Source organism: Streptomyces sp. NPDC111507, assembly GCF_055638955.1.
This window is the reverse complement of the sequence record NZ_JBVKBU010000005.1, coordinates 339,470-393,453: the sequence shown is the minus strand read 5'-3', so window position 1 is coordinate 393,453 and position 53,984 is coordinate 339,470. Positions and strand designations below refer to the sequence as shown.

Annotated in this window: 52 protein-coding genes and 1 pseudogene (1 of these 53 cut by a window edge); 27 read left to right on the top strand and 26 right to left on the bottom strand. The window is 70.9% G+C overall.

The features are described 5' to 3' along the window. Positions 1-134 precede the first annotated feature (134 nt). The 4 genes from ACZ7M2_RS22975 to ACZ7M2_RS22960 all read right to left on the bottom strand — a co-directional run bounded on the left by ACZ7M2_RS22975 (position 135) and on the right by ACZ7M2_RS22960 (position 3,298). Positions 135-323, bottom strand: a complete 189-nt coding sequence (locus ACZ7M2_RS22975; protein ID WP_471596822.1) for a ferredoxin — start codon at positions 321-323, stop codon at positions 135-137. Next, positions 320-1,609, bottom strand: coding sequence for a cytochrome P450 (locus ACZ7M2_RS22970; RefSeq protein ID WP_471596821.1), 1,290 nt, complete (start codon positions 1,607-1,609; stop codon positions 320-322). Before ACZ7M2_RS22970 ends, ACZ7M2_RS22975 begins: the two co-directional genes overlap by 4 nt. Before the next feature lie 86 nt (positions 1,610-1,695). Beyond that, positions 1,696-2,031 carry a hypothetical protein gene (locus ACZ7M2_RS22965; RefSeq protein WP_471596820.1) on the bottom strand — a complete coding sequence of 112 codons (336 nt, stop codon included), beginning with the start codon at positions 2,029-2,031 and terminating at the stop codon, positions 1,696-1,698. A 4-nt stretch (positions 2,032-2,035) separates the two neighbouring features. After that, complete coding sequence (locus ACZ7M2_RS22960; protein WP_471596819.1) at positions 2,036-3,298, bottom strand: aromatic ring-hydroxylating oxygenase subunit alpha; 1,263 nt, start codon at positions 3,296-3,298, stop codon at positions 2,036-2,038. Between the two features lie 776 nt (positions 3,299-4,074). On the opposite strand from ACZ7M2_RS22960, the gene ACZ7M2_RS22955 reads away from it, so the two are divergent. After that, entirely contained in the window at positions 4,075-4,869 is a 795-nt protein-coding gene (locus tag ACZ7M2_RS22955) for a SigB/SigF/SigG family RNA polymerase sigma factor (protein ID WP_471596818.1), read from the top strand. A 153-nt stretch (positions 4,870-5,022) separates the two neighbouring features. Here the strand turns inward: ACZ7M2_RS22955 and ACZ7M2_RS22950 are convergent, their stop codons facing one another. The 3 genes from ACZ7M2_RS22950 to ACZ7M2_RS22940 all read right to left on the bottom strand — a co-directional run bounded on the left by ACZ7M2_RS22950 (position 5,023) and on the right by ACZ7M2_RS22940 (position 7,638). Beyond that, positions 5,023-5,316 (bottom strand): ANTAR domain-containing protein, encoded by a 294-nt coding sequence (locus tag ACZ7M2_RS22950; protein ID WP_471597018.1) that lies wholly within the window; start codon positions 5,314-5,316, stop codon positions 5,023-5,025. A 216-nt stretch (positions 5,317-5,532) separates the two neighbouring features. After that, entirely contained in the window at positions 5,533-6,843 is a 1,311-nt protein-coding gene (locus ACZ7M2_RS22945) for an FtsX-like permease family protein (RefSeq protein WP_471596817.1), read from the bottom strand. A 3-nt stretch (positions 6,844-6,846) separates the two neighbouring features. Beyond that, the gene (locus ACZ7M2_RS22940; RefSeq protein ID WP_471596816.1) at positions 6,847-7,638 is read right to left on the bottom strand and encodes an ABC transporter ATP-binding protein; all 792 of its coding nucleotides are present in this window, start codon (positions 7,636-7,638) and stop codon (positions 6,847-6,849) included. A gap of 161 nt (positions 7,639-7,799) precedes the next feature. Between ACZ7M2_RS22940 and ACZ7M2_RS22935 the strand changes: the two genes are divergently transcribed. Genes ACZ7M2_RS22935 through ACZ7M2_RS22925 form a run of 3 tightly spaced genes read left to right on the top strand, consistent with a single transcriptional unit; the run spans position 7,800 to position 10,080 of the window. Beyond that, positions 7,800-8,480 (top strand): ABC transporter permease, encoded by a 681-nt coding sequence (locus ACZ7M2_RS22935; protein ID WP_471596815.1) that lies wholly within the window; start codon positions 7,800-7,802, stop codon positions 8,478-8,480. Then, the gene (locus ACZ7M2_RS22930) at positions 8,477-9,148 is read left to right on the top strand and encodes an ABC transporter permease (RefSeq protein WP_471596814.1); all 672 of its coding nucleotides are present in this window, start codon (positions 8,477-8,479) and stop codon (positions 9,146-9,148) included. The genes ACZ7M2_RS22935 and ACZ7M2_RS22930 overlap by 4 nt, the downstream gene beginning before the upstream one ends. After that, a complete protein-coding gene (locus ACZ7M2_RS22925; protein WP_471596813.1) occupies positions 9,145-10,080 on the top strand; it encodes an ABC transporter substrate-binding protein in 936 nt (311 codons plus the stop codon). Before ACZ7M2_RS22930 ends, ACZ7M2_RS22925 begins: the two co-directional genes overlap by 4 nt. 35 nt (positions 10,081-10,115) lie before the next feature. Here the strand turns inward: ACZ7M2_RS22925 and ACZ7M2_RS22920 are convergent, their stop codons facing one another. Further along, positions 10,116-10,955 carry a DUF1206 domain-containing protein gene (locus ACZ7M2_RS22920; RefSeq protein WP_471596812.1) on the bottom strand — a complete coding sequence of 280 codons (840 nt, stop codon included), beginning with the start codon at positions 10,953-10,955 and terminating at the stop codon, positions 10,116-10,118. A 569-nt stretch (positions 10,956-11,524) separates the two neighbouring features. On the opposite strand from ACZ7M2_RS22920, the gene ACZ7M2_RS22915 reads away from it, so the two are divergent. After that, positions 11,525-12,073, top strand: coding sequence for a hypothetical protein (locus ACZ7M2_RS22915; RefSeq protein WP_471596811.1), 549 nt, complete (start codon positions 11,525-11,527; stop codon positions 12,071-12,073). Further along, complete coding sequence (locus ACZ7M2_RS22910; RefSeq protein WP_471596810.1) at positions 12,070-12,468, top strand: hypothetical protein; 399 nt, start codon at positions 12,070-12,072, stop codon at positions 12,466-12,468. The genes ACZ7M2_RS22915 and ACZ7M2_RS22910 overlap by 4 nt, the downstream gene beginning before the upstream one ends. Positions 12,469-12,572: 104 nt before the next feature. Here ACZ7M2_RS22910 and ACZ7M2_RS22905 read toward each other — a convergent pair whose 3' ends face one another. The 7 genes from ACZ7M2_RS22905 to rhaI form a co-directional block, all read right to left on the bottom strand. Then, positions 12,573-13,727, bottom strand: a complete 1,155-nt coding sequence (locus ACZ7M2_RS22905) for an ABC transporter ATP-binding protein (protein WP_471596809.1) — start codon at positions 13,725-13,727, stop codon at positions 12,573-12,575. Between the two features lie 22 nt (positions 13,728-13,749). Continuing rightward, a complete protein-coding gene (locus ACZ7M2_RS22900; protein ID WP_471596808.1) occupies positions 13,750-14,397 on the bottom strand; it encodes a LutC/YkgG family protein in 648 nt (215 codons plus the stop codon). After that, a complete protein-coding gene (locus ACZ7M2_RS22895; RefSeq protein WP_471596807.1) occupies positions 14,394-15,887 on the bottom strand; it encodes a LutB/LldF family L-lactate oxidation iron-sulfur protein in 1,494 nt (497 codons plus the stop codon). The genes ACZ7M2_RS22900 and ACZ7M2_RS22895 overlap by 4 nt, the downstream gene beginning before the upstream one ends. Continuing rightward, entirely contained in the window at positions 15,884-16,639 is a 756-nt protein-coding gene (locus ACZ7M2_RS22890; protein ID WP_471596806.1) for a (Fe-S)-binding protein, read from the bottom strand. The genes ACZ7M2_RS22895 and ACZ7M2_RS22890 overlap by 4 nt, the downstream gene beginning before the upstream one ends. 95 nt (positions 16,640-16,734) lie before the next feature. Continuing rightward, positions 16,735-18,183, bottom strand: coding sequence for a rhamnulokinase (locus tag ACZ7M2_RS22885; RefSeq protein ID WP_471596805.1), 1,449 nt, complete (start codon positions 18,181-18,183; stop codon positions 16,735-16,737). After that, positions 18,180-20,219, bottom strand: a complete 2,040-nt coding sequence (locus ACZ7M2_RS22880) for a bifunctional aldolase/short-chain dehydrogenase (protein WP_471596804.1) — start codon at positions 20,217-20,219, stop codon at positions 18,180-18,182. Before ACZ7M2_RS22880 ends, ACZ7M2_RS22885 begins: the two co-directional genes overlap by 4 nt. Before the next feature lie 147 nt (positions 20,220-20,366). Next, on the bottom strand, positions 20,367-21,527 hold the full coding sequence (gene rhaI, locus ACZ7M2_RS22875; protein WP_471596803.1) for an L-rhamnose isomerase: 1,161 nt from the start codon (positions 21,525-21,527) through the stop codon (positions 20,367-20,369). 329 nt (positions 21,528-21,856) lie between these two features. Here rhaI and ACZ7M2_RS22870 point away from each other — a divergent pair, with 329 nt between their 5' ends. The 11 genes from ACZ7M2_RS22870 to ACZ7M2_RS22820 all read left to right on the top strand — a co-directional run bounded on the left by ACZ7M2_RS22870 (position 21,857) and on the right by ACZ7M2_RS22820 (position 33,063). After that, positions 21,857-23,374, top strand: a complete 1,518-nt coding sequence (locus tag ACZ7M2_RS22870; protein WP_471596802.1) for a sugar ABC transporter ATP-binding protein — start codon at positions 21,857-21,859, stop codon at positions 23,372-23,374. Then, complete coding sequence (locus tag ACZ7M2_RS22865; RefSeq protein WP_471596801.1) at positions 23,371-23,583, top strand: hypothetical protein; 213 nt, start codon at positions 23,371-23,373, stop codon at positions 23,581-23,583. The genes ACZ7M2_RS22870 and ACZ7M2_RS22865 overlap by 4 nt, the downstream gene beginning before the upstream one ends. After that, positions 23,580-24,620: an ABC transporter permease gene (locus ACZ7M2_RS22860; protein WP_471596800.1), complete on the top strand. Its 1,041-nt coding sequence runs from the start codon at positions 23,580-23,582 to the stop codon at positions 24,618-24,620. Before ACZ7M2_RS22865 ends, ACZ7M2_RS22860 begins: the two co-directional genes overlap by 4 nt. Further along, a complete protein-coding gene (locus ACZ7M2_RS22855) occupies positions 24,613-25,590 on the top strand; it encodes an ABC transporter permease (protein ID WP_471596799.1) in 978 nt (325 codons plus the stop codon). Before ACZ7M2_RS22860 ends, ACZ7M2_RS22855 begins: the two co-directional genes overlap by 8 nt. 124 nt (positions 25,591-25,714) lie before the next feature. Further along, positions 25,715-26,797: a rhamnose ABC transporter substrate-binding protein gene (gene rhaS / locus ACZ7M2_RS22850; RefSeq protein WP_471596798.1), complete on the top strand. Its 1,083-nt coding sequence runs from the start codon at positions 25,715-25,717 to the stop codon at positions 26,795-26,797. A gap of 17 nt (positions 26,798-26,814) precedes the next feature. After that, positions 26,815-27,135: an L-rhamnose mutarotase gene (locus tag ACZ7M2_RS22845; RefSeq protein ID WP_217569693.1), complete on the top strand. Its 321-nt coding sequence runs from the start codon at positions 26,815-26,817 to the stop codon at positions 27,133-27,135. Positions 27,136-27,200: 65 nt separating this feature from the next. After that, complete coding sequence (locus tag ACZ7M2_RS22840) at positions 27,201-28,625, top strand: BNR repeat-containing protein (RefSeq protein ID WP_471596797.1); 1,425 nt, start codon at positions 27,201-27,203, stop codon at positions 28,623-28,625. A 76-nt stretch (positions 28,626-28,701) separates the two neighbouring features. Next, a complete protein-coding gene (locus ACZ7M2_RS22835) occupies positions 28,702-29,727 on the top strand; it encodes a LacI family DNA-binding transcriptional regulator (RefSeq protein WP_075028038.1) in 1,026 nt (341 codons plus the stop codon). 134 nt (positions 29,728-29,861) lie between these two features. After that, complete coding sequence (locus ACZ7M2_RS22830; protein WP_471596796.1) at positions 29,862-31,163, top strand: alpha/beta fold hydrolase; 1,302 nt, start codon at positions 29,862-29,864, stop codon at positions 31,161-31,163. A gap of 31 nt (positions 31,164-31,194) precedes the next feature. Next, on the top strand, positions 31,195-32,088 hold the full coding sequence (gene sigJ / locus ACZ7M2_RS22825; RefSeq protein ID WP_471596795.1) for an RNA polymerase sigma factor SigJ: 894 nt from the start codon (positions 31,195-31,197) through the stop codon (positions 32,086-32,088). Positions 32,089-32,220: 132 nt separating this feature from the next. Continuing rightward, a complete protein-coding gene (locus ACZ7M2_RS22820; protein WP_352045081.1) occupies positions 32,221-33,063 on the top strand; it encodes a pentapeptide repeat-containing protein in 843 nt (280 codons plus the stop codon). On the opposite strand, the gene ACZ7M2_RS22815 is transcribed toward ACZ7M2_RS22820, so the two are convergent. Next, positions 33,031-34,515 (bottom strand): cytochrome P450, encoded by a 1,485-nt coding sequence (locus ACZ7M2_RS22815; protein ID WP_471596794.1) that lies wholly within the window; start codon positions 34,513-34,515, stop codon positions 33,031-33,033. The genes ACZ7M2_RS22820 and ACZ7M2_RS22815 overlap by 33 nt on opposite strands. 122 nt (positions 34,516-34,637) lie before the next feature. Here ACZ7M2_RS22815 and ACZ7M2_RS22810 point away from each other — a divergent pair, with 122 nt between their 5' ends. Both ACZ7M2_RS22810 and ACZ7M2_RS22805 read left to right on the top strand, forming a co-directional pair. Further along, entirely contained in the window at positions 34,638-35,255 is a 618-nt protein-coding gene (locus ACZ7M2_RS22810; protein ID WP_101402498.1) for a TetR/AcrR family transcriptional regulator, read from the top strand. 98 nt (positions 35,256-35,353) lie between these two features. Then, positions 35,354-36,079 carry a DUF2470 domain-containing protein gene (locus ACZ7M2_RS22805; RefSeq protein ID WP_471597017.1) on the top strand — a complete coding sequence of 242 codons (726 nt, stop codon included), beginning with the start codon at positions 35,354-35,356 and terminating at the stop codon, positions 36,077-36,079. On the opposite strand, the gene ACZ7M2_RS22800 is transcribed toward ACZ7M2_RS22805, so the two are convergent. From ACZ7M2_RS22800 to ACZ7M2_RS22790, 3 genes are all read right to left on the bottom strand, one after another. After that, positions 36,047-37,276: a lactonase family protein gene (locus tag ACZ7M2_RS22800; protein ID WP_471596793.1), complete on the bottom strand. Its 1,230-nt coding sequence runs from the start codon at positions 37,274-37,276 to the stop codon at positions 36,047-36,049. The genes ACZ7M2_RS22805 and ACZ7M2_RS22800 overlap by 33 nt on opposite strands. 137 nt (positions 37,277-37,413) lie before the next feature. Further along, a complete protein-coding gene (locus ACZ7M2_RS22795) occupies positions 37,414-38,454 on the bottom strand; it encodes a hypothetical protein (protein ID WP_471596792.1) in 1,041 nt (346 codons plus the stop codon). A 52-nt stretch (positions 38,455-38,506) separates the two neighbouring features. Then, positions 38,507-39,778: an aromatic acid exporter family protein gene (locus ACZ7M2_RS22790; RefSeq protein ID WP_352045085.1), complete on the bottom strand. Its 1,272-nt coding sequence runs from the start codon at positions 39,776-39,778 to the stop codon at positions 38,507-38,509. Between the two features lie 117 nt (positions 39,779-39,895). On the opposite strand from ACZ7M2_RS22790, the gene ACZ7M2_RS22785 reads away from it, so the two are divergent. Then, positions 39,896-40,492, top strand: coding sequence for a TIGR03086 family metal-binding protein (locus tag ACZ7M2_RS22785; protein WP_471596791.1), 597 nt, complete (start codon positions 39,896-39,898; stop codon positions 40,490-40,492). A 52-nt stretch (positions 40,493-40,544) separates the two neighbouring features. On the opposite strand, the gene ACZ7M2_RS22780 is transcribed toward ACZ7M2_RS22785, so the two are convergent. Next, positions 40,545-41,174 carry a CGNR zinc finger domain-containing protein gene (locus ACZ7M2_RS22780; protein WP_471596790.1) on the bottom strand — a complete coding sequence of 210 codons (630 nt, stop codon included), beginning with the start codon at positions 41,172-41,174 and terminating at the stop codon, positions 40,545-40,547. A gap of 134 nt (positions 41,175-41,308) precedes the next feature. Between ACZ7M2_RS22780 and ACZ7M2_RS22775 the strand changes: the two genes are divergently transcribed. The 4 genes and pseudogenes from ACZ7M2_RS22775 to ACZ7M2_RS22760 all read left to right on the top strand — a co-directional run bounded on the left by ACZ7M2_RS22775 (position 41,309) and on the right by ACZ7M2_RS22760 (position 44,817). Continuing rightward, a complete protein-coding gene (locus ACZ7M2_RS22775; protein WP_471596789.1) occupies positions 41,309-42,307 on the top strand; it encodes a quinone oxidoreductase family protein in 999 nt (332 codons plus the stop codon). A gap of 161 nt (positions 42,308-42,468) precedes the next feature. Then, a complete protein-coding gene (locus tag ACZ7M2_RS22770) occupies positions 42,469-43,287 on the top strand; it encodes a DUF3626 domain-containing protein (protein ID WP_471596788.1) in 819 nt (272 codons plus the stop codon). After that, positions 43,244-43,812, top strand: a pseudogene (locus ACZ7M2_RS22765) (ferredoxin reductase domain-containing protein); the annotation flags it as partial. The gene ACZ7M2_RS22770 and the pseudogene ACZ7M2_RS22765, both read left to right, overlap by 44 nt. Before the next feature lie 21 nt (positions 43,813-43,833). Next, positions 43,834-44,817, top strand: coding sequence for a phosphotransferase family protein (locus ACZ7M2_RS22760; protein ID WP_471596787.1), 984 nt, complete (start codon positions 43,834-43,836; stop codon positions 44,815-44,817). A gap of 79 nt (positions 44,818-44,896) precedes the next feature. Here ACZ7M2_RS22760 and ACZ7M2_RS22755 read toward each other — a convergent pair whose 3' ends face one another. The 4 genes from ACZ7M2_RS22755 to ACZ7M2_RS22740 are packed head-to-tail and all read right to left on the bottom strand — an operon-like array spanning position 44,897 to position 49,503. After that, positions 44,897-46,255, bottom strand: coding sequence for a GH1 family beta-glucosidase (locus tag ACZ7M2_RS22755; RefSeq protein ID WP_471596786.1), 1,359 nt, complete (start codon positions 46,253-46,255; stop codon positions 44,897-44,899). Positions 46,256-46,284: 29 nt separating this feature from the next. Continuing rightward, positions 46,285-47,178, bottom strand: a complete 894-nt coding sequence (locus tag ACZ7M2_RS22750; protein ID WP_403701398.1) for a carbohydrate ABC transporter permease — start codon at positions 47,176-47,178, stop codon at positions 46,285-46,287. After that, a complete protein-coding gene (locus ACZ7M2_RS22745) occupies positions 47,171-48,172 on the bottom strand; it encodes a carbohydrate ABC transporter permease (RefSeq protein ID WP_471596785.1) in 1,002 nt (333 codons plus the stop codon). Before ACZ7M2_RS22745 ends, ACZ7M2_RS22750 begins: the two co-directional genes overlap by 8 nt. 14 nt (positions 48,173-48,186) lie before the next feature. Then, positions 48,187-49,503 (bottom strand): ABC transporter substrate-binding protein, encoded by a 1,317-nt coding sequence (locus ACZ7M2_RS22740; protein ID WP_471596784.1) that lies wholly within the window; start codon positions 49,501-49,503, stop codon positions 48,187-48,189. A gap of 169 nt (positions 49,504-49,672) precedes the next feature. On the opposite strand from ACZ7M2_RS22740, the gene ACZ7M2_RS22735 reads away from it, so the two are divergent. Beyond that, positions 49,673-51,055 carry an ROK family protein gene (locus ACZ7M2_RS22735; protein ID WP_471596783.1) on the top strand — a complete coding sequence of 461 codons (1,383 nt, stop codon included), beginning with the start codon at positions 49,673-49,675 and terminating at the stop codon, positions 51,053-51,055. A gap of 294 nt (positions 51,056-51,349) precedes the next feature. Here ACZ7M2_RS22735 and ACZ7M2_RS22730 read toward each other — a convergent pair whose 3' ends face one another. Further along, entirely contained in the window at positions 51,350-51,793 is a 444-nt protein-coding gene (locus ACZ7M2_RS22730; protein ID WP_471596782.1) for a hypothetical protein, read from the bottom strand. Positions 51,794-51,884: 91 nt separating this feature from the next. Here ACZ7M2_RS22730 and ACZ7M2_RS22725 point away from each other — a divergent pair, with 91 nt between their 5' ends. Both ACZ7M2_RS22725 and ACZ7M2_RS22720 read left to right on the top strand, forming a co-directional pair. Then, the gene (locus ACZ7M2_RS22725) at positions 51,885-52,250 is read left to right on the top strand and encodes a MerR family transcriptional regulator (RefSeq protein WP_099944877.1); all 366 of its coding nucleotides are present in this window, start codon (positions 51,885-51,887) and stop codon (positions 52,248-52,250) included. A gap of 104 nt (positions 52,251-52,354) precedes the next feature. Then, positions 52,355-53,188, top strand: a complete 834-nt coding sequence (locus ACZ7M2_RS22720; RefSeq protein WP_471596781.1) for an alpha/beta fold hydrolase — start codon at positions 52,355-52,357, stop codon at positions 53,186-53,188. A gap of 13 nt (positions 53,189-53,201) precedes the next feature. Here the strand turns inward: ACZ7M2_RS22720 and ACZ7M2_RS22715 are convergent, their stop codons facing one another. After that, positions 53,202-53,984, bottom strand: the 3' portion of a protein-coding gene (locus ACZ7M2_RS22715) for an SDR family NAD(P)-dependent oxidoreductase (RefSeq protein WP_352045099.1). 177 nt of this gene lie beyond the right edge of the window; 783 of the gene's 960 nt are visible here — the last part of the coding sequence; its start codon lies beyond the right edge, outside the window; its stop codon occupies positions 53,202-53,204.

Genomic DNA, 53,984 nt, shown 5'->3' with positions numbered 1-53,984 from the left:
GGGGGAAAAAGCTTTTGGGTTGGCCTATCCCAACTGTACCTGTTTTTTCTTCCTCTTTTTGGCGATCTCCTTCCCCACCCGGGAAAAGACCCCTTCCTTCTCCCTCCCCCCTTTCCGCCCCCCCCCCGCGACCGTCAGTCCAGCGTGATGGCGCGCTCGGGACAACTGCCCATCGCCGTACGCACGGTGTCCTCGAACTCGAACGGTACCTCCGGTGTGAGCACCACTGCGTAGCCGTCGTCGGTCAGGTCGAACACCTCGGGGCAGAGCGACCAGCAGACCCCGTGTCCCCGGCAGCGGTCCTCGTCGACCTTCGCCTTCACCGCGCCGGCTCCTCGGCGAGGGTGAACTCGACGTTCAGGTTGGTCAGACCGCGCAGGATGTACGTCGGGATGTAGTGGTAGCGGCGCGCGCCCTCAGGTCCGTGCACGCGCTCGGAGAGCCTGATGTCGGCCGTGCGGTCGAGGAGCCGCTCGATGGCCACCCGGCCCTCGGCGCGGGCCAGCGGCGCACCGGGGCAGGTGTGGATGCCCCGTCCGAACGCGATGTGGTGGCGGGCGTTGGCGCGGGAGGGGTCGAAGGTGTCCGGCTCCTCGAAGTGGCGGGGGTCGCGGTTCGCGGCCCCGTTCAGGACCATCACCGTGGTGCCGGCCGGTATGCCGACACCACCCACCGTGGTCGGCACCCTGGACAGCCGGAAGTCGCCCTTGATCGGGCTCTCCATCCGCAGCGCCTCCTCGATGAAGTTGGGGATCAGGGCGCGCTCCTCGCGCAGTCGCCGCTGCAGCTCGGGGCGCTCGACGAGCAGCTTGACGGCGGAGCTGAGCAGCCGGACCGTGGTCTCCTGGCCCGCCGCGAAGAGATTGGTCGCCACCCGGGCCACATCGGCGACGTCGGGTGTCGAGCCGTCCGGGAACGTCGCCGAGGCCAGACCGGAGAGCACGTCGTCGCGCGGCTCGCGGCGCCGCTCCTCGACATAGGACGCGAACCGCTCGTACAGGTACTCCAGTGGTGTGTGCTCCATCTCCCGTTCCGTGCTGCCCACACCGCCGTCCGCCTGCGGCCGGTGCTCCAGCCCCCTGACGAACTCCTCGCGGTCCTCTTCGGGCACGCCGAGCAGGTCGGTGATGACCTGCAGGGTGAACGGGCCCGCGAACCCGCTGATGAAGTCGCCCTCGCCCGGGGCGAGGAACGTGTCAAGGCGACGGTCGGCCAGCTGCCACATCGCCGCCTCGTTCTCCTTGAGGCGTCGCGGTGTGATCAGCCGCATCAGCAGCGCGCGGTGGTCCGTGTGCGTCGGCGGGTCGAGGGTCGGAAGCTGGTCGCTGAAGGGGAGTTCGGCGCGGTGCAGCTCGATGAGTTCGCTCACGTCGTCCCCCTCGAGCGGGACCGGGAACCCCGGGAAGGGGCCGGTCACCGAGAGGCACGACGAGAACGTCTCGCTGTCGTTGAACACGTGAACCGCTTCGTCGTACCCCGTCACCATCACCACGTCGTGGTGGCTCTCGCGCTGTACGGGACACTTCCCGCGCATCGCCTCGAAGTACGGGTAGGGGTCCGCGACGAGCCCCTCGTCCCGGAAGAAGTTCATCGCCTCGAAGTCGTTCACCGTGTGCAACGCTCCCTTCGGCACCGCAACGTGTGGGTCCCGGTGGTCGTGAGTGGTGGGTCGGCTGGGATCGGGTGGTCGCCGGGTCAGGGCAGCGGCTCGGCGACGCGGTGGATCTCGGCGTCGGCGCCGTCGACGACCCTGGGCTGGTGCCAGATCTCGACGCACATCGACACCATGATGATCGAATGCACCAGTTCGAGGAGACGGCGTGCCTGGCCGGGCAGCGCGTCGAGCGGGAACGTGTCGCAGTACGCGAGCGCTTCCTCGATGCGGGGGAACCCGGCGTCGTAGAGCGCCTGAAGTTCGGTCATGTCGCTCGCCAGGCGGCGCTCGTAGCGCTCGGGCTCGGTGGCCAGGCACCAGGTCGCGGCGAAGGGTTCCAGCTCCGCGAACGCCTCGGGCAGGAGGGTGTCGGACACCGGTTCACACCCCCACGGTCCTGCGCTCGTGTTCCTCGACCCAGTCGGCGATCGACCGGTGGAAGTGCCGTACCAGCAACTCCTGGTCATTGAGGGGGAAGTCGTCGCGGGCCGCCCGTGACTCCAGCGCCCGCTGGGTCCCCACGAGGGTGCCGGCGTCCTGGAGCGCGAACTCCTTGAACATGACGACCGCGCACTCCTGGGCGGCGCGCTCACTGGCGGTGGTGGCTTTCGGGAAGAACAGCGTGCCCTCGAAGCGGTGCGTGTGGTACGAGGTCGGCCAGTAGCGGTAGGTGAGGTACCAGCCGGTCGCCCAGATCAGGATCTCCATGTTCGGGAAGATCTGGAAGTTGTCCATGGCCCACTTCCTGACCTTGCCCGGGTTGGTCCCGCCCGGCTCGGTGCCCAGGTCCGGCTCGTCCCAGGGGCCGAACAGGCCGCTGCGCGTGGCGATCTCGATGGGGTACTGGTAGTCGGCGGGCCACAGCCGGCGGGGTGCGCCCGAGGTGGTGACCATGCGGTGCGGGCCGTCGAGCTGGTAGTGCGGTGCCTCGAAGCCGTTCAGCTTGGGCCGGGCCGCCGGGGTGGCCTCCTGCGAGTGCAGCACGGGCACGTGGTAGTACTCCTGGAAGGCGTCCAGGAAGACCTTCCAGTTGCAGTCGACGTCGGCGCGGAAGTCGTAGCGCTCGGTCAGCCGGTCGAACGGGTAGCCGTCGAGCGGCGTGATCATCGGGCCGAGGAACTCCGGCAGGGTCTGCTCCGGGTCCTTCGCCAGATTGACGAAGACGAACCCCGCCCACACCTCGCAGTGCACCGGCAGCAGGCCGTAGTCGTCCTTGTCCAGGCCGAAGAACTCGCTCTCCTGCTGGACGAAGGTGAGCCTGCCGGTGAGGTCGTAGCGCCATGCGTGGTACTTGCAGGTGAACGCCCGGCAGGACCCCCGGGTCTCCGCGCGCGGGAAGTCGTTCCACATCAGCTTGTTGCCCCGGTGCCGGCAGATGTTGTGGAACGCCCGCACCCGGCCTCGCAGATCGCGCACGACGATGATCGAGGTGTCGGCGACCTCGATCTCCTTCGTGAAGTAACTCCCTTTGCGTGGAAGGTCCTCGACCCGGCCGACGTTCAGCCAGGCCCGCTTGAAGACCGCCTCGCGCTCGACTTCGTAGAACTCGGGTGACACGCAGTCCTCGTAGGACACCACTCCCGTTCCCAGGTCCGGGTAGTGCTCGGTCCAGCTGCCCTCGGCCGGCTTCGGATAAAGGGCCATCGCGTCAGTCCTCCGATACGGGCGTTGCCTGGAACAGTTACGGCCGGGCGGGCGAGAACTAGATTCTCTTCATTGAGCATCAGATTTCCACGGTGCGACTGCCCCGTCAACAGTCGGCGGGGGTCCGGGTGGATCCGGGGTCACGTGCGGGGCGGTACGGACGCGGAGCCCCGTGTCGCGGCAGGGTGAGAGGCGCGGGTCGCCGGGGTGCCGATGCCGCGCGGACGGCAACACCTCGGCCGGTCATCCGCATGAGGCATGCCGGCATCACGCACCGCTGTTCCGGCCTGTCCGTCCTGAGGCCCGTCTCGCCGGGCCGTCGACCTCGGCGCGGCGGACGTTCGGGGCGGCCGCCGGGGTCGCGATGTCGCGGTGACGGGTCCGTGGAGTGCGACTCGTACGCGGGCTCGCGCGACGCATTGCGCGGTGAATTGCTCGGCGGTGGTGCCGGGGGGATGGAAATCGCACGGAGCTCGTGCGGTGAATTCACGGCGTACGGATATGGATGGCGTACGGATATGGATTCGCGGACGACGCGTGACGCTCCAGAATCGTCCCCTCGCCCGGCGTCACTTCCCTTGGATGATTCTCCGGGATCGTTTCGCGCTTGTTTGGGTGACCGATATGAGGGAATTGTTCTAGCAGTGCTTCGGACAGGAGGCACGTCCGTGGGAGCTGGTCCGCCAGATCGCCGGATGTCTTCCGTCCGGCTTTTTTGTGCGTGCCCTCCCATGGGGACTGCCCCGTCGGCAACCCCTGAGGGAGTTGTGAGCACTATGCGCATGACGTCCGGCACCAGAAGACACCCCCATGACGACGCCCCGGACACCGCCGCGGCCTTCGTCCGCCTCGCCGAACTGCCGGCCGGGCCCGAGCGGCAGATACTTCGCGAGGAGATCATCCGGTCCTGGCTGCCCATGTCGGAGCGTGTCGCGGGCCGCTACCGGGGCAAGGGCGAGTCGGTCGAGGACCTCAACCAGGTGGCCGCGCTCGGCTTGGTCAAGGCCGTCGACCGCTACGACCCCGAGCTCGGCAACGCCTTCGAGAGCTACGCCGTCCCGACCATCACCGGCGAGATCAAGCGCCACTTCCGCGACCACATGTGGACCCTGCACGTCCCGCGCCGCGTCCAGGACGTCCGCAACAGGGTGCGCGTGGCCCTCAAGGACCTCTCGCAGACGATGCAGGGCCAACGGCCCACCATCGCCGAGATCGCCGCGTACGCGCACCTGAGCGAGGACGAGGTCCGTACCGGTCTGGAGGCCCTGGACAGCTTCTCCGCCCTCTCCCTGGACGCCGAACTGCCCGGCGGGGACGACGGCTACGCGCTCAACGACGCGCTGGGCGCGCGCGACACCGGATTCGACCTGGTCATCGATCGCGAGTCGGTGAAACCGGCCCTGCACGAGCTCCCCGAGCGCGAACGGGCCATCCTCTACCTGCGCTTCTTCCAGGGCATGACGCAGAGCTGCATCGCCGACCAGCTCGGCATCTCACAGATGCACGTCTCGCGCCTCCTCAGCGACTGCTGCGCCACCCTGCGCGAACAGGTGCTCGCCGATGCGGCATAGCCCACGGGCGGTGGACACACCCGGCCGCCCGGGGGGTGTCCCGTCCGGGCGGTCGGAGGCGAGCTCACTGCCGAACCCTCCCGGGAGCGGTTGGCCAGCGGGCCACCTCTTTCTGAACTACCTGGGTGGATCAGATCCAAACAAATTCCGCGCCTACGGGGCGGGGGGACTGTCGGGGATCTGCGTGGGCCCGTACTTGTCGAGCGTGTCCTCCAGGGCCGCGCGAATATCGGGCGGCAGATCTCCCCGCCGCCCCCAGACGAGAATCATTTCCGCGACAGTGCGCAGCTTGACGTTCGTGTGCTGCGAGACTTCCCGGAGCACGGCCCAGCCCTGGTCGGGCGACACCCGGCCGAGGGCGACCATCATGCCGATGGCCTGGTCCACCGTGGCGTGCAAGGTGACGGCCTCCTTCAGCTGGTCGACCTCTTCCCGCAGCTCGACCATCCGGTCCGTCGTGTCGGAAGGGGAAGCCGACTCCTGCGGCGCGTCGCACGGTTCGGCGCCTCCCGAACGGGCGTCTGACGTCATCGTCCCTCCGTGGCCTGGATCCTGGCGGCGCAAACCGTCGTCCTTGGAGTCCATCGTGGCCACTCGGCCGGTCAGGTGCCAGTGCGGCCCCTGCCCACATATCGCGCCGCCTCCCCACAGCCCGCCGCCCGTTCACGCGACCAGGGTCACCGCCGCCACGGCCGGCGTCCGCAGGGTGCGGCGGGCCGTGAACAGGACGGTCCCCAGGGTCACCGCCGCCGCGACCGCGACGACGGCGAGCCAGATACCAGGTCCCTGGCCGGGCCACGGGGAGTCCGTGCGGACGGCGCCGAACGCGAGGACCCCGGCGAGCCCGGCCAGGGTGCCGAAGAAGACGCCCGTCACCGTCAGGATCAGACCCTCGGCGCCGACCACCCCGAGCACCTGCCCCGGTGTCGCCCCCACCAGCCGCTGCTGCCCGAACTCCCGGCCGCGGTAAGTCGTCGCCGCGTACAGGGAGTTGATCAGCATGACGCAGCAGAAGACCACGATGACGCCGACGACCGTGAGGTTGAGCGTCTCGAGGTTCTTCGCGTCGACCGACTTTGGAACACCGGAGGCCCTGATCGCGTCGCTCTCGACCGCCTGCATGGTCAGCGTCGCCGACGCCATGCAGGTGAAGAGGATCAGCGGCATCAGGACACCGGACATCTCCGCGGCACGCCGACGCAGGTTCCGTACGGCCAGGTACCCGCTCGGTCCTGCCAGGGGCAGCCGGCCGAGCAGGCCCTCCAGCAGCCGCGGCGCCAGCAGCGCGCACCCCACGGACAGCAGGATCGCCCCGTAGGCGGGAGGCGCCATCAGCGCGGCGTCCTCGGCCGAGAACGCGAAGGTGGAACAGACCGCCGCACCACCGGCGAGCAGAGCCGCGTACGCGAGGAACGTCCGTGCCCGGCCCCGGGGGCGACGGCGGAGCGTCACCCGCCGCACCGCGAGGAACGCCGCGCCCGCCGCGGCCGGCACCGTGATGCCGATGCCCGACCCGAGGGCGACGGGGCCGAAGGAGTAGTCGACGGACCGGGCGACCTGACCGCTGTCCTGGAAGACGCCCAGCAGGGCGCGTCCGCCGAGCATCGCCGGACCGATCGCCAGTACCGCGCCCACCAGGGCGATCGCCACCGCCTCACCCACGACCATCCGTCTGATCTGCGCGGGAGTCGCCCCGGAGCACCTGAGCAGCTCCATCTCGGCGCCGCGCTGACGGACGTTCACCGTCAGGGTCGAGGCGATCGCGAAGAACACCAGCAGGGTGCCGTAGCCGCCGACGACGCCCGCCGCGGTGGACAGCGACTCCGCGCTCACGGAGTCCACGCCCGGCCGCGCGGCCGTGTCGTGCAGGGAGTTGAAGGTCATGACGACCGCCGCGCCGAGGAAGGCGGACAGCAGGGTCGCCGTGGCGCGCCCGGGGCGCTGCCGGAGGGAACGCAGGGCCAGAGCGAACACGGCTCACACACCCACCCTCGTGTCGTCGCCGAGGTGCGCCAGACGCTCGGCCACGGCGTCCGCCGTCGGCGCGGGCAGTTGGCCGGCCATCCGTCCGTCCGCGAGGAACACGACCGCGTCGGCCCACGAGGCGGCGAGGGGGTCGTGCGTCACCATGACGACCGTCCTGCCGTGCACCCGCACCGCCTCCTGAAGCAGCCGCAGCACATCCCGTGCGCCGCGGCTGTCGAGGGCGCCGGTCGGCTCGTCCGCGAAGATCACCCGAGGCTCGGCGACCAGCGCCCGGGCGATCGCCACGCGCTGCTGCTGCCCGCCGGAGAGCTGGTCGGGCAGGCTGCCGAGCCGGTCGCCCAGGCCGACCGCCGTCAGGATCTCCCGCACCCCGGCCCGGTCGACGCGCCGCCCGGCGAGCTTCAGCGGCAGGATCGTGTTCTGGGCGACGGTCAGCGTCGGCAGCAGGTTGTACTGCTGGAAGACGAACCCGATCCGGTCGCGCCGGAACCTCGTCAGCTCGGCCTCCCCGCTGCCCGTCATCTCCGCACCGTCGACCCGCACGATGCCGCTGTCGGGCCGCTCCAGCCCCGCCGCGCACCGCAGCAGCGTGGACTTGCCCGACCCCGAGGGCCCCATGACCGCGGTGAAGCTGCCGCGCGCCAGGCCGAGGCTCACCCCGTCCAGCGCGGTCACGACGCTCTCCCCGGCGCCGTAGGTCTTGCCGACCTTGACCAGCCGCAGCGCCTCCCGGGCGGGTTCCGATTCGTTCGTACGTCGCGAGGTGCGGCGAAACATCGTCATCACTCTCCGTCCGGCACGCCCTGTGCCTCGCCCACGACGCTACGGAGCGAACGCTCGACCCACATGGGGCGCAGAACCCGTATCGCGGGGTGTACTCAGCGACACCCCGTACGGGTCACCAGAACGCGCCGACTCCCGCCCGCCCCCGATGGAATGGACGCGTGACCGCGCCCCCGGACGACTGTCTCGCCCGCAACGAGTGGATCTGCGGTGAGTATCTGAGCACGCGTCGCCAGATCCTCCTGGACGCGGTCGTCCAGCACCTCCAGCTCACGGCGGTCTCCGTGCTCGTCGGACTCGTCATCGCGGTGCCGCTGGCCGTCCTCGCCCGCCGCTGGGGCTGGGCGGCCGGACCGGTCCTCGCGGTGACCACGATCCTCTACACCATTCCGTCCCTCGCGATGTTCTCGCTGCTCCTGCCCGTGTACGGGCTGTCGGCCACGCTTGTGGTCTCCGGACTCGTCCTCTACTCGCTGACCCTCCTCGTCCGCAACATCCTCGCGGGCCTGCGCGCCGTCCCCGAGGAGACCCGGCAGGCCGCCCGCGGCATGGGATACGGGCCCATCCGCCTCCTGCTCACCGTGGAACTGCCGCTCGCGGTGCCCGCCTCGATGGCCGGACTGCGTATCGCCACCGTCTCGGCGGTCTCACTGGTGACGGTCGGCGCGATCGTCGGCTTCGGGGGACTCGGCAATCTCATCTACGCGGGCATGAACACCTACTTCAAGGCGCAGGTCCTCACCGCGTCCGTACTCTGCGTCGTCATCGCCGTCGCCGCGGACCTCCTCCTGCTCGCGGTGCAGCGGCTCATCACCCCCTGGACCCGGGCGGTCCGCGGATGAACGCCCTGACCGGGGCCTGGGACTGGCTCGGCGACCCCGCGCACTGGTCCGGGGACGACGGTGTCTGGCACCGCCTCGCCCAGCACCTCGTCCTGACCGTCGTCTGCCTCGTCGTCAGCTGCCTCATCGCGCTGCCCGTCGCCCTCGTCCTGGGCCACCTCGGCAAGGGCGGCGCGCTCGCCGTCAACATCTCCAACATCGGCCGCGCCGTCCCCACCTTCGCCGTACTGGTCCTCCTGCTGCTCACCCCGCTCGGCACATGGGGCGAGGGCCCGACCGTCGTCGCACTGGTTCTCTTCGCCGTACCGCCGCTGCTCACCAACGCCTACGTCGGGATGCGCGAGGTCGACCGGAGCGTGGTGCGCTCGGCGCGGGGCATGGGGATGACCGGCCGGCAGATGCTGTTTCACGTGGAGTTGCCCCTTTCGCTCCCGATGGTCATGAACGGCGTACGGATCGCCGCGGTCCAACTCGTCGCGACCGCCACGATCGCCGCGCTCGCGGGCGGCGGCGGACTCGGCCGGATCATCACCGCGGGCTTCAACCTGGCGAGTACCCCGCAGGTCGTCGCCGGCGCGATCCTCGTCGCCGTGTTCGCCCTGATCGTCGAAAGCGTCTTCGAGATCGCCGAGCGGCTGGCACCGCGCTGGGCGAGGGGCATCCGATGAGGCGGGGCGGCGCCCTGCTGAGCCTGGTCCTGCTGACCGGCTGCGGCACCGGTCCGTCCCTGGAGAACCGCGGCGCGGTCACGGCCCCACCCGGCGACAGCAAGCACCTGACCATCGGCTCGGCCGGGTTCACCGAGAGCGACCTGCTGGCGCAGATGTACGCGCTGCTGCTCGGCCAGGCCGGATACAAGACCTCCATGCTGACGGTCGCCAACCGCGAACTTTACGAACCCGCCCTGGAATCCGGCCAGATCGACGTCGTACCGGAGTACGCGGCCACCTTCGCGGACTGGCTGAACGCCAAGACCCACGGAGCGGACGCGCCGCCCGTCGGCTCACCCGATCTCGCCGACACGATGAAGGCGCTCCGGTCGCTCGCCACACCGCGCGGCCTCACCGTCCTCGACCCCGGCAGGGCCGTCGACCAGAACGCCTTCGCGGTGACGGTGGCGTATGCCGGGCAGCATCACCTGAGGACTCTCAGCGACCTCGGCGCGTCCCGTCTTCCGGTACGGCTCGCGGCGGGCGACGAGTGCGTCCAACGGCCCTACTGCGAGCCGGGGTTGAAGAAGACGTACGGCATCGACATCACCGGCGTCGACCCGAAGGGCGTGGGCACCACCCAGGCGAAGCGGGCGGTGCAGAGTGGTCAGGACCAGATGGTGCTGACCACGACGACGGACGCGACGCTCGACGAGTTCGGTCTCGTCCTCCTCGCCGACGACAGACATCTGCAGAACGCCGACTACATCGTGCCCGTCGTCAACCGCTCGCGCGCCGGCGGCGAGGGCGTCACCAAGGCACTCGGCAAACTCAACGACGTACTCACCACCGCGGACCTGGCAGCGATGAACCAGCAGGTGGACAGCTGGCGACGACTGCCCGAGGACGTGGCGCGGACCTATCTGAAGGACAAGGGTCTGCTGAAGTGACGCCCTCGGACGCCCTCAGGTGCCCTGACACGCCCTCAGACCCGGCGCCAGCGCGCCATCGCGAAGGAGAACAGACCGAACAGCACGAGTCCGGCGGCGACGCACACCAGCAGCCACGGTCCCACCGGGGTGTGGGCGAACGAGCGGATCGTGTCGTCCAGCCCCTTCGCGCGGTCGGGTTCGTAGTCGATCGCCGCGCGCACCGCGAAGCATCCCGCCGCGGCGAACACCAGCCCGCGCGCCGCGCCACCGCCCACGCCGGTCACATCCACCAGCCGCCGCGTGCGCGCCGACATCTGACCGAGCTTCAGCTTCTTGTGGTACTTGCGCAACACGGCCCGCCCGCCGATCAGCAGACCCGCGACGACGATGCCGGCTCCGGCGGCTCCGACGATCCACTGCCCCGCCGGCAGATCCAGCACCTTGGCCGTCACATCCCGCGACTGCCGATCGCTCGAACCCCTCCCGCCACTGCCCGAGCCCGCCGCGAACGACAGCACCGAGTAGGCGACGAACGCGTAGAACACGAAGCGCACGCCCGACAGCAGTCGCTTCTTCGCCGCCCGGCCGTCCGGACCGGCGGATCCGAAGCACGCCTCGGACAGCCGCCACAACGCCATGCCGACGAGGCCGACAGCCAGCGCCCACAACAGCACCGCGCCGAAGGGCTGCCGCGCGATCTCCGCGACGGCGCCGTCGCGGTCCGCCTGCTTCTTCCCGTCCCCGAAGGCGATCCGCAGCGCCAGCACACCGACCAGCAGGTAGATCACGCCCCGCGCCGTCAGACCCGCCCGGGCGGCGTACTCCACCCCCGAGCCTCTCGCCGCGCGCCGCGCCTTGACGCGTCCGGTCCGTGCCGTCGCGCTTGCGTTCATGTGGACCTCCCGCGGAACGGGTGCCCTCGCATCGGAGAGACACACGTGTGCGGGAGTGGCCAGATTGCGGTGTTCCGATGCCGGATGAGGCCTTCCTCCGGGCCCTTGGCTCGCTACGCTTGAGAGGGATGCTTTGCCACCGGGGGGTTCACATGGGCAGTGCGGGATTCCGGCCTCAGAGCAAGGCGGTTCAGGCCGAGACCACGTCCCGGCCCACCACCAAGACCGAGCCGGAAGGGAGGCAGCCGACCGGCCGGGGGGCAGAGGTTGAGCGGCCTGCAAGGCAGTTGACCGGTCGTGGGCAGGAGGCTGGGCCGCCGTCGAGGCAGTCGGCCGGTCGTGGGCAGGAGGTTGAGTCGCCGTCGAGGCAGTCGGCCGGCCGGGGGGCAGAGGTTGAGCGGCCTGCAAGGCAGTTGACCGGTCGTGGGCAGGAGGCTGGGCCGCCGTCGAGGCAGTCGGCCGGTCGTGGGCAGGAGGTTGAGTCGCCGCTGAGGCAGTCGGCCGGCCGGAGGCAGGAGGCTGGGCTGCCGCCGGGGCGACCGACCGGCCGCGTACAGGAGGTTCGGCGCGTGCGAGACGACTCGGACGTGCTCCCGCTCATCGACTACGCCGACTACGACAGGTTGCTGCGCCTGGCCCGTGAGCCGAGTCCCGAGCAGATCAGCCCCCTGCGCCCCGACGAGCCGACGACTCCGTTGGTCTATGTCTTCGGCCCGATCACCGACAGCCAGGTGGCGATCAACTCCCAAGGGAATGTGACCCAGAATCGGACCGACGTACGGCCCGAGCAGGTGTACCGGGCGCACTTCCAGCCGGCGCGGCGTGCCGACCCCGTACAGGTGGTGGAAACGCTGCGGGTCGAGGTCGATCGGATGGGGCTCGACCTTTACTCGCAGTACGTCATTCGGCAGGCCGCGGCGGTGATCAAGGTGGAGCTGGCCCGCCCCCCGATCAACGAGGAACGCGTCCGCAGGGCCGTCGATCAGATCCTCGCCTGCCTGGCTCGGCAGCTCGGCGGCGCCCCACTCACCGCCCGTCTGTCCATCCTTGCGGCTCGCCTGGAAGCTGTCTTCAGTAGCGCGGCGGAAGAGAACTCCGGTTCAGGAGGCGCACGTTGACAAGTTCGGGCGGTGCCCAGTTCCACGGGCCCATTCACGGCAGCCAGATCGCGATCGGCGGTCACCACGTGACCCAGCATCAGTACGTGACGGCCGACGAGGGGACGAGCGCCCGGCTCGCCGAGGCCGTACGGTCGCTACTCGCGGCGCTGGAGACGCTCGGCCTGGCCGCCGAGGACGAGACCGCCGTGCGCCAGGACGCCGAGGCCGCCCTGGCGGAGGCCGCCCGGTCCCAGCCGGACGTGGGACGCCTGCGCGGTCTGCTGGGCCGGATCAGGGCCGTACTCTCATCGGTGGCGGCCGGTGCGGCCACGGGGGCTGCCGCGGGCGCCGGCACCGGAGCGGCCGAGCTGGCACACACCGTGCTCCTCGACCTGCAGAACGCCCTGCCCTGAGCCGTGCCGGGGGCGCCCCGAAGGGGCGCGGGGAACCGCGCGCCCAGCCACATCGAACCCGCAGCGCTGAACACCCCGCGTCCCCGCCCCACCCAGCGGAGCGCTCACGCATCGGAGATCGAGTCGAACGACACCTGCCCCCGCCGCACCCCCCGCGCATCCGCGTCCACCGACCGCCGCAGCGCTTCGTGCAGTTTCGCCGGGGTGAGTACGCCGAGGAAGCGGGCCCCGTCCAGGACCGCGACCCAGCCCGCGTCGTGCTGGAGCATCACACCGAAGGCCTGCTTCAGCGGGGCGCCCACCGGGACCCATGAGTTCATCCGGTGGGCGCGGTCGCCGACGGACCCACCCGCAGCCAACTCGTCGACGCCCACCCACCCGTGCAGATCGTCCTCCGTATCCAGGACGACCGCCCATCGCGCGCCCAGCGCGTGCAAGCGGGCGACCGCCGCCTCGGCGGGCTCGTCCAGGCGGGCGACCGGCGGCTGTTCCAGGTCGTCGGGCTCGATGTCGGTGACCGACAGCCGCTTCAGCCCGCGGTCGGCGCCGACGAACTCGGCGACGTAGGGGGTGGCCGGGGTGCCAAGGACGGCCCCCGGCGTGTCGAACTGCTCGATGCGGCCCTGCCCGTACACCGCGATGCGGTCGCCGAGCCGTACCGCCTCCTCGATGTCGTGCGTGACCAGCAGCACGGTCTTGCGCACGGCCTCCTGCATGCGCAGGAACTCGTCCTGCAACTGTTCCCGGATCACCGGGTCGACGGCCCCGAAGGGCTCGTCCATCAGCAGTACGGGTGGATCGGCGGCGAGCGCCCGGGCCACCCCGACCCGCTGGCGCTGGCCGCCCGACAGCTGTTCCGGATAGCGCGAGCCGTACGTCTTCGGGTCCAGGCCCACCAGATCGAGCAGCTCCGCGGCGCGCGTCCGCGCCTTCGCCTTCTTCCAGCCGATTAGTGTCGGCACGGTCGCCGTGTTGTCGAGGATCGTCCGGTGCGGGAACAGGCCCACTTGCTGGATGACGTACCCGATACGCCTCCGCAGCCGCACCGGGTCGACCGTGGCGACGTCCTGGCCGTTCACGAAGATCCGGCCCGAGGTCGGTTCGATCAGCCGGTTCACCATCATCATGGTCGTCGTCTTGCCGCAGCCCGACGGGCCGACGAGCGTGACCAGTTCGCCCTCCGCGACCTCGAACGAGAGGCCGTCCACGGCCGTAGTGCCGTCCGGATAGCGCTTGGTGACCTCTTCGAACCGGATCATCCCCTCACGCTAACCGCGCAGGTCACTCCCCGCTCACCAGCACCACTTCCAGGGTGCGCGGACCGTGCACCCCCTCGACCCGGTCGAGCTCGATGTCGCTGGTCGCCGACGGGCCGGAGATCCAGGTCAGCGGGCGGGTCGGAGCCAGGCGCTCCAGGGCCTGGGGCACGGAGGAGACGACCTGGTCGGGGACGCGGACGACGCAGATGTGGTGATCGGGGACCAGCGTGATGCGACGGCGTCCCTGGTCCGGGCCGCCGTCCAGGACGAGGGTGCCGGTCTCGGCGATCGCGAGCGCGCACGCGGTCACGACGCTGTCGACGCGGTCCAGCTCGCCCGAGGTGTCCTCGGCCCGGTCCGGGACGCGCGTCACGTCCGACGCCGCCAGCCACCGCGCGTCCAGGCCGGCCGGGAGGACCACCGACGTCGAACCGTGTCCGGCGAGCAGCCCGGCGATGGTGGGGGCCAGCTCGTCGGCCGTGCAGCGGTGCACCAGTGCCCGGTAGTCCGCCAGGTTCTCCGCCAGCAGATCCACCGTCTGCTCGACGCTCCGCCCCCCGTGCTCGCGCAGGTACCCCCGCTCAACGGCCTGCTCGTACGGCGTGTCGTCCCGCGGTACGTCGGCGAGCGCGCGCCGCACCCGCCCCAGGATCAGATCCCTGCTGCTCACTTGTCCGTGTCCTTTCCGCCGTGCGTACGCTGCCACCAGTCACGGAACGGCTCCGCGGGCACTGCCGGGAGATCCCGGGTGCCGCTCCACGCCTTGCCCGGACCGGGCAGCGAGCGTGGATGGAAGCGGCGTGTGCGGGAGGCGAGCCGCTGGCCGGTACGCAGCGCGCCGGGGTGGCTGAACGCCCAGCGTGCCGCCCGCATCGCCGCTCGCTCGGCGGCGTGCCCCTTGGCGGGCTTGAGCACGACCTTGTTGCCCTCCCGCGTCACCTGGCCGCCCTCGGCGATCCGTTCGCGCAGGTGGACGAGGACCTCCGGGATGTCGATGGCGACCGGGCAGACCTCGTAGCAGGCGCCGCAGAGTGAGGAGGCGTACGGGAGCGAGGCGTCGATCTCGCTCGCGGTGCCCCGGAGCTGGGGGCTGAGGATCGCGCCGATCGGGCCGGGGTATACCGAGCCGTAGGCGTGGCCGCCCGCGCGCTCGTACACCGGGCAGACGTTGAGACACGCCGAGCAGCGGATGCAGCGCAGGGCCTGGCGGCCGACCTCGTCGGCGAGCGTGTCGGTGCGGCCGTTGTCGATGAGGACGAGGTGGAAGGTCTGGGGGCCGTCCGCTTCCCCGGCACCGCCGTCCCTCGTGCCCGTCCACATCGAGGTGTACGGGTTCATGCGCTCCGCGGTCGAGGAGCGGGGGAGGGTCTGGAGGAAGACCTCCAGGTCCTGCCAGGTCGGCACGATCTTCTCGATGCCGACGACCGAGATCAGCGTCTCGGGCAGGGTCAGGCACATCCGGCCGTTGCCCTCGGACTCCACGACCATCAGGGTGCCGGTCTCGGCGACCATGAAGTTGGCGCCGGAGATGCCGACCTTGGCGCGCAGGAACTTCTCGCGCAGGTGCAGTCGGGCGGCCTCGGCCAGTTCGGCGGGCGTGTCGGTGAGGCCTTCCGGCGCCGGGCGGCCCCACTCGGCCATCTCACGCGCGAAGATGTCGCGGATCTCGCCGCGGTTGCGATGGATGGCCGGGACGAGGATGTGGGAGGGCCGGTCCTTGCCCAACTGCACGATGAGCTCGGCGAGATCGGTCTCGTAGGCGTGGATGCCCTCGGCCTCCAGGGCTTCGTTGAGGCCGATCTCCTGCGTGGCCATCGACTTGACCTTGACGACCTCCCTCTCCCCGGTCATCTTCACCAGGTCGGTGACGATCCGGTTGGCCTCGTCGGCGTCGGCGGCCCAGTGCACGATGCCCCCGGCCGCGGTGACCGACTCCTCCAACTGCACGAGGTAGCGGTCGAGATGACGGAGCGTGTGGTCCTTGATCTGCTTGCCGGCTTCGCGCAGCGCGGCCCAGTCGTCGAGTTCCGCGACGGCGACCGCCCGCTTGGCGCGGATCGTGTGGGTGGCGTGGCGCAGATTGCCGCGCAGGGTCGGGTTGTTGACCGCGTCGTGCGCCGCCTCGGGAAACGCGGGCATGCCGACGAAGGTGCCACTCATGCGCTCGGCTCCTCTTCCGTACTGGCCAGGATCTCCGCGATGTGCACGGGCCGCATCCGCGTCTCCAGCCGGGCCATCGTGCCGCCGATGTGCATCAGGCAGGAGTTGTCGGCGGCGCACAGCACCTCCGCGCCCGTCGACTCGGCGTGGTGCACCTTGTCGGCGCCCATCGCGGCCGAGACGTCGGCGTTCTTGACGGCGAACGTGCCGCCGAAGCCGCAACACTCGTCCGCGCCCGGCAACTCGCGCAGTTCGAGCCCCTTGACGGCCTGGAGGAGCCGGCGCGGCCGGTCGCCGAGCCCGAGACTGCGCAGCCCGTGACAGGTGGGGTGGTAGGTGACGGTGTGCGGGTAGTACGCGCCGACGTCCGTCACGCCGAGCACATCCACCAGGAACTCGGTGAGCTCGTACGTCTTCGGCACGACCGGGGCGAGGGTGGCCGCGAGGGTGTCCCCGCGACCCTCCGCCCGCGCCCGCTCACCCATCCGCGGATACAGCTCCCGCACCATCGCGCCGCACGACCCGGAGGGCGTCACGATCGCCTCGTACTCACCGAAGACATCGGAGAAATGCCGGGCCAGTGGCTCGGCCTCATGCCGGTACCCGGTGTTGTAGTGGGCCTGCCCGCAGCAGGTCTGCGCCATCGGGAAGTCGACCTCGACGCCCAGCCTGGTCAGCAGTTTCACCACAGCGCGGCCGGTGTCCGGATAGAGCGTGTCGTTGACACAGGTCAGGAACAGGGCGACACGCATCGCAGCTCCTTGGGATCGATCATCGGATGAGTGCAGGGTACGCGGAGGACGAGCGGCAGGGGAGCCCCCGCTCATGGACACGGGCGAGTCGCCGTTCACGGACGGGTGAGCCGGTCCTCCGCGGCGCGCCAGGCAGCCGCGTCGCCCCGGGGCTCGTACCGCCGCAACGGCTGGGTACGGGCGAGGAGTCGTCGCATCGACGTACGGTCGCCGACCAGACCGTGTGCGCGGGCCTGGACGAGGACGTTGCCGAGCGCGGCGGCCTCCGCCGGGCCGGCCACGACCGGCAGTCCGCAGGCGTCGGCCGTCAGTTGGCACAGGAGCTCGTTGCGGGTGCCGCCGCCGACGATGTGGACGACGTCGACCGGGTGGTCGGCGAGAGCCTCGGCCTCGCGGATCGCCCTGCGATGGGCGAGCGCGAGGGAGTCGAGGATGCAGCGGGTGATCTCGGCGCGCGACTCGGGCACGGGCTGTTCCGACTCCCGGCAGGCGTCGGTGATCCGGTCCGGCATCCGGCCGGGGGCCAGGAAGGCGGCGTCGCCCGCGTCCACCACCGATCGCAGCGCGGGCACCTCCGCGGCGGCCCGCAGCAGCTCACCCAGATCGGGCTGACCCCATTCCCGTACACACTCCTGGAGCAGCCACAGCCCCATGATGTTCCGCAGATAGCGGACCGTGCCGTCCAGGCCCAGTTCATTGGTGAAGTTGGCCGCGCGGCTCGCCTCGGTGAGGACCGGCCGCTCCAGCTCCAGGCCCGCGAGGGACCAGGTGCCGGTGCAGATGTACGCGAACCGCTCGTCCGCCGCCGGGACGGCGGCGACCGCGGACGCGGTGTCGTGGGAGCCGACGGTCGTCACCGGGACCGGGCCCCTCAGCCCGGTCTCCTCCAGGACCCGCGGGAGCAGCAGACCGGCCGGGTCGCCCGGCTGCCGCAGCGGCGCGAACAGCCTGAGGTCGATGCCGAGCCGGTCCGCGAGGTCGTGGGACCAGTCACGGGTGCGCGGGTCGATCAGCTGAGTGGTCGAGGCGTTGGTGATCTCCGTGCCCGCCTCGCCCGTGAGCCAGTACGCCAGCAGGTCGGGAACGAGCAACAGCCGCTCGGCGGAAGCGAGTTGCGCCGTCGAGCGGGCCGCCGTGAGCTGGTACAGGGTGTTGAAGGGCGCGTACTGGAGCCCGGTGGCCGCGTACAGCTCGGCGGCGGGCACGGTGGCCCACACCTTCTCCGCGACCCCCTCGGTGCGGGCGTCGCGGTAGTGCACCGGGTTGCCGAGCAGCGCGCCGTCGGTGTCCAGCAGCCCGTAGTCCACGGCCCAGCTGTCGATGCCGACGGAGTCGACCTGCCCGGCCGCCCGCAGTCCGTCGAGCACCCCCGCGTACAGCGAGAGGATGTCCCACCGCAGCCCCTCGGGGACCCGGACCGGACGGTTCGGGAAGCGGTGCGCCTCCGTCAGCTCCAGCGCCTCGGGGCCGACGCGGCCGACCATGACGCGCCCGCTGGACGCGCCGAGGTCGACCGCGGCGAAGCTCTTCACGTGCTCGCTCATCGCAGGAAGGCCGCCGCGACACCCGCGTCGACCGGGACGTGCAGACCGGTGGTGTGGGTCAGATCCCCGGCCGTCAGGGCGAACACGGCGTTCGCCACGTGCTCGGGCAGCACCTCGCGCTTGAGGATGGTCCGCTGGGCGTAGAACTCGCCGAGCTTCTCCTCCTCGATGCCGTACGTCGCCGCGCGCTGCGCGCCCCAGCCGCCCGCGAAGATGCCCGAGCCGCGCACGACCCCGTCGGGGTTGATGCCGTTCACCCGGATGCCGTGTTCGCCCAACTCGGCTGCAAGGAGCCGTACTTGATGCGCCTGGTCGGCCTTGGTGGCGGAGTAGGCGATGTTGTTCGGACCGGCGAAGACCGAGTTCTTGGACGCGATGTAGACGATGTCTCCGCCCAGCTTCTGCTGGATCATCACCCGCGCCGCCTCCCTCGACACGAGGAAGGAGCCGCGGGCCATGATGTCGTGCTGGAGGTCCCAGTCCTTCGCGGTGGTCTCGAGCAGGGGCTTGGAGATGGAGATACCGGCGTTGTTCACCACCAGGTCGACGCCGCCGAAGGCGAGCACCGCCGCCTTGAAGGCTTCGGCGATCTGTTCCTCGGAGGTCACGTCGACGGTGACGGCGACGGCCTTGTCGGGCCCGCCCAGCGAGGAGGCGACCTCGGCGGCGTTCTCCGCGTCGAGATCGGCGATCACCACGCACGCGCCCTCGGCGACGAGCCGCTCGGCGATCGCCTTGCCGATCCCGCTGCCCGCCCCCGTCACCAGCGCCACCCGGGTGGCGAGCGGCTTCGGCCTCGGCATCCGCTGGAGCTTGGCCTCCTCGAGCGCCCAGTACTCGATGCGGAACTTCTCCGACTCCTCGATCGGCGCGTAGGCCGAGACCGCCTCGGCGCCCCGCATCACGTTGATCGCGTTGACGTAGAACTCGCCGGCCACACGCGCGGTCTGCTTGTCCTTGCCGAAGGAGAACATGCCGACACCGGGGATCAGCACGATCGCCGGGTCCGCGCCGCGCATCGCGGGGGAGTCCGCGTCGGCGTGCCGCTGGTAGTAGGCCGCGTACTCCTCGCGGTACTCGCCGTGCAGCTCCTTCAGCCGCGCGATCGCCGCGTCCAGTTCCACGGTCGGCGGCAGATCGAGGACGAGCGGCCGGACCTTGGTCCGCAGGAAGTGGTCGGGGCAGGAGGTGCCGAGCGCGGCGAGGCGCGGGTGCTCGGCGCTCGCGAGGAAGTCGAGGACGACGTCGGCGTCGGTGAAGTGGCCGACCTGCGGCTTGTCCTGCGAGGCGAGGGCACGGACGTACGGCGCCAGCGCCGCGGCCCGCTCCCGGCGCCGGGACGTCTCCAGGGCCGTGTACCCCTCGACGACGGGCCCGAAGGGCTCCGCCTTGCCACGCTCGACGAGGAACGCCTCGGCGGTGCGGATGATGTGCAGCGAGTTCCGCTCGCACTCCTCCGCCGTGTCGCCCCACGCCGTGATGCCGTGCCCGCCCAGGACGCAGCCGATCGCCCGCGGGTTGGCCTCCTTGACCGCCGCGATGTCCAGACCCAGCTGGAAGCCGGGCCGGCGCCACGGCACCCACACCACACGGTCGCCGAAACACTCGGCGGTCAGCTTCTCGCCGTCCGCCGCGCACGCCAGCGCGATCCCGGAGTCGGGGTGCAGATGGTCGACATGGGCCGCGTCCACCAGCCCGTGCATCGCCGTGTCGATGGACGGGGCCGCGCCGCCCTTGCCGTGCAGGCAGTAGTCGAACGCGGCGACCATCTCGTCCTCGCGCTCCACCCCCGGGTAGACCTCCGTCATCGCCCGCAGCCGGTCGAGCCGCAGTACGGCGAGGCCCGCTTCGGTCAACGTCCCGAGGTCACCGCCCGAGCCCTTCACCCACATCAGCTCGACATCACCCCCGGTCACAGGGTCGGTGTCGGTGCCCTTCGCGGAGGCGTTGCCGCCCGCGTAGTTGGTGTTACGAGGATCAGCACCGAGCCGGTGCGAACGGGCCAACAGAGCGTCGGCTTCGGGATGGGATGCCATGTTCCTGGTCCTTAGAGAAAAGAGAAGAGTGAAGAGAGGCGACATACCTGTGCTGAGCGCCCCGTCAGGGGCGCGGGGAACTGCGCGACCAGCCACGTACGGCCCGCAGCCTGCGGTCGACCTCACCCCGCAGGCGCAACGCAGTGCTCACGCCCCCCACCCCGCCTGCTGCCCACCCACCCGCTCCGCCGCGATCTTCTCCGCCCACCCGGACCGCCGGTACGCGGCAATGGGGTCGGGGTCCAGCCCCAGCTCGTCCCGGACCTCGCGAAGCAACGGCCGCACATCGGTGTTGTACGCGTCCATGATCACCGCGTTGGCCGCGAGCACATCCCCGGTCCGCTGCGCGTCGGCCAGCGCCGCACCGTCCACGAGCAGCGCCTTCGCCGTCGCCTCCTGCACGTTCATCACGGAACGAATGATCGCCGGGATCTTCGCCTCGATGTTGTGGCACTGGTCGAGCATGAAGGCGACGTCCGGCGTGAAGCCACCGCCGCGGATCACCTCGTACATGATCCGGAACAGCTGGAAGGGATCGGCCGCACCGACCATCAGGTCGTCGTCGGCGTAGAACCGGGAGTTGAAGTCGAACGCGCCGAGCTTCCCCTCGCGCAGCAGCGTCGCGACGATGAACTCGATGTTGGTGCCGGGCGCGTGGTGCCCGGTGTCGACGACGACCTGTGCCTTCGGGCCGAGCTTGAGGCAGTGCGCGTACGCCGTGCCCCAGTCCGGGACGTCCGTCATGTAGAAGGCGGGCTCGAAGAACTTGTACTCCAGCAGCATCCGCTGGTCGTCCCCGAGTCGCTCGTAGACCTGGGCCAGGCCCTCGGCCAGCCGGTCCTGGCGCTCACGGATGTCGTCCTGACCGGGATAGTTCGTACCGTCGGCGAACCAGAGCTTCAGGTCCTTCGAACCCGTCGCGTCCATGATGTCCACGCACTCGAGCAGGTGATCGAGGGCCTTCCGGCGGACGGCGGCGTCCGGGTGACAGATCGAGCCGAGCCTGTAGTCGTCGTCCTGGAAGGTGTTGGAGTTGATCGCGCCCAGCTTCAGGCCGCGCTCCTGCGCGTACTTCGCCAGCGCCCCGTAATCGTCGACCTTGTCCCAGGGGATGTGCAGCGCGACGGTCGGCGCGGCCCCCGTGAAGGCGTGCACCTGGGCGGCGTCGTCCAGTTTCTCGCGCGGACTGCGCGGGACTCCGGGCTGCGCGAACACCTTGAAGCGGGTTCCCGAGTTCCCGTACGCCCACGAGGGCGTCTCTACTGCCTGGGTCTTGAGGGCGGTCTTCACCGCGGCAAGCTCGGTCACTTCGGGGCTCCTGTGACTTCGGGTGTGGCTTCGGTTTCGAACGACTTGTGGAGTCGGGTCCGAACTGCACTTCTGCCTGATCGGAACAGCTCTTCCGTCTGAAACGATCTGAAACGATTCAGAACGCCGAAGCTATGAGCCGTCCGAAGGCGTGTCAAGCCCCTGGGTGAAGACGGCCTTCCGTGACTCGGTTGTGACCATCGGCTATCGAAAATTTCGACCCGGACCCATTGACGTGACCTGGGCTACCTGCCTAACGTCCCGGCAACCTAGTTGAAACCTTTCACGACGTCGTGAGGCCTCGCCGCCCGCGTCGTTGAGGAGCTCACATGACCCACCGGTCCGACGCGGGTCCGGCCCCCGTACTGGCGCTGGAGGACATTTCCAAGTCCTTCGGCGCGGTACGCGCCCTGCGGGACGTGTCCCTGGAACTGTTCCCCGGCGAGGTGCACGCTCTCGCCGGTGAGAACGGCGCGGGCAAGTCGACCCTCATCAAGACGCTCGCCGGCGTGCACCGACCGGACGCCGGTCGGGTGCTGCTGGACGGTGAGCCCACCGTCTTCCACGGTCCCGCCGACGCCCGCGACGCGGGCATCGCGGTGATCTATCAGGAGCCCACCCTCTTCCCCGACCTGTCGATCGCGGAGAACATCTTCATGGGCCGCCAGCCCCGGCGCGCCCTCGGTCGTATCGACCACAAGGCCACCCATGAGGCGACCGCCGCCCTGATGAAGCGACTCGGTGTCGAACTCGACCCCGACCGTCCGGCGCGTGGACTGTCCATCGCCGACCAGCAGATCGTCGAGATCGCCAAGGCGCTCTCCTTCGACGCCCGCGTCCTGATCATGGACGAGCCGACCGCCGCCCTGACCGGTAGCGAGGTGGCCCGTCTCTTCGGTGTCGTGCGCACCCTGCGCGAGCAGGGCTCGGCGGTGCTGTTCATCTCGCACCGCCTGGAGGAGATCTTCCAGATCTGCCAACGGGTCACGACCCTGCGCGACGGCGCCCGGATCTCCAGCGAGCTCCTCGACGGCATGACCGAGGACGACCTCGTACGCCGGATGGTCGGCCGCGACCTCGACGAGCTCTACCCCAAGCAGGACGTCGAGGCGGGCGAAGTCGCCCTGAGCGTGCGCCGGCTGACCCGCGAGGGCGTCTTCACCGACGTCTCCTTCGACGTGCGGCGCGGGGAGATCGTCGGTCTCGCCGGACTCGTCGGCGCCGGGCGTACGGAGGTCGCCCGGGCCGTCTTCGGCGTCGACCGCTGGGACGCCGGAGAGGTCGAGGTCGACGGGAAGGCACTGACGAACGGGGCGCCCTCCACGGCCATGGCCGCGGGGCTCGCCCTCGTCCCCGAGGACCGGCGCGCCCAGGGCCTGGTGATGGACATGTCCATCGAGCGCAACATCGGGCTCACCGGGCTGCGTACGACCGTGAAGGCGGGGCTGGTGGACCGCGGCGCCGAGCGCAGCCGCTCCCTCGACTGGGCGGTCAAGCTCCAGGTGAAGTACGCCCGGATCGCCGACACGGTCAACACGCTCTCCGGTGGCAACCAGCAGAAGGTCGTCCTCGCCAAGTGGCTCGCCACCGGCCCCAAGGTGCTGATCGTCGACGAGCCGACCCGCGGTATCGACGTGGGCACGAAGGCCGAAGTGCACCGACTGCTCTCCGAGTTGGCCGCCGACGGGGTGGCCGTCCTGATGATCTCCTCCGACCTGCCCGAGATCCTCGGCATGGCCGACCGGGTGCTGGTGATGCACGAGGGCCGGCTCACCGCCGAGATACCCCGCTCCGAAGCCACGGAGGAGACCGTGATGGCCGCCGCGACGGGGAGGGTTGCCGCATGACCGCCACCAGGAACGTCACCCTCGGCGCGGCACCGGCAGGGGCGGGCGGTCGGTTCGCCCCGGCGAACGCCGAGCGGGCCGTCGGTGAGGAGTCCGGAGTCGCCGGCTCGGCCGCCCGCGTCACGCCTGCCTTCGCCCAGGGGGCCGTTCCTCTCACTCGGACGGCCGACCGTCAGACCCCGAACATCCCCCGGAGGGCCGCCGCATGACGGTGACCGCACCCAATCCCGCGCCCGCCGCCGAGGTGCCCAAGTCGAGTGGTACCCGGCTGGTGGACCGTGTCTTCAAGATGCGTGAACTCGCCATCATGGTCGTCTTCCTGGTGATGATCGCCATCACCCAGATGGGCAACAGCGAGTTCCTGTCCGAACAGGGCATCAAGGACCTGCTGTTGAACGCGACGATCCTGGTGCTGGTCGCCACCGGTCAGTCGCTGGTCGTGATCACCCGGAACGTCGACCTGTCGGTCGGCTCCACCCTCGGCATCAGCGCCTTCGCCGCCGGCACCTATCTCCACGGCGGCGGAAACCCCGTCGTCGCGGTCGTCCTGGCCGTCCTGCTCGGCATCGGCTGCGGACTGGTCAACGGGCTGCTGGTCAGCCTCGGCCAGGTGCCCGCGCTGGTCGTCACCCTCGGCACGCTCTACATCATCCGCGGCGTCGACTCCATCTGGGTCGGCTCACGCCAGATCACCGCGGCCGACCTCCCCGGGGGCTTCGTCGACTTCGGCTCCGGCGGCATCTCCGCGGTCCCCTACCTCGCCCTGATCGCGCTGGCGGTCCTGCTGGTCACCGCGTACTACCTCAAGCACTTCGGCAGCGGCCGCGAGCTGTACGCGCTGGGCTCCAACCCGGAGGCCGCCCGGCTCGCCGGCATCCCCGTCCGCAAGCGGATCCTCACCGCGTACGTCGTGTGCGGCGGCCTCGCCGGACTCGCGGGCGCCCTGTACCTCGCCCGGTTCGGCAACGTCGACTCGGGTACCAGCACCGGCTACGAACTCACCGTCGTCAGCGCGGTCGTGGTCGGCGGTGTCGTCTTCACCGGCGGCTCCGGCAGCGTCTACGGCGCCGCGCTCGGCGCGCTGCTGCTGACCTCCATCAACAGTGTGCTGCCCGCCCTCGGCGTCAGCTCCGTCTGGGTGCTCGCCATCAACGGCATCCTGCTCATCCTCGCCATCGCGGTCGACCGGATCGTCGCGCTGCGCGTGGCCTCCGCACTGAAGAAGAGGAACGCCCGCCATGGCTGACTCGTCCCTCGCGCGCGCCGTCCGCTGGGACACGGTCGTCGGCGCCCTCCTCATCGTCCTGCTGCTGTTCTCCTTCGGCTTCGTCGACGGCTTCGGCAACGCGCTCAACCTGTCGTTCCTGATCGGCAACACCCTGCCCATCGCGCTGATCGCGCTGCCGATGACCCTGCTGGTGGTGGCCGGGGAGATCGACCTCTCGGTAGCCTCCACGGCCGGTCTGTCCGGCTCGGTGATGGGCGCCCTGTGGAACCAGGGCATGACGATCGAGACGATCATCCCGATCTGCCTGCTCATCGGAGTGGTGTGCGGACTGGTCAACGGCCTGCTCGTGACCCGGCTCGGGTTGCCCTCCCTCGCCGTCACCATCGGTACCCTCGCCGCCTACCGGGGCATCGCACAGATCGTGCTCGGCTCGGACGCGGTCACCGACTTTCCCACCCAGTACCAGGACTTCGCGGCCGGACGCATCGGGAACACCTTCATCCCACAGGCCTTCCTGCCCTTCCTCGTACTCCTCGCGATCGCCGTGGTGGTCCTGCACGCCACCCCGTTCGGGCGCTCGGCCTTCGCGGTCGGCGCCAACGAGGAGGCCGCCCGGTTCGCCGGCATCCGCGTCAAGCGGCAGAAGCTGATCCTCTTCGTCGCCACCGGCTTCATGGCCTCCCTCACCGGCATCTTCTGGGCCCTGCACTACGCCAGCGCCCGCTACGACAACGCCACCGGCCTCGAGCTCTCCGTCATCGCCGCCGTCCTGCTCGGCGGCATCGACTTCGACGGCGGCAAGGGCACGCTGGGCGGCGCGATCGCGGGAGTCTTCCTGCTCGGCGCGCTGCAGAACGTGATGAGCCTCCTGAACGTCTCCGCGCAGTCGCAGATCGTCGTCACCGGCGTTCTGCTCGTCATCTCCGTACTCGCCCCCCGGGTCGCCCGGCAGATCTCCGTAGCGAGGGCGGCACGCACCGCTGGATAGACCGTTCGAGAACCGCGGACCACCCGTCGGTCGCTCGCGTCCACGCGGCGGAGCCGCATGTCCGATACAGCCCTGTGCCCTTTCAGGGGCGCGCCGCACTCACCTCCGTCAAAAGGAACCCGCCATGCGCAAGTCATCCCTCCGCCGTACCGGCGCGGCGCTCGCCGCCGTCACCTCGCTCGCCCTGGCCGTCACCGCCTGCGGCGGCACCACCAAGAACGACGTGAAGAGCGAGGGCGGCTCGGCCGCCGCGACCGGCAAGGCCGACCCGAACGCGGCCACCAAGAAGGGCCTGAAGGTCGGCTTCCTGCCCAAGCAGGTCAACAACCCGTACTTCACCTCGGCGGACAAGGGCGGCGAGAAGGCGCTGACGGAGCTGGGCTCCACGTACAAGGAGGTCGGCCCGAGCAGCGCCACCGACACCTCCGGCCAGGTGAGCTACGTCAACACGCTCACCCAGCAGCAGGTCAACGCGATGGCCGTGTCCGCGCAGGACCCGGGCGCCCTGTGCACCGCGCTCAAGCAGGCCATGAGCAACAAGATCAAGGTCGTCACGTACGACTCCGACACCAAGCCCGAGTGCCGCAACGCCTTCGTCTCGCAGGCCAGCGGCGAGGACCTGGGCCGCACCGAGGTGCAGCTGCTCGCCGAGCAGATCGGCTACAAGGGCGAGATCGCGATCCTGTCCGCCGCGCAGACCGCGACGAACCAGAACGCCTGGATCGACTTCATGAAGGAGGAGCTGAAGGACCCCAAGTACAAGGACGTCAAGCTGGTCAAGGTCGCCTACGGCAACGACGACGCCCAGCAGTCCTTCCAGCAGACCCAGGGTCTCCTCCAGGAGCACCCGAACCTCAAGGGGATCATCTCCCCGACCACCGTCGGCATCAAGGCCGCGGCCCAGTACCTGTCCGGCTCCAAGTACAAGGGCAAGGTCAAGCTGACCGGCCTCGGCACCCCCAACGACATGCGCAAGTACGTCAAGAACGGCACCGTCGACGCCTTCGAGCTGTGGGACCCGGCGAAGCTCGGCGAACTCGCCGCGCGTACCGCCGTGGCGCTGTCCTCGGGGCAGATCACCGGAGCCGAGGGTGAGACCTTCAAGGCCGGTGACATGGGCTCGTTCACCATCGGCAAGGACGGCGTGATCAACCTGGGCAAGCCGACCGTCTTCAACGCCAAGAACATCGACCAGTTCAACTTCTAGGTTCCGGGGGTCCCTTGATGCGACGTGTGTGCTTTCTGCTGAAGGTCCGTGCGGACCGCCTCGACGAGTACCGCGAGCGGCACGCCGCCGTGTGGCCCGAGATGCTCGACGCGCTCTCGGCCACCGGCTGGCACAACTACTCGCTCTTCCTGCGCGAGGACGGCCTGCTGGTCGGCTACTTGGAGACCGAGGACTTCGCGGCCGCGCAGGCCGGCATGGAAGCCACCGACATCAATGCCCGTTGGCAGGCGGAGATGGCGCCGTTCTTCGAATCGCTGGACGGCGCCAGACCCGACGAGGCCATGAAACCCCTCACCGAGGTCTTCCACCTCGCCTGACAAACCCTTCCTGGCACCCCCGTCACCGCTGGTATCCGCGCGAAGCCCTCCCCAGGAGTCCGGACATGAAGAGACGCACCCTGCTGGCCACCGCCCTGCTGACCGGTGTGGCAGGCCCCGGAATCGGCGCCGGTACGGCGCGCGCGGCCGACCCCGGCCCCTCGGTCTCCCTCACCGGCAGCACCCAACTCGACGCCCAGGCCCTGTTCTTCGTGTCGTACGACGGCCTGGTCAACAACAACTCGTTCCAGAAGAACGGTCTGCTGACCTACAAGGGCTACCAGTACGCCGTCTGGTACACCGCCGACCGCAGCGCGGTCGTCGCCCGCCGGGCGCTCGGCGCGTCCGGTTGGTCGACGGTCACCCTCGCCCATCGGCTCAAGAGCTCCGACTCGCACAACGTGATCTCCATGGGCGTGTCGAAGACCGACGGCCGGCTGCACCTCAACATGGACTCCCACAGCGACGGCTTCTTCTACGTGAAGTCGGTGGCCGGGCTGCTCGACAACCCCGCCTCGACCGCCTGGACCTCAGCCGTCTTCGGAGCCGTACAGACCTCGCTGGACGGCCTCGCGCTCACCACGCAGTTCACCTACCCCCAGTTCGTCTCCACGCCCGACGGCAAGCTCCAGCTGAGCTACCGCGTGGGTATCTCCGGAAACGGGCGCAACGCCCTCGCGGAGTACGACGGCTCGTCCTGGACCGCTCTCGGGGAGTGGTCCGGCTCGACCGGCACGTACACCAGCGAGCACGGCTCCAGCACCGCGCGCAACATGTACCTGCACGGCATCGACTACGACGTCAACGGACGCCTGCACTCCTTCTTCACCTGGCGCGAGCAGAACGGCGCCGTGATGTGCAACAGCGGCGGCATCACCAACCACGACACCGGCTACGTCTACTCGACCGACCGCGGCCGTACCTGGCGCAACAACGCGGGCACCGTCGTCGGCACCACGGGCGGCTCCGACACGGTGGGTGTCACCGACGCCGGACTCGTCGTCGACGCGCTCAACCCCGACCACTCCCTGATGAACCAGGAGAGCCAGGCCACCGACTCCACCGGCCTGCCGCACGCGATCATCAGCTATGTGCCCGGGCGCTTCGGGCAGTGCACCACGAACTACGTCACCGACCGGACGAACAACGGCCGCGCCTTCCACCTCCGCAAGAACGCCTCGGGCAGCTGGACGAAGACCGAGATCCCGATCGCCCTCGGCTCGAGCCAGCGCACGAAGCTGATCCTGGACACGTACGACAACGCCTACGCGATCATGCCCTTCGGCCGGATCGCGGGCGCCTCGAAGTCCTCCGGGTACACGGACTGGACACTCCTGTACGACGGCAGCGGCCTCGACGCCTTCGGTGAGGTGGTGATCGACGAGACGCGCGTCTCACAGGACGGGACACTGTCGGTCATGTACCAGGAGAAGTCCAGCGGGACCACGCCCTCGGCGCTCCACGTCGTCGACTTCCGGCTGCCCGCATGACCAGCGAAGTCGGCGGACTCGCAGGTAATGTGAAGGCCCGCCCGCCGCAACTCGTCCCCCTGGAGGTTCCTGCCTGATGGCACAGTCGGTGGGTATCAAGGACGTCGCCCGCGCCGCCGGAGTCTCCGTGGGCACGGTCTCGAACGTCATCAACCGCCCGGACAGCGTCGCCTCCGAGACCCGGGCCCGTGTCCAGTCGGCGATAGACCGGCTCGGCTACGTCCGCAGCGAGTCCGCGCGGCAGCTGCGGGCCGGACGCAGCCGGATCATGGGCCTGCTCGTCCTCGACATGGGCAACCCCTTCTTCGTGGACGTCGCCCGCGGCGCCGAGCGCGCCGCGCGGGACGCCGGGCTCGGCGTGATGGTCTGCAACAGCGCGCAGAGCGCCAGCGAGGAGGCCGACTACCTGTCGCTCTTCGCCGAGCAGCGGGTACGCGGCGTGCTGCTGACGCCCGCCGACGCGACCGGGCGCAACATCGCGACGTTCCGCCGCAACGGCATCCCCTTCGTGCTGGTCGACCGGGTCGCCGAGGGCACGACCGAGTGCTCGGTCTCGGTTGACGACGTGGCGGGCGGCGCGCTGGCCGTACGGCATCTGGTCGACGCGGGCCATCGATCGATCGCGTACGTCAGTGGGCCGCCCGGCCTCAACCAGGTCAGGGACCGCCGCGTGGGCGCCCTGAACGCGCTGGCCGAGGCGGGCCTCCCGCCCACCGCGATGCGGGAGCTGCCCACCCAGCGCCTCGACGTGGCCGCGGGCCGCGACGCGGGCGCCCGGCTGCTGGGCCTCGCCGAGCGCCCGACCGCCGTGTTCTGCGCCAACGACCTGCTCGCGCTCGGCGTCCTGCAGGCCATGTACGCGGCGGGCGTCGGCGTCCCCGACGACCTCGCGATCGTCGGCTACGACGACATCGAGTTCGCCGCCGCCGCGGCCGTCCCGCTCACCTCCGTACGGCAGCCCGCCATGACCATGGGCGCCCTCGCCGCCGAACTGCTGCTGGAGGAGACGGAGGCCGAGACGGCACCCACACCGCACGAACACCGGCGCGTGGTGCTCCAGCCGGAGCTGGTCGTGCGCCGCTCCAGCCTGTCGGCGCGCTGACGCGCGGCACGCTCCACGCGCCTGGCCTGCTGAGCGACCATTCAGTACCACTTTCTTGATCCCCGGTCTCGGCCGGTCGGGGATCATGTGCTCAACTGGGACGCAGCCTGGATCCGTACGTCTCGGGAGCCCTGTTGAGCGTCAGCTACCGCCAGCCCGGTGTCGTCCTCACCGACCACCGTTTCACCGTGCCCCTCGACCACGACGACCCGGCGGGGGAGAGCATCGAACTGTTCGCCCGCGAGGTCGTCGCGAGCGACAAGGCGCACCAGGACCTCCCCTGGATGGTCTACCTTCAGGGCGGCCCCGGCTTCGGCGCCAACCGCTTCGTCGGCAAGCAGGCCTGGCTCGGCCGCGCGCTGAAGGAATTCCGGGTGCTGCTGCTCGACCAGCGCGGCACCGGCCACTCCACGCCCGCCAATCGCCAGACGCTGCCGCTGCGCGGCGGTCCCGGCGCGCAGGCCGACTACCTCGCGCGCTTCCGCGCCGACTCCATCGTCCGCGACTGCGAGGCCATCCGCCCCCGGCTCACCGGCGGCGACCCCTGGACCGTACTCGGCCAGAGCTTCGGCGGCTTCTGCGTCGTGCACTACCTCTCGACCGCCCCCGAAGGTCTGCGCGCGGCCCTCATCACCGGCGGCCTGCCCTCCCTCGACGCGCACGCGGACGACGTCTACCGGGCCGCGTACCCCCGTATCGAACGCAAGGTCGCGGCGCACTACGCGCGTTACCCCCAGGACGTCGAGCGGGCCCGGCAGATCACCGACCACCTCCTCCGCCACGAGACCGTCCTGAGCAACGGCTACCGCCTGACCGTCGAGGCCTTCCAGTCCCTCGGCATCCTCCTCGGCGGTGGCGAGGGCAGCCACCGGCTGCACTACCTCCTGGAGGAGGCCTTCGTCCGCACCCCGCAGGGCCCGGCCCTCTCCGACGCCTTCCAGGAGGAGGCACAGGGCCTCCTCTCGTACGCCGGCCACCCCCTGTACGCGCTCGTCCACGAGGCCTGCTACGCCCAGGACGACCGGCCGACCGCCTGGTCCGCCGAGCGGGTGCGCGCCGAGTTCCCCCAGTTCGACGCGGCGAAGGCCCTCGCGGACGACGGACCGCTGCTGTTCACCGGCGAGTCCGTGCACCCCTGGGTGTTCGACACCGACCCCGCGCTGCGTCCCCTCCGCGAGACCGCCGAGGAACTCGCCGCGCGCACCGACTGGCGGCCGCTGTACGACCCCGCCCGCCTCGCCGCCAACGGGGTGCCGGTGGCCGCGGCGGTCTACCACGACGACATGTACGTCGATCCGGAGCACTCCCTGCGCACGGCCCGTGCCATCGGTGGTCTGCGGACCTGGGTGACGGACGAGTTCGAGCACGACGGTGTACGGGCCGGGGGGTCGCGCGTTCTGGACCGGTTGCTGGCGCTGTCGCGCGACGAGGTCTGAGCGGGCGCCGTTCGGGGGAGAGGACGACACTATGGACGACGACGAACTCCTCGCGGATCGGTTCCAGGAGCACCGCGGTCGCCTGCGGGCGGTGGCGTACCGGATGCTCGGCTCGCTGAGTGAGGCGGACGACGCGGTCCAGGAGGTGTGGCTGAAGCTCGGCCGCACGGACGTCGGTGAGATCAGGAACCTCGCGGGCTGGCTGACCACGGTGGTCGGCCGGGTCTGTCTGGACCTGCTGCGTTCGCGTGCCGCGCGCCGCGAGGAGCCGCTGGACACCTATGTCCCCGATCCGCTGGTCAGCCCCCTGGAGCGGATCGACCCCGAGCAGGAGGTGCTGCTCGCCGACTCGGTGGGGCTGGCCCTGCTGGTGGTCCTGGAGACACTGGAGCCCGCCGAGCGCCTCGCGTTCGTCCTGCACGACATGTTCGCGGTGCCCTTCGACGACATCGCGCCCGTCGTGGGCCGCTCGTCGGCCGCGACGCGGCAGCTGGCGAGTCGGGCGCGGCGGCGGGTACGGGGCGCTGCCGCGCCGGAGCCCGAGCTCGATCCCGCCCGGCAGAAACGGGTCCTCGACGCCTTCCTCGCGGCCTCGCGCGCCGGGGACTTCGAGGCGCTGGTGTCCGTCCTCCATCCCGATGTCGTGCTCCGCGTCGACTCCGGTGCGCTCGTCGGCGGGGCGGCGGCGTCCAAGGTGGTCCACGGCGCGACGGGCGTCGCCCAACAGGCCCTCATGTTCCGCCAGTTCGCGGAGTTCTCCCGGCTCGCGCTGGTCAACGGGGCGATCGGCGTCGTCACGGCACCCGAAGGCCGCCCCCTGTCCGTCATGGGCGTCACCATCACCGACGGCCGCGTCGTCGAGATGTACATCCTCGCCGACCCCGAACGCCTGACCCACGTGAACCTCACCGGACTGGAAGGCTGAGCCAGCGTTTGCGCTGGAAAGACGCGCGCGGCGCCCTTCCAGGGGCGCGGGGAACTGATGATCAGCCCCCACCCACCCGCAGCCGAAGAGCACATCGCCGAGGTGCCCCTGACGGCTCAGTACGCTGGTGACATGCGAGAAGACAGTGTGGCGGCAGTCGATGACCGGCTCCTTGAACTGCGGGCCGACTGCGGTCGGTGTTTCGGGTTGTGCTGTGTGGCCCTGCCCTTCACCCGCTCGGCGGACTTCGCGATCGACAAGGACGCGGGAAAGCCCTGCCAGAACCTGCGGACGGACTCCCGGTGCGGAATCCACACGCAGCTGAGGGAGAAGGGGTTCAACGGGTGCACGGTGTACGACTGTTTCGGCGCCGGCCAGCAGGTGTCCCAGGTCACTTTCGGCGGCCAGGACTGGCGCACAGGCCCGCGGGAACGAGCCCGGCAGATGTTCGACGTGTTCCCGGTCGTCCGCCAGCTCCACGAACTGCTCCGGTACCTGAACGAGGCCCTGACCCTCCCCGCGGCCCGCCCGATTCACGCCGACATCCGCCGAGCCCTCGCCGAGACGGAGCGACTGACGAACCAATCCCCCGAGGAGCTGGGGGAGTTGGACGTGAACGCGCACCGGCAGCGGGTCAACACCCTCCTGCTGCGGACCAGCGAACTCGTGCGCGCGGGAGTCGGCCGCGGCAAGAAGAAGGAGCGGCGCGGCGCCGACCTCATGGGCGCCCGGCTCAAGGGCGCCGACCTGCGGGGTGCCAACCTGCGCGGCGCCTACCTCATCGCCGCCGACCTTACCGGCGCCGATCTGCGCGGCGCGGACCTGATCGGTGCCGACTTCCGGGACACGGATCTCACGGACGCGGATCTGACCGACGCGTTCTTCCTGACCCAGCCCCAGCTGAACGCGGCCAGGGGCAGCGCCGGGACCAGGCTGCCGCGGTCAGTCACCCGCCCGGGCCACTGGACGCAGTGACACCGGGTCCGCCGCGGGTGCCCGGTCATCGAGGTGCAGCCGCAGCCCCTCCGGCATCAGCGTCAGTCGTTCGGAGATCCGCAGTTGGTAGTCCGGTTCGGGCCGCAGCTCATAGCGGCGCAGCAGCAGCCCCAGGACGAGCGTCGCCTCGTGCAGCGCGAACTGCCGGCCGATGCAGGCCCGCGCCCCGGTGCCGAACGGCTTGAAGGTGTGGGCGGCCCGGGACCGTACGGCCCCCGGGTCGAAGCGGTCGGGGTCGAATTCCTCGGCGTCCGCGCCCCACACCTCCGGGTTGCGGTGCAGCAGCGCCGTCAGGACCAGGGTCCAGGCACCCGTCCGCATCGGGTGGACCCCGCCCAGCACGGTGCCCTCGCGGGCCTCGCGCGCGAAGGCGGGCGCCGTCGGCCACAGTCGTAGCGACTCGTCGAGGACCCGGCGGACGTACCGCAACTTGGCGACCTGGTCGTAGGCGGGCAGGGGAGTGTCGCCCCAGACCCGGTCCACCTCGGCCCGGGCGCGGGCGGCGACGTCCGGGTGCTGGGCGAGGTAGTGCAGGGCGAAGGAGAGCGCGCCCGAGGTCGTCTCGTGGCCGGCGATCAGGAAGGTGATCACCTGGCGGCGGATGTTCTCGGGCGACAGCCGTTCCCCCGTGTCCGGGTGGGCGGTCTCCAGCATCCGGTCGAGCAGGTCCCCCTCGCCGGAGGAGTGCCGGCGGGCGGCCACGACGGCGTCGACTGTCTGGTTCAGGTACGCCGTGTGCGCCTCGTTGCGGCGGGTGGCTCCGCGGAGCAGGACCGGGGCCAGCGGCGCGGGGAGCACGTTCAGGCGCTGCGCGTAGGTCAGGGTGCCGACCATCGCGGTGACGAAGGGGTGCGGCCTGGAGCGCTCGAAGGAGCCGAAGTCGTGGCCGAAGCCGGTGCGGGCGATCGTCTCCAGCGTCAGTTTCGTCATGTCGCCGGGCACGTCCACCGCCCGGCCGGCCGCGCGTTCCCCGTCCCACCGGTTCATCAGCCGCTCGGTCACGGCGAGCATCATGGGGTGGTAGCCCTCCATCGCCTCACGGCTGAAGCCCGGGGCGAGGACGTCGTGGGCCAGCTGCCAGTTCGGTTCGTGGTTGTACGCCGTGAACAGACCGTCCCCGGCGACCGGCCGGAGGTTGGCGACCCCGAGCCCGACGTGCTTGGCGAACCGGTTCTCGTCCGCCAGCTCGGCCGCGAGCTCGGCGCCCCACACGAAGACGATCTCCTTGCCGAAGCCCTTGCGCCGGAAGATCGGCCCGAGCCTGCGCCCGAACCGCATCGAGTCCTGCAACGGAGAGCGGACGTTCGCGCCGATCACATCCCCGACGACGGGGAGCCGGTAGGGCGGGCGCGGGATGCGGTGCAGCTCGGGCCAGCCCAGCTCCGCGCTCCGGAACCCCTTGGGCAGCACGGCCCCTGTCGTCTCCGCCATGACGCGATCTCCCTTGTGCCTGTGGCACGTCGACGCTGCTGTCCCGACCATGTTGTACGCGAGTTCAATAGCGGTTTTCAGTGTGATCCCGTTGTTGAACCGACGTCAAGTAAGGTGCGGCCATGATGGGCAAACAGGGGGAGCGAGGGGAACGGACGCGCCGTCGGCTGAGTACCGAGGAGCGCAGGGAACAGCTGCTGTCCGTAGGGGCGCGGCTGTTCTCGGAGAGCCCGTACGACGAGGTGTGGATCGAGCAGGTCGCCGAGATCGCCGGGGTCTCGCGCGGGCTGTTGTACCACTACTTCCCCACCAAGCGGGACTTCTTCGCGGCCGTCGTGGAGCGCGAGAGCGAGCGGATGCTGCGGCTGACGGCCGCGGTGCCCGGCATTCCCGTCCGCGAGCAGCTGAGCGCCGGACTCGACACCTTCCTGGCGTACGTCGAGGCCCACGCGCACGGCTTTCGCGCCTTCCATCGCGCCGACGCGGCCGGTGACCAGGCCGTGCGCAGGGTCTATCAGCGGGCGCTGGCCGCGCAGGAGCAGCAGATCCTGGCGGCGCTCGACGCGGACCCCGACGTTCCCGGGGGGATCGAGGACCGGCCCGAGCTGCGGATCGCCGTGCGTGGTTGGCTCGCCTTCACCACGGCCGTGTGCCTGGAGTGGCTCAGGGGGGCGGAGCTGACCCGGGAGCAGCTGCGGGATCTGTGCGCGCGGGCGCTTCTGGGCGCCATCACGCCGTAACTCGTGCGAGGGACGCAGGTGTGGCGTGGTTGGCGTACACCCGGATCTCCGATAGGTTAGGCAAGGCTTACCTAAGGGAGGTTGGGATGGGTGACCGCATGGGTGACCGTCATACCTGGACGGCCGCGCCCGCCGCTGCCGAGCGCGCCCGCTCGGTGCTCGCCGCGGCATGGTCCTGCGCGGTGACCGCGGAGGGCGGCAGGGAGGAGCTCGTCGGCGCGCACACCGTCACCGCGGACGGCCGGGTTCTCCTGCATGTACCGGACGACAGCGCGCTGACGGCCGCGGCGGTCTGCGCGCCGCGCGGAGAGCCCTCCGCCGTCCTGGAGTTCGCGGACGTCGCGCCCGTGCCGGTGCGGGGCCGGATCCGCGCCCGGCTCTGGATGGCCGGCCGGTTCGTCCTGGCGGAGGGGCACCTGGAGTTCCGGCCCTCGCGCGTGGTGCTGCGCGAGGCGTCCGGCGCGCTCGTGGTGGACCTCGACGAGTTCGCGGACGCCGTCCCCGACCCGCTCGCGACGGCCGAGGCGAGCCTGCTCACCCACCTGGCCGACGCGCACCCGGACGCCGTCGAGCGGCTGACCCGTCTCGTCGAGCCCGAGGGTCTGCACGGCGCGGTCCGCGTCCAGCCGCTCGCCGTCGACCGGCACGGACTGACGCTGCGGATCGAACGGGCGCGCGGCAACGGCGACGTACGCCTGCCCTTCCACGCGCCCGCCGACGACGTCGCGCAGCTCACCGAGCGGATGCATGTGCTGCTCACGCAGGCGAGCTCGGCGAACTGCCCCCGCGCGCTACAGCGGCAGCGCACAGACGGCGACGGGTGAGGCGAACGGCTTGCCCGCGAGCCGGAGTGCACCGCTCGCGCCCTCGACGTGGAAGACGCTGACCGTGCTCGAGCGCTGGTTCGCCGTGAACAGCAGCCGTTCGTCCGGTGAGAAGGCGAGGTGGCGCGGGAAGTCGCCGCCGACCGGCACGCTGTCCAGGAGCCTCAACCGGGCACCGGCCGCCTCGACCGCGTACCGCGTCAGGGTGTTGTGGCCGCGGTTGGCGAGATAGGCGTACGACCCGTTCGACGTCACCAGGATCTGCGCCGGATAGTTCGTGCCCGTGCCCGTGCCGGTGGACTGCGGGTCGCCCGGGGTGAGCCGTCCGCTCGCCGGGTCGTACGCGCAGACCACGACCGTGTTGTCGACCTCGTTGGCGAGATAGGCGAAGCGGCCGTCGGGGTGGAAGGTGAGATGGCGTGGCCCCGCGCCCGGCCGGGTGTGCGCCCGGGAGACCTCCGTGAGCGTTCCCTTCGACTGGTCCAGGCGGTAGGTGTACACCGTGTCGGTGCCCAGGTCGACGGCGAGGACGTGCCCCCCGTCCGGACTGGTCGTGAACTGGTGCGCGTGCGGGCCGTCCTGGCCGGGGCCCGGTGCCGGACTGGAGTGCGTGACCAGGTCGGTGCGTTCGCCGAGTGCGCCCGAGGCGTCGACGGGGTGCACGGCCACGCTGCCCGAGGCGTAGTTGGCGCTCAGCAGCCACCGTCCGCTCGGATGCACGGAGAGGTGGCAGGGGCCCGCGCCACCGGTGCTCCGGGAGCCCAGGACCCGGTTGTCGGCGAGCCGCACGGCCGTCACGGCGCCCTCCGGCCGCTCGTCGACGGCGTACAGCGTGTGGCCCTTCGGATGCGTGGCGAGGTACGACGGGTCGCCGATGCCGGTGAGGGTGCCGGTGGCCGTCACGGTGCCCGTCACCGGGTCGTACGTGGCCAGGCCGATCCCCTTTCCACCGCCCTCGACCGAGGTGTACGTGCCGAGGAACAGCCGGCGGACGGTGGGGGAGGAAGAGGCCGGTCCGGGGGCCGAGGTGGCGGGGGAGCCCTCGGCGAGTGGGTTCGTGGCGGCCGCGGGTCGGGTGCGCGGCGCGGCCGGTGCCGGCACCGTCGTCACGGCGGTGATCCCCGCCAGCGCCCCGAGGAACCGGCGCCTGCCCCAGCCGCCGCCCGCGTCCCGCGCCGGATCCGCGCCACTGTTCATAGCTGCACCTCGGGTGTCGGTTGCCTCGGTCGTCACAGCCACCTTGGCGTGCCACACCCGAGAAGTGCAAGAACGGCAATGCTTGTTGCGCCCTGTGCAACAAGAAGGGGGATTGCCCGACGGCTGAGTGGGGCCGCCTACCAGTCACCGTCCTCGACCGGCTCGCCCGGCGCGTCGCCCAGCTGTTTCACCTGGTGGGGCGAGGGCTCCTGCCAGGGCTCGTGGTCGTCGCCGAGCCACTCGCCGACCGGCCGCACCGAGCTCAGTGTGTCGGTGGGGGCGACGTCCTGGGCCGCGTCGTCGTAGTACTCGAACCAGGGCAGCCCGGCCCGTGTGTAGGCCGCGCGGTCGACGGGGGACGGCGGGGGAGCCTCGCCCGTGATGCGGCGCCACTCGGGAGGCGTCACGAGATGCACGAACACCCGGCCGGCGGGCTCCCTGGCCCAGGCGCCGCGCGAGCGCTCGTCCGCGTAGACCTCCTGGCGCATCGAGCCTCCCACGCCGAGTCCCATGGCCGGGGCGCTCCTCGCGCGGGCCGCCGAGGGGGGCGCGGCGGCCATGGCGGCGCCGGGAGCCGGCGGGGCGGCGCCATAGGCGGACACGCTCTTCACGGACCTCGTGCTCACGGACCGGCGGCGCTCCCGCTCGCGCCACTTCGCGAGCTCCGCGTCATTGAGCCGGAAGGACTGCAGCTGCAGGCCGCCCCACACCTCCTCGCCGGTGACCTGGCCCTCGACCGTGGCGCCGAGCCCCAGCGGCACGGCCACGAACTGGCGGACCGTGCCCTTCCCGGAGTTGATGCCGTCGAGCCAGGGCTGGCGGGGGATCACGACGTAGTTCTGCGGGTTCTGGGAGAGCAGGGAGCTCCACGGCCTGCCCGAAACCGCGCACACCTTGCCGACGCCGACCTGGAGCGCGGCCGGCTCCGTCGAGCCCGCGAAGCTCAGCCACATGGCCTCGCGCAGATACACCGGCAGCATCACACCGCCGCGCGCACGCCACTCGGCGGGCACGGTGTCCGCGTGGTCCTCGACGCGGCGCACGGGGAACTCGCCGAGCCCCGGCGGCAGTTCGTGCGTGCCCGTCTCGGGCAGGCGCAGCGTCCGCATGAACCGGACCCGCACCCCGCCCGGCAGGCGCAGTGTGTTCCCGTCGATCCGCACCGCGTCGTCGGCCATCCGTCCGCTCCCCCCGTCGTCGCCCCCGTCCCCGAAAACGGAACGGCTGTCCTCAGAGAGAACGACCGGAGACGGGGGGACGGTTCCGGTCCGAACGCGGCTGTCGCGGCCCGCGGTCCATCCGAAGGCGCTGCCGCAGTCGGACGAGGTGGTCACGGCGCTTGCGCTCTTCGCGGGTACCGCGGTCGAGCTCCTCCATGAGCCGTCGTGAGCGGTGCTCCGTGTCCAGCTCGTCCAGGATGCGGTTGATCTCGGTGAGGACGGCGCCGTGCAGCTGCCACTGCCGGGCGTCCCGCTGCACCTCGTCGAGCAGCAGCTGGGCCAGCTTGTCGCGGGTCGCCGTGGCTGTGGACAGCTCCGCGGCGAGCCGGGCCTCGGCCGACTCGGCGTTCTGACTGATGTCCGTGGTCACCAGGACCGCGAAACTCACCACGGCGTCGCCCACTTCGGACAGCAGCTGCTCCAGCGTCGCCCCCACCTGAGGCTCGAACAGCGGCTCGGGATCGCGCTCCTTGGCGAGGTCGGTGAGGGTGCGGGCGAGGACCCGCAGCACCACCGTGCAGATCTCCAGCGTGTCGAGGCCGGTGCGCAGCACGATCCGGTGCAGCAGGCCCTCCCGTACGCGCGGATTGAGCTTGAGGCTGTCCTCGGCCTGCCGGAGCGCCGCGTCCACCTGGACGATGTCGTGGTCCAGGCGGCGCGCCTCGTGCAGCCGCGCGGTGGCGTGCTCGACGGGGGTGCGGCCGGCCGCCTCCTCACCCATGCGCAGCATCAACCGGCGTACCCGCCGTGCCAGATCCTCGATGGACTCGCCGGCCGCACCCACCCACACCGGCGGAGCGAAGAGCAGATTGCAGCCGAGTCCGACCACCGCGCCGATCAGTGTCTCCAGCACCCTGGCCCAGGCCGTGTCCCCGACCCTGGTCACGCCGAGCACGAGCATGGCGCTGATCGCCACCTCGGGCACGAACTCGCTGACCCGGACGAGATGGCCGACGGCCAGCGAGGCGAGGATGAGCAGGGCCAGACTCCACCATGTCAGACCCACGAGAACGCTGAAGGCGATCGCGACGACGACACCCGCCACCACGGAGTTCACCCGGCGGATGCCGGTGGTGAGGGTGGCGTAGAGCGTGACCTGCACGACCAGGAGCGCGGTGAGCGGGGCGGTGAGCGGCGCGGGCTCCGGACTGAGCCGCAGCGCGATCACGTACGCGACGGTCGCGGCCCCCGCCGACCGCACCGACTGGACGACCACGGGTTCCTCGTGCCACTTCCGGAGCTGTGCGCCCGCCACGGCCCACGCACCACGTACGTCTCGCATCCTTGGCCTTTTCCCTTTTCGCAGGCGTACCGAACGTGCTGATCGAGGACCGTAACTGTCCGCAAGGGAGCCTAGTTTGTTCTCATCGGCCGGAAGGCACCCAGGAGGGGACCAGGAATGAGTGATCTCGCGGGCTTCGAGCTGCTGACCAGGGCACATGTCTACCTGAGTGAGGTGGCCGCCGCCGTACCGGAGCGGGCGTGGGGGGCGCCGACGCCGTGCAGCGAGTGGACGGTGCGCCAGGTCCTCAACCACGCGCGACTGGATCAGCAGGCGTACGGCGCCGCGATCACCGGCACCGACCGGCCGGACTCCGACCCCTTCCGGCCCGCCGACGTGCTGGACTCCGACGCGCAGACGGTGCTGGAGAAGGTGCTGCGGGGCGTGACGGACGCCTACGCGCAGCTGCCGGCCGACTCCCCGGAGGTCGCGACCCCCCTCGGACCGCTGCCGTTCCCGCTGGCCGCCGCCGCTGCCGCCATGGACGCCGCCGTGCACGCCTGGGACATCGCCGTCGCCACCGGCCAGGACGCGCCGCTCGAGGAGGAGCTGGCGGCGGGGATCAGGTTCGCGGCGGATCGGCTCGTCGATCATCTGCGCGACTCGTACGGGGTGTTCGCCGCTCCCCGCGAGGTGCCGGCGGCCGCCGGCCGGGCGGAGGCGCTGCTCGCCTTCCTCGGCCGGGACCCGCACTGGACGCCCGCCGTGTCCTGACGCGCGGACCGCGAGGCGGGGACCCCGCGGTGTGCTCAGCCGGTGGCCGCCGTCACCGGCTGGAGTCGGTGCGGCCGCGGGACCGGTAGCCGGCCACCTTCGCGAGGTTGCCGCAGCGGTCCATGGAGCACCAGCGGCGCCGACGGGCCTGGGAGTCGTCCAGGAAGAGCAGCGAGCACTCGGGGTTCTCGCACTCCTTGACCCTGGCGAGGAGCGGGCCGCCGACCAGCAGGACGGCGTCCCGGGCCACGGTCGCGAGGGCCGCGGGTCCGGGACGCTCGGCCGTCCAGCGCAGGGGCTGCCGGGGGCCCGCGCCCTCGTCCTGCGGCTCGGCGAGCTGGGGGGCGAGGTCGGGACGGGCCGCCGCCTCGTTGGCCCGCGCGACATCGGCCGGATCGTGTGCCTCCCCGGCCATCGCGGCGCGTACGAGCCGGTAGAGGGCCTCGCGCAGGGTGCGGGCGTGGGTGAGATCGCCCTCGGTGACGCGCACCGGGGTGTCGTCGGCCCCGGCGCTCAGGCCCGCCTCGGTGATCCAGCGGGCGAGGGCGTCGGGGTCCGGGAGCCGCTCCAGGGGGGTGGCGTGCCGCTTGCCGAGCGTGGCCACGAAGTTCAGACAGGGGCGTCCGCCGATGAAGGGGAACGGCGAGGCGGGTTCGGGGACGGCGGCGGGAGCGGAGGGCATGGTCGGAGTGTAGCGCCTTGACACCGGTTGAAGCGGTGTCGCATGGTGACACCACTTCAACCGGTGTCACCGTGCTCGTGGGCCTCCTCGGACGCCGCGGTGCTCCGGTGCGTCCACAGGGAAGCAGGTGCGGTATGCGTGCGGTGCGGATCGACGAGTTCGGCGGGCCCGAGGTGCTGGTGCCGGTGGAGGTCCCCGACCCGGTCGCGGGCCCGGGCCAGGTGCTGCTGCGGGTCGTGGCGGCGGGGGTGAACCGGGCGGACGCGCTGGTCCGTGCCGGGCGGTACCACCGGGCCGGACGGCCGCCGCTGATCCCGGGCGTGGAGGCGGCCGGCGTCGTCGCCGCCGTGGGGGAGGGGGTGACCGACATCGAGGTCGGCCAGCGGGTCATGGCCCTGGACGGGGTGAACGCACCCGGTTTCTACGCCGAGTTGGCCGTCGTGCCCGCCCGGCAGGTCACGGTCGTGCCGGACGGTCTGGAGCTGACCGAGGCCGCCGCGCTGCCCGTGGCCTGGCTCTCCGCCTGGTACTGCCTGCGCCATCTGGCGAAGGTGACCAAGGATGACACCGTGGTGGTGAAGGCCGCCGCGAGCGGGGTGGGCAGCGCGGCCGTCCAGATCGCCGCCGGGGCCGGCGCCCGTGTCGTCGCGCTCGCGGGTTCACCCGACAAGACCGCCTGGGCCGCCGGATTCGGCGCCCACGACACCCTTGACACCTCCGCGCATCCGGGCGACGCGGAGGTCGAGGAGGTGTTGCGGCTGACCGGCGGGCGCGGTGCGGACGTCGTCCTCGACACCGTCGGCGGCCCCGCCTTCGGACGGAGTCTGCGCGAGGTCGGGCACGGCGGGCGGGTGATCGCCCTCGCCAACGTCGCCCTGGAGCCGAGCACGATCGACACCCGCGACTTCTATCCGAAGAACGCCGCCGTCCTCGGCTTCCAGCTCACCAATCTGCAGATCCACGGCTACGACCCCCGCGAGGACCTGCGCGAGCTGGCCCGGCGGGTCGCGGCGGGCACGTACCGCGTGCCGGTCGAGACGGTGGTCCCGTTGGACCAGGCGCGCGCGGCCCACGAACGTCTGGAGCGGCGCGACAACCGGGGCAAGATCGTGCTGGCCGTCCAGGAGAAATGAGTTGCGGATGCCCCGCCCGACGAGTGATCTTCAAGGGTCCCGGGGCGGGGCGAAGACGTGAGGAAACAGGGCGGGGGAGGGGTCGGGGGGACCTCAGGGACGGCCGCACATCCCAGGAGCGGGCGCTGCGCCATGTCGCGGCCCTCTCCCGCGGCCCGGCGGTGGACCCGGCGCTGCGCATCACCCTGAACTTCCACCCCGACCGGCTGGTGGGTGGGCTCCCGATCCTGGAGGTACTGGGCCGGGACGGCGCGTACGTCTCACAGTTCGTCACGGGCACGAGCAACGGCGGGCTCACCGCACACCCCGGCGGTGACCGCTGGCGCTGGGAGAGCCGGATCTTCGGCGCGGCGTACGACGCCGAACCCGCGCACGAGAGACCCGTGTACGGCGGACTGAACTTCCGGCGCCAACTCGTCGGCGCCGCGCCCCGCTTCGGCTCCTCGCACTTCCGGCTGACCGGTACGGCCCTGCGGCGGGCCACCTTCTGCTATCCCGACAGCGCGGCCGAGCCGTCCGCGTTCGGGGTCGCCGCCGGGATGTCCCTGATCGAGCTGGCCGAGGCGGACGAGCAGGACGCGCTCGACGACTACATCGAGGCGCAGGTGCACGGCCCCGTCGACCTGGCGAGGGACATGGAGGCACTGGTCCTGGACGCGAGCTACCGCGGCACGGCCGTCGAGGCGGCGGCCCGGCGGCTCCCGTGCCCCGTGCAGTGGCACCCCGGCTACCGGCTCCGGGTCGAGGAACTGCGGCGCCACCCGGACTTCCGTGGCCCGGAGTTCGTCGCGCTCGGCGCCCGGATCGCCGAGGACGGCCTGCTCGACCCCCGGATCATCGGGGACGCCGCCCGCACCGGCCGCCACGAACTCCAGGACCTGAAGAAGGTGTGGCACTGCCTCGCGCGCTTCGGCGCCCCTCAGGGAGCGGGCACGGCCGCGGGCGGCCACACTCCCGGAGTCGGTGCGCCCAGCGCGTAGGCGCGTGCGACCAGTTCCCGCGACCGACCCCGGCCACGCCGACCTGACGGTCTCCCTGCTGGAGGCCCCGGCCGGCTCCGGCCTGGGCACGTACACCGGAGTCGGCTCCGGCCATCCGCACACGGTCAGGCCCGGCGACACCGTCCTCGCCCGCGTCCAGTCCTGCCGGGAGGCCTTCCGGATCGACGCCTGCGCGCCGGTCGTGATGGTCGCGGCGGGCACCGGACTCGCCCCGTCCCGCGGCGCCATCGCCGACCGCCGCGCCCGGCCTTCAGCCTGACGCCCGTCGACGGTGTGACCTTCGTGCAGCACCGGATCGCCGCCGAGGACGACGAGGTCTGGGAACTGCTGGAGGCCCGGGCCCGGGTGTACCTGTGCGGCGACGGCTCGCCCGGAGCCCGCGAGGCCTTCCGTACGCTGTGCGGGGACCGTACGCCGGACGCGGGCGAGGCGACCGCCGAGAGGTGGCTGAACGAGCTGATCGCGAACGGGCGTTACGTGGAGGACGGGTACGCGGCCGGGTGACCGAAGGGGCGGGTGGGGCGCATGACGGAGGACTCCTGGGAGCGGGCGCGGCGGATCCTCGCGGCGGCCGGACTGCCGCCGGACCGCCTCGCCCGCTGCCGCCCGCTCGACGGCGGCACCTACAACACCGTCGAGGAACTCCTCCTCACCGACGGCACCCGCCATGTGCTGAAGGTCCCGCCCCCGGAGACCGCATCGGGCATGCGCCATGAGCGCGAACTCCTGGTGTCCGAGGCGGAGTTCTACCGGTCGGCGGCCACCGTCGACGTACCGGCGCCGCGCGTCGTGGCCACCGGGGGCCGTCACCTCCTCATGACGGCCTGCCCGGGCCAGGCATGGGACGACACGGTCACCGGTGCCGAACAGACCCACCTGCGCACGGAGCTGGGCGTCCTCGTGGCCCGGCTCCACCAGGTCACCGGGCCCGCCTTCGGCTACCCCTCCGGGGCCCTCGGCCCGCTCGCCCCCGACTGGCGCACCGCCTTCACCACCATGTACGACGCCGTCCTGGACGACGCCCGCCGTTACCGGGCCTGGTTGCCCCGGCCCGTGGAGGAGGTGGCTCGCACCGCGAAGGAGGCGTACGACGCCCTGGACGAGGTCACCGACCCCCGCCTGGTCCACTTCGACCTGTGGCGGGGCAACATCCTCGTGGACCGCTCGGACGGCACACCCCGGATCGGTGGCCTCATCGACGGCGAGCGCATGTTCTGGGGCGACCCCCTGGCGGACTTCGTCTCCCTCGCGCTCCTCGGCGACATCGAGCAGGACCCCGCCTTCCTGACCGGCTATCAGAACGCGGGAGGACGCCCCGACTTCGACACCGCGGCCCGCCGGCGCCTCGCCCTCTACCGCAGCTACCTCTACCTGATCATGCTCATCGAGACCGTGCCCCGCGCCGTGGGCGACGACCATGCCGCCTGGACCCGCGAGGCGGTGGCTCCGCAGCTCGTGGCGGCCCTGGACGACATCGGTCGGCGTGGAGCCGACCGGTCGAACACATGACCTCGCACCCTCGCCTCCGGCTGGACGCGTACTCCGGTCGGGGTATCACGCGCGTCCAGCGCGAAGGCCGGGGCGTACGTCAGGCCGCGCTGCGCCTGCGCTCCCCGTGGGCCCGGATGATGTCCGCGTACCGGTGCCCGCTCCCCTTCACCGTGCGCCGCTGGGTCTCGTAGTCGACGTGCACGAGGCCGAAGCGCTTGTCGTAGCCATAGGCCCACTCGAAGTTGTCGAGCAGCGACCAGGCGAAGTATCCGGCGAGGGGGACGCCCTTGCCGGCCGCCGCGGCACAGGCGGCGAGGTGCTGCTCCAGGTACCGCGTGCGCTCGGGGTCGTCGACGGTGCCGTCGGGGCGCACGACGTCGGGATAGGCGGAGCCGTTCTCGGTGACGTACAGCTTGCGGGCGCCGTAGTCGTCGGTGAGGCGCAGCAGCAGGCGCTCGATGCCGGAGGCGTCGACCTCCCAGTCCATGCCGGTGCGGGGAACGCCCAGGCGGCGCACCGTGCGCACGCGCGGCGCGGGGCCTGAGGGGTCGTCGGCGACCGTGGACGGGAAGTAGTAGTTGAGGCCCAGCCAGTCCAGGGGCTGTGCGATGGTCTCCAAGTCGCCCGGCAGTTCCGGGAGTTCGACGCCGTAGACCTCACGCATGTCCGCGGGGAACCCGCGGCCGTGTACCGGGTCCAGCCACCAGCGGTTGGTGTGTCCGTCCAGTCGGCGGGCCGCCGCGACGTCCTCGGGGCGGTCGGTGGCGGCCTCGATGCTGGAGAGGTTGTTGACGATGCCCACCTGGGCGCCCGGTGCGGCGGCGCGGATGGCCTGCGCGGCCAGGCCGTGGCCCAGGAGCAGGTGGTACGAGGCGCGGACCGCGACCGCCAGATCCGCGAGGCCGGGAGCCATCCGGCCCTCCAGGTGGCCGATCCAGGCCGAGCACAGCGGCTCGTTCAGCGTCGTCCAGTGGTGGACGCGGTCGCCCAGACGCTCCGCGACGACCGCCGCGTACGAGGCGAAGTGGTGTGCCGTGTCGCGTGCGGCCCACCCGCCGCGGTCCTGGAGCACCTGCGGCAGGTCCCAGTGGTAGAGGGTGACGGAGGGGGTGATGCCCGCCTCCAGCAGGGCGTCGATCAACTGGTCGTAGAAGTCGAGCCCCTTCGCGTTGACCGGACCGTCGCCGCCCGGCACCACGCGTGGCCAGGCGATGGACAACCGGTAGGCGTTGGTGCCCAGTTGGCGCATGAGCGCGATGTCCTCGCGCCAGCGGTGGTAGTGGTCGCAGGCGGTGTCACCGTGGTCGCCGTTGTCGATCTTGCCCGGTGTGTGCGAGAACGTGTCCCAGATGGACGGCGAGCGGCCGTCCTCGGCGACGGCTCCCTCGATCTGGTAGGCCGACGTGGCCGTGCCCCACAGGAAGTCCTCGGGGAGTGCGGCAAGGTCGATGGTCACGGAAGTCCCTTCAGGGGATGAGGAGTCGGTCACTTGACGGCTCCGGCCGTCAGGCCGGCGACGAGGTAGCGCTGGAGCAGCAGGAACCCGGCGACCACCGGGACGCTCACCACGAGGGAGGCGGCCATGATCTGGTTCCAGTACACGTTGTTGAGCGTGGAGTAGCCCTGGAGCCCGACGGCGAGCGTGCGCGTGGTGTCGTTGGTCATCACCGACGCGAACAGCACTTCGCCCCAGGCGGTCATGAAGGCGTAGACGGCGACGGCGACGATGCCGGGGATCGCGGCGGGCACGACCACCCGCAGCAGCGCGCCGAGCGGCCCGCAGCCGTCCACCAGCGCCGCCTCGTCCAGATCGCGCGGCACCGAGTCGAAGTACCCGATCAGCATCCAGATCGAGAACGGCAGGGAGAAAGTGAGATAGGTGAGGATCAGGCCGCCGCGCGAGCCGAACAGCGCGATGCCCGTGGCGTTGCCGATGTTGACGTAGAGAAGGAAGAGCGGGAGGAGGAAGAGGATGCCGGGGAACATCTGCGTCGAGAGCACGGTCACCGTGAAGACGCGCTTGCCGCGGAAGCTGTAACGGCTCACCGCGTACGCCGCGAAGACCGCGATCACCACCGAGCAGACCGTCGCCGCGCCTGCCACGATCAGCGAGTTCACGAAGTACCTCGCCAGCGGGACCGTCGACCAGATGTCGATGTACGGGCGGATCGTCAGCCCGCTCGGCAGCCAGCGGAACTTCCCCGAGACGTCCGCGAGCGGCTTCAGCGAGCTGGAGACCATGACGTAGACCGGCACCAGGACGAAGCCGGTGAGCAGGGTGAGGAAGATCCTGCGGGACCAGAGGAAGGACGGCGGGGGAGCCATCGGCGAGCGGGGCGCCTTCGAGGCGCGGGACGCCGTCTGCGCGGTGCTAGACATCGGCCGTCCTCCTTCCTCGGGAGGTCAGCAGCAGGTAGACGCCCGTCACGACGAGCAGGAAGAGCAAGAGCAGGACCGACATCGCGGATCCGGTGCCGAAGTTCCAGGTGACGAACGAGGCCTGGTAGATGTGCACCGAGATGAGGTCCGCGGCCTCCGGAGCGGTCCTGCCGAACAGGACGAACGGCGTGTTGAAGTCGTTGAACGTCCACAGGAACAGGACCAGCACCAGCACCTGGTTGACCGGGCGCAGTGACGGCAGGGTGATGCGGCGCAGCTGCTGCCACAGACCGGCGCCGTCGAGGGCGGCGGCCTCGTACAGCTCCCCGGGGATGTTCTGGAGGCCGGCCATGACGATGAGGAACGCGAACGGCCAGCCCTTCCACACCGACACGGTGAGCAGGGCGTAGAAGCTGTTGTCGCCGATGAGCCAGAAGGACGGCTTGTCGGTGAGGTGCAGCTGGTCGTGCAGGACGTGGTTCACCAGGCCGTTGTCGTGCTGGAACATGAACACCCAGGTGATGACCGCCGCGTACACGGGCAGCGCGTACGGGACGAGGAAGAGCGCCCGCAGCAGACCGCGGCCGCGGAAGGAGTCCTGCATGTAGATCGCGGCCGCCGTGCCGATCAGCCAGCACAGGCCCACCGACAGCAGGGTGAAGCCGACGGTGACGAGGAACGAGTGCAGCAGCGCCTTGCCGACGGGCGCGCTGAAGTCCACCGACACCTTGTAGTTGTCGAATCCGGACCAGGGCGCGGTGCCCCAGTCGCGGATGTAGAACTGGGTGAGCTCCTTGAAGCTCATGAAGATGCCGATCACCATCGGCACCAGGTGGACCAGGAGTTCGAGGATCAGGGCGGGCAGGAGCAGCAGATAGGGCAGTGCGATGCGCCGGATCCGCCCGGGGCGGCGCGGCCCGCGCGCCGCCCCGGGAGAGTCCTTGGGCACCGCCCGTTCGCCGGAATCGGCGGAGGCGGCGGTCGTGGTGGTCATGAGGGAGTCCGCGCTCACTTCGCGGGCATCTGCTGCTGGGCCTTCTCGAGCTCCGCCTTCACCGACTCCGTGGTCACCGCGCGTCCGGCGGCCGCGTCCGCGAACAGCGTCTTGACGGCCGTACCGACCGTCGTCTCGAACTGGGACTCGTCGGCGACCTGCGGAAGAGCGGCGGCGCTCTTGGCCAGGGTGTCCTTGAGTACCGCGTTCGCCGGGGTGTTGAAGGTGGTGTCCGTCTGGGCCGTCTTCACCGGCGGGATCGAGCTGTACGCCGTGTTGAGGATCTTCTGCTCGGCGTCGCTGGTCATGAACTTCACGAACTTGGTGGCGCCGTCGAGGTTGTGGCTGTTCTTGAAGACGGCCAGGTTGATGCCCGCGACCATCGAGTTGACGTTGGTGCCGGTTCCCGGGGTGCCGGACTGCACGGGGACTGGGGCGATTCCGTACGCGTCATCGCTCATGCCCTGCGACGTGAGGTTGGCGGACGCCGACTGCCACAGCAGCATCGCGTTCTTGCCCTTGGCGAAGTCGCTCACGGACTGGTTCTGCGCGTACTCGGCGTTGCCGGGCGCGATGACCTTGTCCTTCGCCATCAGGTCGATGTACTGCTTGACCGCCGCGACCGTGCCGTCCGAGGTGAAGTCCGGCTTGCCGTCGGCGGTGAAGAAGTCGGCGCCGTGTTGCTTGGCGAAGACGAAGACGTGGTGGATGTTCTCCGAGGGGTTCGAACCCTCGGCCCCCAGGCCCCACTTGCCGCCCTTGGACAGCTTCTTGCCGTCGGCGACCAGCTCGTCCCAGGTGGCCGGCGGCGTCGTAAGCCCCGCGTCGGCGAACATCTTCTTGTTGTAGTAGAGCGCGTACGCCATCGAGTACAGCGGGACCGCGGCCGGGTCCTTGCCCTGCGCGCCCGTCGAGCCGAGCGCCGAGTCGACGAAGCGGTCCTTGCCGCCGATCTTGGCGAAGTTGCTCGCGTCCCACGGCAGCAGCGCGCCGGTGGCCTGCAACGAGGCGCTCCAGGTGTTGCCGATGTTCAGGACGTCGGGGCCCTGGCCCGACGTGGTCGCGGTGAGAATCCGGTTCAGCAGGTCCGACCAGGGGACGACCTCCACCTTCACCTTGATCCCGGACTGCTTCTCGAACTTGTCGAGTTCGGGCTGGAGGACCTTCTTGTCGACCTCGATGCTGGCGCCCTGGTTGGAGGCCCAGTAGGTGAGCGTCTTCGGCGAGTCGTTGGACCCACCGCCCGTCGACGAGCCGCCACCACAGGCGGTCACGGCGGTCAGCAGGGAGACGGTGACCGCACCGGCGGCCGCGGCTCGGATTCTGCGCATGGCTGCGTATGTCCCTTTCCCGGAGGGAGAGCCACGAGGGGCGCCCGCGTTCACTTCTCGAACGACCCTCATGTCTTAATTTAGGACGTGAGTTAAGACCCGGAAGAAAGTCGCGTCAAGGGATCGCGCAGGGGTATCTTGCAGGTCGGGCGGGCCGGAAGGGATTCTCATGGCGGTGCGGAACGGGCGAACAGTGCGTGACCTGCGGCGCGGCAATCGCACTGCCGTGCTGCAACGGTTGTATTTCGACGGCCCCTTGAGCCGCTTCGAGCTGGGCCCGGCCACCGGCCTGAGTTCCGGTTCCATCAGCAACGTGGTCGCTGAACTCGTCGCGGACGGTCTGGTCGAGGAGGCCGGAAGCGTCGACTCCGACGGCGGCCGCCCGCGCACGTTGCTGCGGGTCGTACCCGGCAGCGGCCACATGATCGGCGTCGACGTCGGCGAAACCCGTGTCCGCGTCGAACTCTTCGACCTGACCCTCACCGAACTCGCCCGCACGGAGCGGCCGCTGGAGCGGCAGGGGTACGGGGGTGACTGGGCGTCGGAGGGCGACGGACAGGCTCAGGGGGAGGACCCCTCGCCGGGCGGCGGACCGTTGTCGAAGCGTCGGGAGTACGACGTCGATGTCATCGTCGGGCACATCCGGGACGGCGTCGCCGAGGTGCTGGACGAGGCGGGCATCGCTCCCGAGCGACTGCTCGGCGTCGGTATCGGCGTCCCGGGAATCGTCGCCCGCACGCCCGAGGAGGGTGCGGTGGTGCACGGTCAGACGATCGGCTGGGACGCCGTCCCGCTGGAGTCCCTGCTCCGTTCGGCCTGTCAACTCCCCGACACGGTCCCGTACTTCGCGGACAACGGCGCCCGGACCCTGGGCCAGGCCGAGATGTGGTTCGGCGCCGGACGCGGCGCGCGCAACGCGGTCGTCGTCCTCTTCGGCTCGGGCGTCGGCGCCTGTCTGGTCACCGAGGACGTGGAGCACGGCCGCTCGGTGGAGTGGGGCCACCTGACGGTACGGGTCAGGGGGCGCCGCTGCCGGTGCGGTGCCCTGGGCTGCCTGGAGGCGTACGCGGGCGCGGAGGCGCTTCTCGACCGCTGGCGCGAGGAGGGCGGACGCCCGCCCGAGGGCACCGACGAGGAGACCGCGCTCACCGCGATGCTCACCGCGGCCTACCCGGCCGAGGAGGGTGTCGAGCCCGACCCCGTCGCGCTCGCCGTCCTGGAGGAGACCGCCGAGTACCTGGGCGCGGGCCTGTCCGACCTGATCAACCTCTTCCAGCCCGAGCGGATCCTGATCGGCGGCTGGGCGGGCCTCCAGCTCGGTACCCGCTTTCTGCCCGCCGTCCGCCGGTACGCGGCCTCGTACGCCCTGCGCTATCCGGCCGAGCGCGTCTCCATCGACCTCGGCCGGCTCGGCCCGGACGCGGTCACCGTCGGGGCCGCGATCCTGCCGCTCGCCGACTTCTTCGCGCGGGGCGGCCGACGCGCCGAGCCGGTGAGCGAGAGTCCCTCCCCGGCCTGGCGCACCGCCCTGGAGGAGCGCGCCCCGCACTGACCCGCAGCCGGGGGTTCACGACGCACGGCAGTCGCCCTGCCTGCCCGCAGCAGGGCGGGGACCCTTTCCCGGTGGGGATCGGTACGCCTCACGAGTAGGGAGTCCTGCCGTACGGGTTTCGGCTCGACGAGGGTCTCTGGGGCACGTGGCAGGGCACGCCGCCGCGTACTGAGCGCTCCGCTGGAAGTGCGGGGAGGTGCCGTCGATCGTCTGCGGCTGCATCGTGGCCGGTCGCGCAGTTCCCCGCGCCCCTTCAGGGCGCTGCCGAACCGCAGCGGACTTCGCCCGACCCGCTTAGGGGCGTTCGACTGCCAACGGGTTCGTGTTCCGGTTCCGCCACCACGGCACCAGCTGGACGAGGCCGAACGTCACCTCGACGCCGAAGAACAGCCACAGCAGCCGCATGGCGCCGTGGGCCAGCGCGTACGCCTGCCATGCCGCGAACAGCGTGCGCGCGATGCCGTCGAGCAGTCCGTGCACCGGCAGCGGCCGGACGATGCGCAGGACGGCCCAGACCACCACGACCGAGCCCATCAGGTTCGCGTACAGGGTCTGCACCGGGTCGAGTTCGGGCAGGGCTCCCAGCCCGAGCGCGTTGCCCGACGACGACAGCGCGTCGTGCACCAGCGCGTACGTCCAGGGCGTCGCGAAGCCCGCCGTGACGACGAGGTCGTACCAGGCGCTTGCCCGTACGGCGCGAAGATAGGCGGGGCGTTCGGGGGCGAGGGTCCGGATCACGATGAGGCTCCAACTGGTCTCGGGACAGCGACGCCTCACGCTAAACAGTGGAGTACGGTCCAAGGTCAAGCCCGCCGTCCGATGGAGGGACATGCGTATCGGAGAGCTCGCCGCACAGGCGGGCATGAGCAGAGACACCATTCGGTTCTACGAGAAGGTCGGCCTCGTCACGGGGCGGCGGCTGGCCAACGGCTATCGCGACTTCCCGCCCGAGGCGGTGCCCTGGTTGCACTACGTCCGCACCGCGCAGACGCTGGGATTCTCGCTCGCGGAGATCGCGCGGCACGGCGAGGAGTTGCGGGAGGCGCCGGACTCCGCGGAAGCGCTGTCCGTGCTGTTCGAGCAGAAGATCCAGGTCATCGACGCCCGCATGGCCGAACTCGCCACCCTGCGGGCCGAACTCGCCACGCGCGTCGACACCGGGTGCCCGTTGCGGGCCATCGGCCGACCGAGCTGACCGCGAGGTGACATGACCTCGGGGGTAATCGACCCCGCCCCGGCCCTCCGGAACCATGAAGGACGTACCCACTCGTCCAGCCACCGGATTCCGGGAGGTTTCCCATGCCGTACTTCGAGAGCCCCGTCGATGGCACCCGACTGCACTTCGTCGACTACGGTCCCGCCACCGGGCGGGTCATCGTGTTCGTCAACAGCGCCTACTTCGGCACGGAGATGTGGGAGTACCAGATGCTGCCGCTCGCCGAGGAGGGCTACCGGTGCGTCGGCTTCGACCGGCGCGGCCACGGCCGGTCCGACGACGTGTGGGGCGGGTTCGATCTCGACACTCTGGCCGACGACGTCGACGGGCTGCTGCGCCACCTCGACCTGTCCGGGGTGACACTGGTCGGGCACTCCATCGGCACCGCGGAAGTCGTACGCTGCCTGACCCGGCACGGCGTCGAGCGGGTGGCGAGGGTGGCACTCGTCGCGGGCATGGCGCCCGGGGCCGTCCGGTCCGCGGACCATCCGGAGGGCATCGACCCGGGCGTCGTCGAGGCCGGCAACGAGATCTTCCGCCGCGACCGGGCCGCCTTCTTCGTGGACGGGGCCCGCTCGTTCTTCGCCCTCGACCTCCCCGGGAACGAACTCTCCCCGGCCTATGTACAGTCCATGATCAACCGCTGTCATGGGGCCACCGCGCGCGGCGGGGCGGCGTTGGGAGACCTCGCGGCCACCCTGAACGTCGCCCCCGAACTGGCCAAGCTCGACCTGCCCGCACTGGTCGTCCACGGCACCCACGACACGTCGGCGCCGCTGGACCTGACCGGCCGCCGGGCGGCCGAACTGCTCCCCGACGGCACACTCAAGGTCTACGAGAACGCGGGCCATGGCCTCTTCGCCACGCACGCGGAACAACTCCTCGCGGATCTGCGGGAGTTCACGGCCCGCGACTGACGCCCCGGGCGCGTCACGCGAACGCGTTCACCCCGGTCAGCTCCGCCGACAGCGTCCACAGCCGCGCGGCCTGCTCGGGGTCGATCGCGTAGTCCCGTACGCCGGTGCGCTCGCCGTCCGCCGAAGCGACCTCGGAGATGTCGCAGTCCTCGCAGTACACCCCGCCGAGGCCGGCCAGCTGGGGTGAGGTCGCGGCCCACACCTGGGTCGCCGCACCCTCCTGGGGCGACTTGAAGCCGGACGGGTTCAGCGGGTTGCCGTCCTCGTCGATCCAGCCGCGTTCCACCATCTCCTCCTTGGCGAGGTGGCGCTGCAGCGGGGTGAGGATGCCGCCGGGATGGAGGGCGAAGGCCCGTACACCGGACTCCCGGCCGAGCCGGTCGAGGTGCACGGCGAACAGGATGTTCGCGGTCTTCGCCTGCCCGTACGCCTCCCACTTGTCGTAGCCGGTGCGCCAGTGCACGTCGTCCCAGCGGATCCCCGAGTTGTGGTGACCGCCCGAGGAGACGGAGACGACCCGTGCGCCGCCCGGCTCGATCGCGGGCCACAGACGGTTCACGAGCGCGAAGTGGCCGAGGTGGTTGGTCGCGAACTGGGCCTCCCAGCCGGGACCGACGCGGGTCTCCGGGCAGGCCATGATCCCGGCGTTGTCGATGACGATGTCGATGGTGCGGCCGGAGGCGAGGAAGCGTTCGGCGAAGGCGCGGACGCTGTCGAGGTCGCCGAGGTCGAGCTCGTCCACCTCGACCCCCTCGATGCCCTCCACCGCCTCCCGGGCCACGTCCGGGCGGCGCGC

Excerpts from the sequence above, each read along its gene's own strand:
- ACZ7M2_RS22960 (WP_471596819.1), bottom strand. The coding sequence starts at position 3,298 with ATGGCCCTTTATCCGAAGCCGGCCGAGGGCAGCTGGACCGAGCACTAC.
- ACZ7M2_RS22955 (WP_471596818.1), top strand. The coding sequence starts at position 4,075 with ATGCGCATGACGTCCGGCACCAGAAGACACCCCCATGACGACGCCCCG.
- ACZ7M2_RS22950 (WP_471597018.1), bottom strand. The coding sequence starts at position 5,316 with ATGGTCGAGCTGCGGGAAGAGGTCGACCAGCTGAAGGAGGCCGTCACC.
- ACZ7M2_RS22940 (WP_471596816.1), bottom strand. The coding sequence starts at position 7,638 with ATGACGATGTTTCGCCGCACCTCGCGACGTACGAACGAATCGGAACCC.
- ACZ7M2_RS22930 (WP_471596814.1), top strand. The coding sequence starts at position 8,477 with ATGAACGCCCTGACCGGGGCCTGGGACTGGCTCGGCGACCCCGCGCAC.
- ACZ7M2_RS22925 (WP_471596813.1), top strand. The coding sequence starts at position 9,145 with ATGAGGCGGGGCGGCGCCCTGCTGAGCCTGGTCCTGCTGACCGGCTGC.
- ACZ7M2_RS22920 (WP_471596812.1), bottom strand. The coding sequence starts at position 10,955 with ATGAACGCAAGCGCGACGGCACGGACCGGACGCGTCAAGGCGCGGCGC.
- ACZ7M2_RS22905 (WP_471596809.1), bottom strand. The coding sequence starts at position 13,727 with ATGATCCGGTTCGAAGAGGTCACCAAGCGCTATCCGGACGGCACTACG.
- ACZ7M2_RS22895 (WP_471596807.1), bottom strand. The coding sequence starts at position 15,887 with ATGAGTGGCACCTTCGTCGGCATGCCCGCGTTTCCCGAGGCGGCGCAC.
- ACZ7M2_RS22890 (WP_471596806.1), bottom strand. The coding sequence starts at position 16,639 with ATGCGTGTCGCCCTGTTCCTGACCTGTGTCAACGACACGCTCTATCCG.
- ACZ7M2_RS22885 (WP_471596805.1), bottom strand. The coding sequence starts at position 18,183 with ATGAGCGAGCACGTGAAGAGCTTCGCCGCGGTCGACCTCGGCGCGTCC.
- ACZ7M2_RS22880 (WP_471596804.1), bottom strand. The coding sequence starts at position 20,219 with ATGGCATCCCATCCCGAAGCCGACGCTCTGTTGGCCCGTTCGCACCGG.
- ACZ7M2_RS22870 (WP_471596802.1), top strand. The coding sequence starts at position 21,857 with ATGACCCACCGGTCCGACGCGGGTCCGGCCCCCGTACTGGCGCTGGAG.
- ACZ7M2_RS22865 (WP_471596801.1), top strand. The coding sequence starts at position 23,371 with ATGACCGCCACCAGGAACGTCACCCTCGGCGCGGCACCGGCAGGGGCG.
- ACZ7M2_RS22860 (WP_471596800.1), top strand. The coding sequence starts at position 23,580 with ATGACGGTGACCGCACCCAATCCCGCGCCCGCCGCCGAGGTGCCCAAG.
- ACZ7M2_RS22855 (WP_471596799.1), top strand. The coding sequence starts at position 24,613 with ATGGCTGACTCGTCCCTCGCGCGCGCCGTCCGCTGGGACACGGTCGTC.
- rhaS (WP_471596798.1), top strand. The coding sequence starts at position 25,715 with ATGCGCAAGTCATCCCTCCGCCGTACCGGCGCGGCGCTCGCCGCCGTC.
- ACZ7M2_RS22845 (WP_217569693.1), top strand. The coding sequence starts at position 26,815 with ATGCGACGTGTGTGCTTTCTGCTGAAGGTCCGTGCGGACCGCCTCGAC.
- ACZ7M2_RS22840 (WP_471596797.1), top strand. The coding sequence starts at position 27,201 with ATGAAGAGACGCACCCTGCTGGCCACCGCCCTGCTGACCGGTGTGGCA.
- ACZ7M2_RS22835 (WP_075028038.1), top strand. The coding sequence starts at position 28,702 with ATGGCACAGTCGGTGGGTATCAAGGACGTCGCCCGCGCCGCCGGAGTC.
- sigJ (WP_471596795.1), top strand. The coding sequence starts at position 31,195 with ATGGACGACGACGAACTCCTCGCGGATCGGTTCCAGGAGCACCGCGGT.
- ACZ7M2_RS22820 (WP_352045081.1), top strand. The coding sequence starts at position 32,221 with ATGCGAGAAGACAGTGTGGCGGCAGTCGATGACCGGCTCCTTGAACTG.
- ACZ7M2_RS22815 (WP_471596794.1), bottom strand. The coding sequence starts at position 34,515 with ATGGCGGAGACGACAGGGGCCGTGCTGCCCAAGGGGTTCCGGAGCGCG.
- ACZ7M2_RS22810 (WP_101402498.1), top strand. The coding sequence starts at position 34,638 with ATGATGGGCAAACAGGGGGAGCGAGGGGAACGGACGCGCCGTCGGCTG.
- ACZ7M2_RS22805 (WP_471597017.1), top strand. The coding sequence starts at position 35,354 with ATGGGTGACCGTCATACCTGGACGGCCGCGCCCGCCGCTGCCGAGCGC.
- ACZ7M2_RS22800 (WP_471596793.1), bottom strand. The coding sequence starts at position 37,276 with ATGAACAGTGGCGCGGATCCGGCGCGGGACGCGGGCGGCGGCTGGGGC.
- ACZ7M2_RS22795 (WP_471596792.1), bottom strand. The coding sequence starts at position 38,454 with ATGGCCGACGACGCGGTGCGGATCGACGGGAACACACTGCGCCTGCCG.
- ACZ7M2_RS22790 (WP_352045085.1), bottom strand. The coding sequence starts at position 39,778 with ATGCGAGACGTACGTGGTGCGTGGGCCGTGGCGGGCGCACAGCTCCGG.
- ACZ7M2_RS22785 (WP_471596791.1), top strand. The coding sequence starts at position 39,896 with ATGAGTGATCTCGCGGGCTTCGAGCTGCTGACCAGGGCACATGTCTAC.
- ACZ7M2_RS22780 (WP_471596790.1), bottom strand. The coding sequence starts at position 41,174 with ATGCCCTCCGCTCCCGCCGCCGTCCCCGAACCCGCCTCGCCGTTCCCC.
- ACZ7M2_RS22775 (WP_471596789.1), top strand. The coding sequence starts at position 41,309 with ATGCGTGCGGTGCGGATCGACGAGTTCGGCGGGCCCGAGGTGCTGGTG.
- ACZ7M2_RS22760 (WP_471596787.1), top strand. The coding sequence starts at position 43,834 with ATGACGGAGGACTCCTGGGAGCGGGCGCGGCGGATCCTCGCGGCGGCC.
- ACZ7M2_RS22750 (WP_403701398.1), bottom strand. The coding sequence starts at position 47,178 with ATGTCTAGCACCGCGCAGACGGCGTCCCGCGCCTCGAAGGCGCCCCGC.
- ACZ7M2_RS22745 (WP_471596785.1), bottom strand. The coding sequence starts at position 48,172 with ATGACCACCACGACCGCCGCCTCCGCCGATTCCGGCGAACGGGCGGTG.
- ACZ7M2_RS22740 (WP_471596784.1), bottom strand. The coding sequence starts at position 49,503 with ATGCGCAGAATCCGAGCCGCGGCCGCCGGTGCGGTCACCGTCTCCCTG.
- ACZ7M2_RS22735 (WP_471596783.1), top strand. The coding sequence starts at position 49,673 with ATGGCGGTGCGGAACGGGCGAACAGTGCGTGACCTGCGGCGCGGCAAT.
- ACZ7M2_RS22725 (WP_099944877.1), top strand. The coding sequence starts at position 51,885 with ATGCGTATCGGAGAGCTCGCCGCACAGGCGGGCATGAGCAGAGACACC.
- ACZ7M2_RS22720 (WP_471596781.1), top strand. The coding sequence starts at position 52,355 with ATGCCGTACTTCGAGAGCCCCGTCGATGGCACCCGACTGCACTTCGTC.